The sequence below is a fragment of the Faecalibacterium sp. Marseille-P9590 genome, from assembly GCF_017377665.1.
Lineage (GTDB): Bacteria > Bacillota > Clostridia > Oscillospirales > Ruminococcaceae > Faecalibacterium.
Genome location: NZ_JAFREF010000012.1, coordinates 1 through 56,430 on the forward strand (window position 1 = coordinate 1; position 56,430 = coordinate 56,430).

A 56,430-nucleotide genomic window follows, 5' to 3' on the forward strand; every position below is an offset into this window, starting at 1 on the left:
TGGAAACGGCTTGTGAAAATAGGTAGCCGCCGACTTGATCAAAACGCTCTAAGAGGGATCTTAGGGCGTTTTCTTTTTGCTTTTTTCGTCCAAAGCTCTTGCCGATGAAAAAATTTCCCAGTTCCTGCATGAAAATGCCGTCCTCAATCGTATATAGGATAAAGGTGTCTGCAATGCGGCAGGAATGCCAAGGAGGACAGCATGAAGCTTTTATTCAAACAGCGTGCATTTACCTGGTTTGACAGCTATGACATTTACGACGAAAACGAAAATACGGTCTATGTCGTGAAAGGGCAGCTCTCGTGGGGACACTGCCTGAAAATATTCGACGCCAGCGAGGAGCATGAGCTGGGTACCGTGAGGGAGCAGATTTTTTCCTGGTGGCCCCAATTCGAACTTTACGAGGGGAGCGACTGCATCGGCACCCTGAAAAAAGAACCGTGGGGCTGGTTCAAACCACGGTATAATATCGACTTCAACGGCTGGCACATCGAAGGCGACTGGACGGAATGGGACTACACCATCACCGGGCCGGATGGGGAAAAGGTGGCGGCGATCTCAAAGGAGCTGCTCCACTGGACGGATACTTATGTGCTGGACATTGCAGATCCGGAGGATGCGCTGTATGTGCTGATGTTCGTGCTGGCCATCGACGCGGAAAAGTGTTCTCGGAACTAAAAAGCGGCCCTGCCGTGGAATTCTCCACATGGCAGGGCCGCTTTGGTTGAATGCCGATTAAACTTTCTTCGCAAATACGATGCCGATGGTGCCAGGGCCGGAGTAGCCGCCGATGGTCGTGCCGATGTCGGTCTCAATAATGTTCTCAAACTTGCCGTATTTGCGCAGACCGGCTTTGATGGCCTCCATGCAGCCGGGTTTGGGCTGGCAGGACGAGATAAAGACCATGCTGTTGTCGATGTCGTCCCGGCCATCCAGCAGGTCGGTGATGTATTTGCCCACGCAGATGGGCAGGCTGCCGCGGTACTTCCTGACGACCTTCAGCTCACCGTCGATGATGGCGAGGCTGGGCTTGATGCCCAGAATGTTGGCGCCGAACGCCAGCACGCCGGAGCAGCGGCCGCTCTTGGCCATGTAGTTGAGCTGGTTGAGCACAAAGCTCAGCTCGACCCGGTTGGCGAGGTTCTGGAGGCGCATACAGATGTTCCGGGCCGTCAGGCCGTCCGCAGCCCACTTGGCGGCACGAAGGACAAGATAACCCTGACCGGTGCAGATATTCTCGCTGTCGATGACCGACACATTGTTATATTCCTGTGCGGCAAGGCAGGCGTTCTGGTAGCAGGAGGAAAGCTTGGCGCTGACCGAGATGTGGATGACGGCGTCATACTCCTTGGCAAAGGGCTCGAAGAAATCGATGTACTCCACGGGGTTTGCGGCAGCGGATTTCGGGGTCTGGCCGCCTGCGTCCACATGGGCAAAGACGTCAGCCGGATGAATGGTGACGCCGTCCAGATAAGTATCGTCGCCCATCAGGATGTGCATGGGCATCAGAGAAATGTTCCATTGCCGCAGCAGCTCTTCGGACAAATCACAGGTGCTGTCGGCGGTGATCTTGATGTTCAAAAGGTGTCTCCTCTTTTCGTGCCGGGAGCAGCCGACGTCGGTGCAGGCGCTGCCGCAGCAAAATTTCCTTTATAACTATAACACAAAAATCTCAAGATCGTTATCTATTTATCCGGAGTAAAATGTAAATCTTTTATGAAGCGTCAAAAAGTATCTCGCAAAGCCGCGGATTCTGTACACAAAGCACAAAAGTGCCGGTCAATTTATAGTTCTTTCCGAAAATTCGCTCGGAAGTGTTTATTTTGTGCTCCAAAAATTATATAATAATATGTGTCACTAGAATGGATACGGTCTGCCCAGCGGCCGTTTATATTATTGGAGGTTGCTTTCTATGTTCATGTACACCGACTACACCCAGCATTTGCTGGATAATGTGAAGAAGATACACTTCATCGGCTGCGGCGGCAGCGGTATGTATCCTCTCATCCAGATCCTCTCCGCAAAGGGCTATGACATTTCGGGCAGCGATGTGCTGGACGGCAGCATCATCCGCTCCGAGCGGGAGATGGGCGTCAAGGTCACGCTGGGCCACAGCGCTGATAATGTCGTCGGTGCGGACCTGGTGGTCTACTCTGCCGCCATTGCAAAGGACAATGTGGAGCTGAATGCGGCAGCCTCCTACGGTATCACGACGGTGGAGCGCAGCGTCCTGCTGGGCTATGTGAGCCGTCTGTACAAGCAGAGCATCTGCGTCTCCGGCACCCACGGCAAGACCACGACCACCTCCATGATCACCACTGCGCTGGAGCTGGCAGGCCGCGACCCCTCTGCGGTCATCGGCGGCAAGCTGCCCCTCATCCACGGCTACGGCAAGGCCGGCAAGGGCGATGACATCGTCATCGAAGCCTGCGAGTTCTCCGAGACCTTCCTGAAGCTGACGCCCTACCTCTCCGTCGTGCTGAACATCGACAACGACCATCTGGACTACTACGGCAGCATGGGTGAGCTGAAGTTCGCCTTCAAGCGCTTTGCCCTGATGACCCAGTTCATGATCTTCGCCAACGCCGACGACAAGAACACGATGGACGTTATGTACACCCTTGACCGCCGTGTGCGCACCTTCGGCATCGACAACGACGGCGATTATCAGGCCATCAATGTGCAGGAGTATAAGCCCGGCTTCTTCGAGTTCGATTTGAAGGAGTGGAGCAAGGTGACGGGCCATATCCGTCTGGCTGTGCCGGGCCGTCACAACATCTACAATGCGCTGGCCATGTGCGCGGTCTGCCGTTTTGCGGGCCTGACCGTGGAGCAGTGCGCCGCCGCTGCCGCAAGCTTCAAGGGCGCAGGACGCCGTTTCGAGGTCTACGGTGAGTGCAACGGCGCTGTGGTGGTGGATGACTACGCTCATCACCCCACCGAGCTGCGTGCGACCCTGAACACCGCCAAGGAACTGGGCTACAAGCGCCTCATCGCCGTCCACCAGCCGTTTACATACAGCCGCACCAAGATGCTGTTCAACGACTTCGTGGATGTGCTCAAGATCCCCGATGTGGCAGTCATCACCCCCATCATGGGCAGCCGTGAGCCCAACGACCCCACCATCACCAGCGCAAAGCTGGCCGCTCAGATCCCCGGCTCGGTGCTGGTGGACAGTCTGGAGGCTGCTGCCGACTGGGTGAAGCAGAACGCCCGGGAAGGCGATCTGGTTATCACGCTGGGCTGCGGCGACATCTACAAGGCCAGCAAGATGATGGTCGCTGACAATAACAAGTAAATCCCAAAAGAGATAGAAATGCCCCTGCATCGGCTGAAATGGCTGATGCGGGGGCGTTTTATTTGCAGGCAAAAAAGACCTCCGCAGTCCGTGGACGGCGGAGGTCTTGGGTAACTCAGGAGAGATTACAGATTGAAGTAGCGCTTTGCGTTGTCGAAGCAGATGCCCTTGACGATCTTCTCCAGAGCCTTCTCGTCGTTGGGATACTCGCCGTCCTCGACCCACTGACCGATGAGGTTGCAGAGGATGCGGCGGAAGTAATCGTGGCGGGTGTAGCTCAGGAAGCTGCGGCTGTCGGTCAGCATACCGACGAAGTTGCCCAGCAGGCCGAGGCTGGCCAGACGGGACATCTGCTCTTCCATGCCGATCTTGTGGTCGTTGAACCACCATGCGGAGCCGTGCTGGATCTTGCCCGGGACCTCGCTGTTCTGGAAGCAGCCGAGGATGGTGCCGATCTGAGCATCATCGCCGGGGTTCAGGCTGTAGATGATGGTCTTGGGGCACTCGTCGGTGTCGTTCAGGGCGCTCAGCAGAGCTGCGATCTCGCCGCCGCAGGTAGCGGTGTTGATCATGTCGTAGCCGGTGTCGGGTCCCAGCAGGGTGTTCATCTTGCGGTTGACGCCGCGCAGGCAGTTGTAGTGGATCTGCATGGCGATGCCGAGGCGGTGATACTGCTTGCCCAGGTGGATGAGGATGTAGGTCTGATACTTCTCAGCCTCTTCCGGAGTGCAGGTCTCGCCGGCCATGACCTTCTGGTAGATGGCGTTGACCTCTTCCTTAGTGGCCTCACGGTAGGGGATGTAGTCCAGACCGTGGTCAGAAGCGCGGCAGCCCATCTCGGCGAAGAACTCGATGCGGTCGGTCAGAGCGCTGGTGACGCAGTTGATGCAGGCCAGCTTCTCCTTGCCGACAGCAGCGGCCAGCTTGCCCATGTACTCAGCAAAGCCGGGCTTGTTGATGTTGAGGGCCTTGTCGGGGCGGAAGGAAGGAGCCACGGTGAACTTGATGGTGGGGTCTTCCTTGATCTTCTTGTGCCACTCGAGGCTGTCGATGGGGTCATCGGTGGTGCCGATGAAGGCCACGTTGCTCTGCTCGATGAGGCCGCGGACGGTCAGCTTGGGGTCGTGCTGGAGCTTGTCGTTGCACAGGTTCCAGACTTCCTCAGCGGTGTCGCCGTTCAGCACGCCGTCGTAGCCGAAGAAGGTGTGCAGCTCCAGGTTAGTCCAGTGGTACATCGGGTTGCCGATGGCCATGGGCAGAGCCTCAGCGAACTTCTGGAAGCGCTCGCGGTCAGGCTTGTCGCCGGTGATGTACTCCTCAGGCACGCCGTTGGAGCGCATGACGCGCCACTTGTAGTGGTCGCCGAAGTAGCTGCCGTCCGGGTTGCGGCCGCCCAGCCAGACCTGAGCGATGTTGTCGAAGCGGCGGTTCTCGTAGATCTCACGGGGAGGAATGTGGCAGTGGTAATCGCAGATGGGCATATCCGCAGCGTAAGCGTGGTACAGGTGCTGTGCGGTGGGCGACTGGAGCATGAACTCCTTATCCATAAATGCTTTCATGGTCAGAACTCCTTTTTTCAATGGTCATGACAGTTTGAAACATTCTTATAGTAGGGGATCGGCCGGTTCCGTGCAAACAGGCCATTCCTGCTTTTAGTATACCGGAAAATGCCGATGTATACAACTGAAAAACTGCCCAAAAATCTCGTGCGGACTTGTACAATTCGCTGGTTTTTATAAAAACGACCCCTTTTCCGGCAAAAAACTGTTGAGAACCACTTGACTTATTTGTATACAACAGCATAAAATAGAGGCAGAGAAGGGCGCGGCTCAGGCTGCCCCCCGTGAAAGGCAAAGCAATCTGATAAAAGGAGACACTCAAATGGAAACTTTGAATTACAAGGTCCTGAAAAGCACCGGCTACAACGGTTATATCCTCAAGGACGCACCCGTCAAGGTGATGCAGTTCGGTGAGGGTAACTTCCTGCGCGCATTCGTGGATTACTTCTTTGATATTGCCAACGAGAAGGCTGGCTACAACGGCAAGGTCAAGCTCGTCCAGCCCATCGCAAACTTCCCCCAGATGGCTGACTGGATCAACGAGCAGGAGGGTCTGTACACCCTGTACCTGCGCGGCAGCGAGAAGGGCCAGAAGGTCGATGCAAAGCGCGTCATCTCCTGTGTGCATGACTGCGTCTGCCCCTACTCCGAGGGCAAGTGGGACGAAGTGCTGGCTCTGGCCCGCTCTGAGGACTTGGAGATCGTCGTCTCCAACACCACTGAGGCCGGCATCGCCTACACGCAGGGCGACAGCCAGTTTGACCAGGTGCCTCCCAACAGCTTCCCTGCAAAGCTGACCCGCGTACTCTATGAGCGTTACACCGCCTTCAAGGGCGCTGCTGACAAGGGTCTGATCATCCTCTCCTGCGAGCTCATCGACAACAACGGCAAGGAGCTGCAGAAGTGCTGCAACAACTACGCGAAGGACTGGAACCTCGACGCTGCCTTCATCGACTGGATGAACAACGCCAACACCTTCTGCTCCACTCTGGTGGACCGCATCGTCCCGGGCCGCATCCGTGACCCGAAGGAGATGGCTGCTCTGGAAGAGGCCAACGGCTACACCGATAAGGCTCTGGATGTCGGCGAAGTCTTCGGCGTCTGGGTCATCGAAGGCCCCGATGGTCTGGAGGACAAGCTGCCGTTCAAGAAGGCCGGCGTCAACGTCATGGTCGTCCCCGATGTCACCCCCTACAAGAAGCGCAAGGTCCGCATCCTGAACGGTGCTCACACCGGTTTCGTTCTGGGCGCATATCTGGCCGGCTTCGACATCGTGCGTGACTGCATGCACAACGACACCATCCGCGGCTTCATGAACAAGATGCTGCACGAGGAAGTCATCCCCACCCTGCCTCTGGACAAGAAAGACCTCGAGGAGTTCGCTTCTGCTGTGCAGGACCGCTTCAACAACCCGTTCATCAACCACGAGCTGATGAGCATCTCCCTGAACTCCACCTCCAAGTGGAAGGCCCGCAACATGCCTTCTTTCCTGACTTATATCGAGGAGCAGAAGAAGCTGCCCAAGTGCCTGACCATGTCTCTGGCTGCTTACATCGCTTTCTACTCCAACGACATTCAGGAGCGCACTGCTGACGGCCTCATCTGCAAGCGCCCGGCAGGCAACACCTACAAGATCCAGGATGACGCATGGGCTCTGGACTTCTACTATGCACACAAGGACGACACCGCTGCTCAGCTGGTGAACGCCGTTCTGACCAACACCCAGATGTGGGATCAGGACCTGACCAAGATCGAGGGTCTCGAGGCCGCTGTTCTGGCAGACCTGGAGCTCATCCGCACCGAGGGCGCCGAGGCTGCTTACAAGAGCTGCCTGTAAGCTGAAAATTTGCACAAAAGGGCTGCTGCTTTGGGCAGCAGCCCTTTTGGCTTATGAAAGAGTAGGAGAAAAACTATGCCGCAGGCGATCCATATCAGCCCCATCGACAACGTCGTTGTCGCTCTGCATCCCATTGCCAAGGGTACCCTCGTCGAGGTGGACGGCCTTGCCGTTACCGCGCTGGAGGACATCCCTCAGGGTCATAAGATGGCTGTCAAGCCCATCAAGAACGGCGAGAACGTCATCAAGTACGGCTTCCCCATCGGCCACGCCACCGCCGACGCTGAGCCGGGTACTTGGATGCACACCCACAATGTCCACACCAACCTCTCCGGTGAGGTGGAATACAGCTATAACCCCTCCCCCGATCTGGCCCCGCTGCCCAAGGTGGAGCCCGAGACCTTCATGGGCTTCCGCCGCAAGGATGGCCGCGCCGCCATCCGCAACGAGATCTGGATCATCCCCACCGTCGGCTGTGTCAACGACATCGCCAAGAAGATGGTGGCCGACAATCAGGACCTCGTCACAGGTACCATTGAGGGCCTCTACACCTTCACCCACCCCTTCGGCTGCAGCCAGACCGGTCATGACCATGCGCAGACCCGCAAGCTGCTGGCCGCTCTGGTCCGCCACCCCAATGCTGCTGCCGTTCTGGTGCTGCATCTGGGCTGCGAGAACCTGCAGCACGACCAGTTCGTGGAAGAGCTGGGCGAGTATGACCACGACCGCGTGAAGTTCCTGACCTGCCAGGACGTGGACGACGAGTTCGCCGCCGCCCGCGACATCCTGAAAGAGCTGGCCGCTTACGCCGGCCAGTTCAAGCGTGAGCCCATCCCCGTGAGTGAGCTGGTGGTCGGCATGAAGTGCGGCGGCTCTGACGGCCTGTCCGGCATCACTGCCAACCCCACCATCGGCCGCTTCTCCGATATGATGGGCCAGCGGGGCGGCTCCACCGTCCTGACCGAAGTGCCGGAGATGTTCGGCGCCGAGGGCTTCCTGATGGACCGCTGCATCGACCGCGATGTCTTCGTCAAGGCCGAGCAGATGATCAACGGCTTCAAAGAGTACTTCATCAGCCACAATGAGGTCGTCTACGACAACCCCTCTCCGGGCAACAAGCAGGGCGGCATCACCACGCTGGAAGACAAGAGCTGCGGCTGCGTCCAGAAGGGCGGCACGGCCCCCATCATGGACGTCATCGGCTACGGCGACCCCGTCGTCACCAAGGGCCTGAATATGCTCTATGGCCCCGGCAATGACCTCGTGTCCGCCACTGCCATGACCGCCGCAGGCGCACACCTTATCCTCTTTTCCACCGGCCGCGGCACGCCGTTCTCCGCTCCGGCTCCCACCCTGAAGATCTCTACCAACACCCCGCTGGCAGAGAAGAAGTCGGGCTGGATCGACTTCAACACCGGCGTTATCGCTGACGGCGAAAAGACCATCGACGAGGCCGCAAAAGACCTGCTGGATCTGGTCATCCGCGTTGCTAGCGGTGAGCAGACCAAGGCCGAGACGCACGGCTTCCGCGAGATCTCCATCTTCAAGGACGGCGTCGTGCTCTAACTGCGATTCGCGTATTTTTAATACGTTGGCAACAGCCGCGAATCGCGTGTCACAAAACAGCCGCCTTTGAAAGGGTCTGGAGTGTATCTTTGTGACCAAAATAAAGGCTGCTGTACGCACTTTTTGCGATACGGCGGCCTTTTTGTGCATGAAAACGGAAAGGAAGTGTTTTATATGATGGGTGCAAATGGCGCAGTATTGTTTTCTCTGCTGATCTATGCAGCGCTGCTCTACGGTGCGGTGCGGCTGATCAAGTATTTTATCCGCTACGGCATCGATTACTATTTTGAAAAACTGGCGGAATACCAGAAAAACCAGAAACATACGGAGGACTGAAATTTATGAACCAGATCACCACCCAGTACGTCACCGAGAACGGTGCATGCTATGAGCAGTACGTCATCACCGACCCCGTGGCAAAGACCAGCCTGACCATCACCCCCGAGCGCGGCGGTATGATCACCGGCTTCACCCTCGACGGCGACGAGTACATCTGGACCCGCCGCCCCAACTTCTCCGAGTGCAACCGCCCCCGCTTCGGTGTGCCGGTGCTCTTCCCCAGCTGCGGCAACCCCGACGGCGGCGTCCACAACTTTGACGGCAAGGCTTACCCCATGGAGACCCATGGCTTCGCGGACCTGTGCGCATGGGACGTGGAGAGCGTCGGCCCCGACGGCGTGACGCTGGCTCTGGAATCCACCCCGCTGACCAAGTTCCTCTACCCGTTCGACTTCACCCTGCTGGTGAACTACAACCTCGAGGGCAACAAGGCCGCCATCAGCCTGACCGTCATCAACGAGGGCGACAAGCCGATGCCCTTCAGCTTCGGCTACCACCCCTACTTCATGGCTTCCGCTCTGGAGAACGTGGACTTCGACATCAAGTGCGCCACCTGCTCCGAGAACGCCAAGGGTGAGCAGCCCGCCGCTCCCGAGAAGATCACCCTCACCCGCAAGGAGGGCGCAGACAACACCATCCGCCTGCTGACCGGTGTTCAGTTCCCCATGACCTTCACCGACAAGGGCAACGGCCACAAGGTCACTGTGGACGCTGACGAGACCTTCGACAAGGGCGTGCTCTGGCAGCAGGATGCCGAGAACTTCGTCTGCATGGAGCCCTGGAACGGCTGGGCCAACAGCGTCAACGAAGAGGGTAAGCACGAGGTGCTGGACGTCGATGAGGCCATGACCAGCGAGTGGAGCATCACCATCGAGAAGGTCTGAGCTTCTGAACCATAATGCATAAGAAAACGCCGCACAGCGATTTTTGAGACGCTGTGCGGCGTTTTTGTGTTGTGCCAGATTCAGATGTGGTAATCCACCGGGCGGACCGTCCCCTCCGTGAAATACTCCGGGTGGCGCTGGCGGGCCTGCTCCACCGAGAGCTTGTAGCGGTTGAGGTGGTCGCTGAGGGCGCGGCTGAGGTCTTCTTCGGAGCCACGCAGGACGGCTTCGAGGATGCGGGTGTGGGCCGCGCAGACGGATTTGTTCTCCTCGGTCTGCAGGCTGAACTTGCGCAGCCGCTCGATGTGCTGGAAGGTGGAGAGCATATGGTCGAAGTGCTCCTCCATGCCGCAGAGCTCGAAGGCCCGGCGATGGAAGGCGTTGTCGAGGTCAAGCATCCGGGTCTCCCGGTTTTCGGCGTCGGGGTCCCGCTCCAGCTGGCGGTAGCTCTCGAGGTTGAGCCGGTAGGCGGCTTCCTGCTCGGCAGTCAGACGGCCCCGGATGCGGTTCAGGATCTCTTTTTCCAGCGTGAAGCGGGCGAACTGCTCCATCTCCATCAGCTTGAGGTCGATGGGGGCCACATGGGTGCCGCTCTGGGGCTTGATGACCACCATGTGGGCAATGTTCAGCATGATGAGGGCTTCCCGCATGGGGGTGCGGCTGATGCCCAGCTCCTGGGCCAGCTCCCGGTCGTTCAGCTCGTCGCCGGGCTTGAGGTCCATGGTGATGATGCGGCTGCGGATGGTCTCATAGGCGACCTCCCGTGCGCTTCGTGATGCCATTGCAGTCACGCTCCTTCTGAAACGGGCAATGCCCGGAAATGTGATATATCAGCTACCACCATTGTACCCGCGGGCATCAGCGCCGTCAAGAGCAGCGGCAACAAAAAACTGTATATTTTACCAAAAATTTCAACGCTTCCGGGGGCGGAGATAGAGCACCGGCACCCAGATGAATGCCACGGCCAGCCCGCAGAAGACGTCGATGATGGAGTGCTGCTTGGTAAAGACGGTGGACGCGCAGATGAGCGCCGCCCAGCCGAAGGCCAGAACTTTGAGCCACGGGCGGTCTTTCGCCAGCGTGCTGCCCGAGAAGGCGATGGCCATACAGGCCGAGCTCTGGCAGTGGATGGAGGGGCAGACATTCACCGAAGCGTCGGCTTTCCAGATGAGCTGCATCAGAGTCATGGCGATGTTGCTGCGGCCCACTTCTTCCACCGTGGGGCGGATGTCGAGGCCGTTGGGCAGCACCATATAGAGGATGAGGCAGAAGGTCATGCCTGAGAACATTATGAGGCAGAGCTTATCATAGCTGGCGGTGTCGAACCACCAGAGCAGTGCCGTGACGCCCGCCAGCAGGAAGAACCAGCTGCCGTAGGGAAAGATGAACCACTCGTTGAAGGGGATGAAATCGTCCAGCGGGCTGTGGATGATATATTTCGGGTCGGTGACGGTGAGGTCCAGCCAGAAGAACCAGATGAGGTAGACCACCCAGTACAGCTGATACCACAGGTGGGGCCGTGCGCGAAAAAGAGAAGTTTTCATGGAGAGCTCCTTATTTTTATCATACGATGATACATTTTACCACACTTGGCCGACTTGCGCAAATCCATTTGCTGTTATAAAATAAAGACAGCCTGTCCCGCTGGGGCAGAAAACGTGTACTTACAAGCGCAAAGGAGCTTTCATGTCTACTTCATCTCACCCCATCCTTCTTGCGGCCCTCGATCTGGACGGCACCCTGCTCAACAGCAACGGCGAAGTCTCGCCCTACACGCAGAAGGTGCTGTCCGAGGCGTCTGACCGGGGCGTCGTGGTCATCCCGGCTACAGGCCGCCCGCTGGCCAGCCTGCCGCCGGTAGTGGCGAAACAGCCCTGGGTGCATTATGCTCTCACCTCCAACGGTGCGGCGGTCTGGGATCTCGGCGGCGACCCGCTGGGCTGTGTCTACAGCCGGTATGCCAACGCCGCAGAGCATGAGACGAGCCAGCCGGAGTGCATCGTCCGGCGGTGCTTCCCGGTGGAAAAGGCCCGGGAGGTCTACGAGGCGTTCCACGGCCTGCCCGGCGGGCTGAACATCTTCAGCGACGGGCGCGCTCTCCGCGACACGGTGCAGCAGCGCTTTTTCGACGAGCGGTTCGCCCGTCTGGCGGCGGTGAAGGGAACAGAGGCCATCCAGCCCAACGATGGCCGCTTCACCATCCTGCGTGACCAGAGTGAGTGGATGAGCCGCCACGCCCACGAGGTGGAGAAGTTCTGCATGTTCTTCCACTCGGTGAAAGAGGCGCAGCAGTATCTGCCCCGCTTTACGGCCATCGAGGGCGTCGAGGTGGTGCAGGGGGCGCCCGACAACATCGAAGTCACCGCCGCCGGAGTAAACAAAGGCGAGAGTCTGCTGGCGCTGGCCGACCATCTGGGCATCCCCCGCGAGGCCACGCTGGCTGTGGGCGACAGCGAGAATGACCGCGCCATGCTGGAAAAGGCAGGCGTCGCCGCCGTGATGGCAAACGGCATGGAGCACATCCGAAAATTGGCCGACATCGTCAGCGAAAACGACAACGACCACGACGGTGTGGCCGAGATTTTTGCCCGTCTGGGGCTCTGAGAAGCACAGCTTCGGCGTTTTTGTGCAATGTATACAAGCTCTTATGCAAAACATTGTGCTTGTTGAGCATTACCAAACGGCCCGCTCTCGTTTATACTAAAGATACGAATGTGCGGTGGGGAAGGTATGCCCATCGGGGCCCTCAGCCGCAGGAGTTCATGCAAATGTTAAAAAGGAGAAATGCGTTATGAATCCCATCGTAGAAAAGGTCTATCAGATCGGCATTATCCCTGTTATTGCTTTTAACAGCGTAGACGAGGCCCTGCCCCTGTGCAAGGCTCTGGCTGAGGGCGGTCTGCCCGCAGCTGAGGTCACCTTCCGCACCGCTTGTGCTGAGGAGTGCATCCGCAAAATCCACGAGGAGATGCCCGAGATGCTGCTGGGCGCCGGCACTGTCCTGACCTGCGAGCAGGCTGACCGCGCTATGGCTGCTGGTGCTTCCTTCATCGTTGCTCCCGGCTTCGACCCCGAGGTCTGCAAGCACGTTATCGACAAGGGCGGCATCATGATGCCCGGCACCGCTTCCGCAGGCGAGATGCAGCAGGCTATGAACATGGGCTGCGAGGCTCTGAAGTTCTTCCCCGCTGAGGCAAACGGCGGTGTTGGTATGCTGAAGAACATCGGCGCTGCCCTGAAGGGCGCTCGCTGGATGTGCACCGGCGGTGTCAACGCCAAGAACGTCAACGACTACCTGGGCTATGACCAGATCTTCGCTGTCGGCGGCACCTGGATGTGCAAGAGCGACGTCATCAAGGCCGGCGACTGGGCAAAGATCACCGCTCAGAGCAAGGAAGCTGTTGACACCATGCTGGGCCTGCACCTCATCCACGTCGGCATCAACACCGGCAACGAGGAAGAGGCTGCCAAGATCGCAGGTCTCATCTCCACCATGCTGAACATGAAGGTCACTCCGGGCAACTCCAGCATCTTCGTGGGCAACAAGGAGTTTGAGATCATGAAGAAGCCGGGCCGCGGCACCAACGGCCACATCGCCATCGGCTGCAACAACGTCGATCGCGCTATCTACCACCTGTCTCAGCGCGGCGTGAAGTTCGACCTCGACAGCAAGAATGTCAAGAACGGCAAGACCGTCGCCTGCTACATGGAAGGCGAGATCGCCGGCTTCGCATTCCACCTGGTCCAGGCCTGAGTCTGAATTTTCCGTCAAGACCCGCCGCGGCGGGATCATCCGATGATACAAACATAAAGGAGAAACACTATGAAAGTCGTTACCTTTGGCGAGCTGATGGTTCGTCTGCAGCCCTTCAACTACGAGCGCTTCGTTCAGGCCAACAGCCTGGAGTTCACCTTCGGCGGCGGCGAGGCTAACGTCGCTGTCTCTCTGGCTAACTACGGCCTGGACGCAGCTTTCGTCACCAAGCTGCCCGCACACGCTATCGGTCAGGCCGCTGTCAACAGCCTGCGCCGCTACGGCGTCGATACCAGCATGATCACCCGCGGCGGTGACCGTGTCGGCATCTACTACAACGAGAAGGGCGCTTCTCAGCGCGGCTCTGTCTGCATCTATGACCGTGCCAACAGCGCGATCCAGCTGGCTCAGCCTTCCGATTTCGACTGGGATAAGATCTTCGAGGGTGTCGATTGGTTCCACTTCACCGGCATCACCCCGGCTCTGGGCGCAAATGTCGTCGAGATCTGCCTGGAGGCCTGCAAGGCTGCTAAGGCTCACGGCGTGAAGATCAGCTGCGACCTGAACTACCGCGGCAAGCTGTGGACCCGTGACCAGGCTCGTGAGGCTATGACCAAGCTGTGCGAGTACGTTGATGTCTGCATCTCCAACGAGGAGGACGCTAAGGACGTGTTCGGCATCGAGGCTGAGGCTACCGACATCTACGGCGGCAAGCTGAACGCTGAGGGCTACAAGAGCGTCGCCAAGCAGCTGGCTGACAAGTTCCACTTCGAGAAGGTCGCTATCACCCTGCGTGAGAGCCACAACGCTTCCGAGAACGGCTGGAGCGCTATGCTGTACGATGTCGCTTCCAACGAGTACTGCTTCTCCAAGAAGTACGAGCTGAAGATCATCGACCGCGTTGGCGGCGGTGACTCCTTCGGCGGCGGCCTGATCTACGCTCTGCTGAACGGCAAGAGCACTCAGGATGCTGTTGAGTTCGCTGTTGCTGCTTCTGCTCTGAAGCACACCATCGAGGGCGACTACAACATGATGACTGTCTCCGAGGTCGAGAAGCTGGCTGGCGGCGACGGTTCCGGCCGTATCCAGCGCTAAGCAGGAAAGGAGATCCGCTATGGATATCCGTTATTCCTGCAACCAGAAAGACTTCAAGCGCTACACCACCGAGGAGATGCGCGACGAGATGCTCATCACCGGCCTGTACAAGGCGGATGAAGTCGTGGCTGTCTACAGCCATGTGGACCGCATGGTCACGCTGGGCTGTATGCCTGTCCACGAGACGGTCTCCATCGACAAGGGCATCGACGTCTGGGCCAACTTTGGCACCCACTATTTCCTCGAGCGCCGCGAGATCGGTATGTTCAACATCGGCAAGGACTCCACGGGCATCGTGGTGGCCGACGGTGTGAAGTACGAGCTGGGCTATAAGGACTGCCTGTATATCACCCAGGGTACCAAGGAAGTTACGTTTGCTTCCGCAGACCCCGAGCATCCGGCAAAATTCTATATGGTCTCCGCTCCGGCACATTGCTCTTACGAGACCCGCCTCATCAAGATGGCTGATGCAAATCACCGTCCTCTGGGCAGCGTCGAGACCTGCAATAAGCGCACCATCAATCAGTTCATCCACCCCGACGTGCTCAAGACCTGCCAGCTGAGCATGGGCATGACCGAGCTGGAGCCCGGCTCCAACTGGAACACCATGCCCAGCCACACGCATGAGCGCCGGATGGAGATCTACACCTACTTTGAACTGCCCGAGGGGCAGGTGGTGTTCCACATGTGCGGCGAGCCCACGCAGACCCGCCACATCGTGATGCATAACGAGGATGCTGTCATCAGCCCCTCCTGGAGCATCCACAGCGGCGTAGGCACTTCCAATTACACCTTTATCTGGGCAATGGGCGGCGAGAACATGGAGTTTGACGACATGGACAACATCGCTACCACCGACCTGCGCTAAACAAGTACACCATACAACGCCCCGCATCGGGAGACCGATGCGGGGCGTTTTGCTAAATATTTAACTTTGACGGAGGAATACAATGGATTTATCGGCTTTCGATTTGAAGGGCAAGGTCGCCCTCGTCACCGGCGGTGCGCACGGCATCGGCTTCTCCATCGCAGAGGGCATGGCCAAGTGCGGTGCCACCATCTGCTTCAACTGCTCTTCCGAGGCCAGCCTTGAGAAGGGAATGGCTGCTTATAAAGCCGCCGGCATTGACGCTCACGGCTATGCCGCAGACGTTTCCGACGAGGACGCCGTCAACGCGATGGTGGCGAAGATCAAGGCCGAGGTCGGCCCGGTGGACATCCTGGTCAACAACGCCGGCCTGATGAAGCGGGTGCCGATGGTCGAGATGAGCCACGCCGACTTCATGCGGGTCATCGACGTCCATGTGGGCGGTGCGTTCAACTGCTCCAAGGCTGTCCTGCCTGATATGATGGAAAAGCGCGAGGGCAAGATCATTAACATCTGCTCCATGATGAGCGAGCTGGGCCGCGAGACCGTCTCCGCCTACGCCGCCGCAAAGGGCGCCCTCAAGATGCTGACCAAGAACATCGCCTCCGAGTACGGCGAGTACAACATCCAGTGCAACGGCATGGGTCCGGGCTATATCGCCACCGCCCAGACCGCCCCGCTGCGTGAGGTCCAGCCCGACGGCAGCCGTCACCCCTTCGACCAGTTCATCACCGCCAAGACCCCGGCGGGCCGCTGGGGCGACCCGGAAGATATGGTCGGCCCCTGCGTCTTCCTGGCCTCCCACGCCTCCGATTTCGTGAACGGTCAGATTTTGTACGCCGACGGCGGCATTCTCGCCTATATCGGCCGTCAGCCTAAGTAAATCAGACAGCAGAAAAGCCCTGCGGCGTGCCGCAGGGCTTTTGTCGTATCATCTTTGTGCACTCAGGCCATATTGCGATGGGACTGTATCCATGAGCCACCGCTGCCGTTTCCGACGGCAGTGTTGTAGACTACGTTTTTCAGCTCCTTGACCATGGATGCCTTGGCGCTCTCGTAGGCCTTTTGTGCATTGTCGGCGAGGGATTGGTCGCGGCCATTCTCCCGCAGGCAGGTGCGCATCTCCGACAGCAGCGCATTGAATTCCTTGTCGCAGGCGCTCTGCATGGAGGTCAGCTTGCCGCCTTTGGAAACAACGATGGAGACTTTCAGACCGAGGCTGTGCTTTTCGGCGGGGTATTCCATGTACTCATCGTAGGCGTCGCAGATGACAGAATAGAGCTGCGACTGGAACTTTTTCTGCAGCTTTTCCATCTGAAGAAGATACTGTGCAAGCTGTGCGTCACACTCGTTCTGAGGGGTGGGAGCGGAAGAGGAAGACGAGGAAGCAGCCGGATGGGAGGCAGTCGGCTCCTGTGCGGCAGTCTGCCCGGTGGAGGATGCCTCGGATGTCGCCTTGGAGGAAGAAGCTGCACTGGAAGAGTTGTTGTCAGCAGAAGTGCTGGATGCAGGGGCGCTTTCGGCGGCCTCCTCAGAAGCAGCGGCTTCTTCCGAGGCAGCCTTTTCCTCTGCGACGAGCTCGATGACAGAGGCAAATTCACTGTTGCTGGTGTCGGTCAAGAGCTGGTCCCATGCGTCGGCGCTCTCGGATGCGGCTTCGGACGAACTGGATACGTCAGAAGGCTCGGCAGCGATGGACACAGAGCGGAACATATTGAGTACGGAGACAGCAGGGATCGCAACTGCAACGGCAACACACATCCCGACTGCCGCAGCGATGCGGGAAATCAATTTTTTCTTCATAGAATAACTCCTGTTTCAGAGGATCGGGTCGAAATGACTGATGATAAGGATACCATCCCTGAAAAAGGAAATCAATAGATAAAACGTGAAACTTTTGGATATTTTAGAGGGAATCAAACAAGCGGGGATGCTGTGTTTTGCAGCATTCCCGCTTGTTATCTCAGATAATGATGCCGTCGCAGTGGTCGAGCTCGTGCTGGATGATCTCTGCTGTCCAGCCTGAGAAGGTCTTGATGCGGGGCTGGAACTTTTCGTTCTGCCACTGCACCTTGATGGTCTGCCAGCGTTTGGTCTTTCGGGTGCCGGTGAGGGAGAGACAGCCCTCCTCCGTCTCATACGGCCCGGACTTTTTGAGGATGACCGGGTTGAACATGACGAGATAGCCGTCCTCGCTCTCGAATGCGATGATGCGTTTAGCGACGCCGATCATGTTCGCTGCCATGCCGACGCAGCCGTCTTTGTGGGCGATGAGCGTTTCCAGCAGGTCCTGCGCGATGGGCAGGTCTTCCGGCAGGGCAGGCGCGGCTTTTCGGGCGAGAAAAAGCTCGTCTTTGCAGATGTCACGAATCATATTATTTCAGCTTCTCAAGAATTTCGTCGGCGCTCACACCGCTGGCGAGGAGCTTTTTCAGCACATCCTCGGCTTCGGCCTTCTTGGATGCCTCGGCGGCTTTCTGGGCGGCAGCGGCCTGTCTGGCTTCCAGCTTGGCTACTTCTTTGTCGAGCTTCTTGACAGAGGCCTTTTTGGCTTTCAGGTCGGCGTTCAGCGACTTGACGTCGGTCTTCAGCTCTTCGATGCTGGCAGCCACTTTCAGGATCTCAGCCTCCACGGCGGATTTCTCTTCCTGCTTTGCTGCGATTTGTGCGGCGAAGTCGGCGGTCACTTTAGTGGTCTTGACTTTATTCTTGCTTCCTTTGGGTCTGGGCATGGCGGGATACCTCCTGATTTTGGTTAGTTTGTGAGATAAGTATATCACACTTTTTATGTGCATTCCAGTCGGCTTTTAAGCAAAAATACAGAACAAAAACCGCAAAAAGCGCAGATGTTCCTGCAGCTCTTCGCGGTTTTTCCTTTTATCGAGCAGAGCCGGACAAATCCGAACTATTTCCCACTGTTTCTGTGGTAGTCAAGGCATCCTCAAAGCGGATGGTTTGAGAGCCATCCTTGTAGTTGAACGTGATCAGCATCCGGTCATCATACAGGAAAATGGCGTTCACAAAAATCTCAATCAGTGCTTTGCGCTGTTTTTGCTGCGATATATCGAACTTTCTGAATTTCATCAGCCAGAACCGGATGAAATCGGCATTGAAGGATGGCTTTCGCAGTTTTTCATCAGCGATTTTTGCAGTCAGCTCATCCTTCTGAGCTTCCAAGGCATCCAGACGTTCCTTGGTCGTTCGGGTGAATAAGCCTTCCTCGATTGCTTTCATCAGGTTGTCCAGTTTCCTGTCCACCTCTCGGAGCTGCTTTTCCAAGAGCGGAATCGTAGTGTTCTCCTGATTCTGAAAATCCATGACCAGCTGAACGATTCTTTCGATAACTGCATCATCATGAATCAGCTTCATCGTCTCTTGGACGACCAGATTCTCCAGCCACTCCTTTTGTACGGTTTTCTTATTGCAGCCTTTGCGCCGCTTGGCAGTAGCACATTTATAGTAATAGTAGGTTCGTCCAGTGGCGCTTGTTCCGCTTTCGCCAAACATCAATGCTCCGCACTTGCCACAGAACAGCTTGGTAGTCAGCAAGTATTCCTCATCTGCCTTTCCGTGAGCCGGTGCGCGCTTGTTTTTCTCCAAACGCTTTTGAACACGGTCAAACAGGTCTTTCGGGACGATAGCAGGAATCGCATCTGGCACAACGGTATCCCGGAAAGAAAGCTCTCCAATGTAACGGCGGTTCTTCAACATGGTGTTCATGCTGCTGCACGTCAGCTTTCCACCCAGCATATTACGAACGCCTTTTGCGTTGAGATAGTTCAGAATCTCAACGATTTTCTCACCATTATCGTAGCGCTGAAAAGCCTCTAATACAAGTGGAGCGACCAGTGGGTCGATACGATAGAACTTATCTGCGTCGATTTTATAGCCAATCGTTCCGGTGCCGCCTGTGCATTTGCCTTTCAGGGCATTTTCCGTCTGACCACGGATGACCTTTTCAGATAGCTCAGCAGAGTAGTATTCTGCCATGCCTTCCAGCAGTGTTTCCACAAGAATACCTTGCGAGCCTTCAGCAATCGGCTCCATGACCGATATCAGGTGTACATTGTTCTTTTTCAGAATCATCTTGTAGTTCGCACTGTCAAAACGATTCCGGGCAAAGCGGTCAAACTTCCAGACCAGAACGATTTCAAACAATTTTTTGTTGCTGTCCCGAATCATTTGCTGAAAATCCGGGCGATGATCTGTTTTAGCGGAGAATGCACGGTCAATGTAGTGCCTGACCACCGTGATACCGTTTCTTTCTGCGTAGGCTGTGCATTCCCGAATCTGACCTTCGATGGATTCTTCGCGCTGGTTGTCACTGGAATAGCGGGCATAAATCACAGCATTCATAGCAAGCACCTTTCTTTTATATATCATCGAACGGTAGGTCGTTCATTCAGGATGTTGTTTCGTATAATGTATATACCACACTTCATAGGGGTTTGCAAGGACAATTTTGAAAGATATCCCAATGTGAAATAGCAGCCACTCCGGTGATTTCAGCCATCTTAGCACCCTACCTTTAGATATGCTCGCAATTTGGCCTGCAAAATCGGGTCTTCGGACGGAAGAAGTTTACGACTGTCGACTCGCATCACCCGATCGGGGGACAGCTGCGCACGATACTCGGTGGGTGTGCGGTGCAGTGTGGAGCGAAAACGTGCATTAAAGGTTTTCAAATCGGCAAAACCATTGCGCAAAGCAATATCTGTCAGGCCATCATTGGTCAATGCCAAGTCACTCAAAGCGTGCTGGAAGCGCACACGGCTCAGATATTCATGAAAATTAACACCAACCACCTGTTTGAACAGGGTTGAAACATAGGTTCGGTTGTACTGGGCAAAATCTGCAAGATTTTCAAGAGTGAGCTTTTCTGCGTAATGTTCTTCAATATATGCTAAAAGGCGGCGAATTGCAGAACGTCTTTGCTCATCTTCCGGCATTTCGTTCAATCGCTGTGGCTCAAACTCTGTGCATAGTATAACGAGCAGCAAGTCGAGGCTTGCCTTGACAGCCAGCTGTGCATATGGACTGTTCTGCTGCATCAGCATGAAAATCTGGCTGGCATAAAATCGAATATGACGGTAGCGTTCTTCTGTGTGTGTTCCAGCGTTTGAAAGACAGGAAGGAAAGTGGTAGACGCCACCCTTTTTAAGCAATGGACGAATCGCTGTAGCTGAAAAATGCAGGACGATGGCAGTAGTATTTGCCTGTTGACCAAAGGAGGCGTGTCCTACTCCCGGCGGAGTGAGCAGAACGTCATCCTCCTCCAGTACAACATTCTGCGTTCCACGGCAGTACTCTTGACTGCCATGCAGCAAAATGTTAAGCTCATATTCGTCTGGATGCCAGTGGTAACGATAATTCATGATATCGTGTGCAAAGCATCGCACAGTAAGCCTCTCACGCGGCCATTCCATTTTGTAATTGGCTAAATCCATCTCTTTCTCTCCCAAAATCCAAATATTTTCCCTATGTCAAATCTTTGGAGTGTGCTCCATTGGTGAATCGTCTTTTTCAGAATAAACGATAAAATATCTCCTGTCAACTGATTTTTTGAGGCCTATCAATAAATTTTTTACTTAGAATTTGACATTTTGACTAAGGGAGAGTCTCTCGATTTGGCAAAGCGCACAGGGGAAATATTTGGATTTTATTCTGATATTTCAGGATGTCATAGCTTTCCTGACAAGATTTGATTTCTGTACGGGTGCCAAAAGATACAAATTTTTGCATCGACAGAGTAAATTTGCTTTGTTAAAATGTCCACAATGAGCCTGCCCGGGCAGCAAGCGAATTGAAATCGAACCGTTTTCATATCAGGAAAGGAAAACAAATCTATGAATACTCAAATGATCATCTGTATGGTGATCTTTGCGGCAACGCTGGTCAGCTATATGCTGAACAAGATCCCCATGTGGCTTACTGCATTGATCTCAATGGCCGCCCTGTACATCACCGGCTGTATTGATGATGCCGGTGCATTGTCCGGCTTTTCTAATGTGAACACCCTGCTGATGGCATGTATGTTTATTGTAGCAGCGGGTTTCCGCCGTACCTCTCTGGTGGACGGTATGTGTAACAGCATCATGAAGCTGACGCATGGCAGCTTCAAAATGGCTTACTTTGGTTACATCCTTCTGGCAGTTCTGCTCACCAACTTCATTTCCAGCCCCATGGTCGTTTATGCGATCATCAGCCCTCTGCTGGCAGCACTGTGCGACAAGACCGGAAACAGCCGTACGCAGTATATGTTCCCCATTATGGTCGTCTGTGTGGCTTGCTGCGGTATCCTTCCACTGGCAACCTCTATCCAGATGGCTGGTCAGTTCACTGGTTTCATGGAAACCTATGGCTTTACTGGAATGAGTGTCCGTCCCATTGATTTTACGATCGCCGCATGGCCTGTCCTTATCGTTGTTCCTCTCTGGGCAATTTTCCTTGGCCCGAAGTTTACTCCGAAGCAGCCGGTCGTTCCCATTGAGGCACTGGAGAAAAAGGATTCTGGCAAAGCTCAGCAGAAGCTCAGCCCTGTTGTGGATAAGATTGGTATCTTCCTGTTCTTTGCAACGATTATTTGCCTGATCTTTGCACCTCAGCTGCATCTGACCACTTGGTTCGTTGCGCTGGTCGGCAGTCTGCTGATGGTTCTGTTCGGCGTAGTCGATCAGAAGTCCGCTCTCCGCGATATTCCTTGGGATATGCTGATGCTCTTTGTCGGCGCACTGGCTCTGGGTACTGCACTGACCAATACCGGTGCAGGTGACATGATCGGTCAGACGTTGGCAACAGTCGTTGGTGGTACTCACAACAACTATGTCCTCGGTGCCCTGTTCTTTATCATCCCCTTCTTGCTCACTCAGTTCATGCTGAACCGTTCTGTCTCCGCAGTCTTCGTTCCTATCTGCCTGCTGACCTGCTCCGCTCTGGGCGCAAATCCCACCGGCCTTGTGATTCTTGTCAATGCCGGTTCTCTGACTGCCTTCCTGACCCCGATGGCTACCCCCGCAGTGCCCATGTGCATGGCAGACGGCGGTTACGACCTGAAAGCCATCGTCAAGAGCGGTGCACTCATCACGCTGATCCTACCCTTCGTCTATATTTTCTACACCATGACGGTGCTTCCTGCATTCTGATCCTGTGAAAAGGAGCGCAAAATCCTATGACGTTAGAAGAAAAAGTCGCTATGGCCAATACCGTGCGCAGCCGCGACCGATTTGGTCCGGTCAGCCCGGAAGAGCTGGCCGCTCTGCCCGGCACCGAAAAAGAAATGTGGGTCGAAGTGGCCGATGGCCGCAAAGTCCATGTGTTCGAGGAACGTCCGGAACATCTGCCTGCCAAAGTAACCCTGCTGTTGAACTTCCACGGCGGCGGCTTTATCAAGGGCCGCACTGACCGTGACCGCCGCTATTGCTGCACCCTGATGGAGCAGCTGAACTGCCTTGTCTGGGATGTGGACTACTGCCTTGCACCGGAACAGGCGTTTCCGGCAGCAGTCGAGGAGACGTACGGTATCATCGCTTACGCCTTTGATCATGCGGAAGAACTTGGAATCGACCCTCAAAAAATCGTGCTGGCTGGTCACAGCGCAGGCGGAAATCTTGTCGCTGCCGCACTTATCAAAGATGCGGAAGCGCATCACCTGAAGCCCTGCTGCGCATTGCTTGAATATTTTCCTGTGGACAACACGGTCGATCCTGTAAATCGGCTCTCACCGGAGTTGCAGACTAACGAATTCTGGGTCAAACGCGCCCAGACGGAGAAACTGTATACCGATTTTTATGTTGGCGATGCCGATCCTGCCGATCCGCTGTGTTCGCCGCTCAAGGCAGATGAGACTGCACTTGCTGCATTTCCTGAGTGTCTTATCCTTTCCGCAGGCGAGGATAGTCTGAGAGACGATACAGAAGCTTTTGCATTGCGTCTGGTCAAGGCAGGTGTCTGCGTAACAGCACAGCGGATCCCGGAAGCCATGCACGGGTTCACGACAAACCGCACTCCCGGTTGGGAGCGCGCACTCAAAAAACATATCCAGTTCTTCCGGGAACATTTGCAGGAGGATAATTCATGAAGATCACAGATGTAAAACTGCGCTTTGCCAAGCATTATCTGTTTGTTCAAGTCTATACCGATGCTGGTATCGTGGGCTTGGGCGAAGCGGGCAACTGGGGCTATCTGCAGGCGACCGCAGCAGCAATTGAAAAATTTGCCGACTATCTCATTGGAAAAGACCCCTTCCGAATTGAAGATTTCAATCAAAATTTTCTGAGGTCGGTCTATTTCCGTGGCTCGGTCATCATGAGCGCAATTTCTGCCATTGACATTGCGCTGTGGGATATCAAAGGCAAAGCACTGGGTGTTCCTGTCTATGAACTGCTGGGCGGTAAGACCCGTGATAAGGTGCGCGTCTATGCTTCGGTGATGCACATCACGGAAGATAAGAATGAGCTGGCTGCACAGTATCAGCAGTTGCAGCAGATGGGCTTTACTGCGGCTAAAATTTTCTGCAACGGCCCCACAAGTTCTCCGGACGGCAAGGGCGAGTTCTTTTCCAGCCGCATCGAGCGGGAAGTTGAAAAGGTGCGTGTCTGCCGGGAAGCGGTCGGCCCTGATTTCGATTTCATTCTGGAAGTTCATCGCGGCATGACACTGCCGGAGGCGGTCGCTTTTGGTCGTGCAGTTGAGCCTTACCGTCCGATGATTCTGGAAGACCCTGTTCCGCCGGACAATGTAGATACTATGGCCGAAGTTGCAAGCAAAATCGGTGTGCCGATTGCTACTGGCGAACGTGCCATTGACCTGCGTGAGTGCGAAGTGCTGATGGCTCGCCATGTCTGCCAGTATATCCGTCCCGATGTGTGCGCTGTGGGCGGCATCACTACCAGCAAGAAGATTGCTGCACTGGCAGAAGCACATGATGTTCTAGTGATTCCGCACAATCCGCTTGGCCCGGTCTCTACGGCGGCCTGTTTGCAGATTTGCGCTTCCATTCCGAATCTGGGCATTCAGGAACTTCCCGGTTTCTGTCTGAACGGTGCAGAGGATAAGATGGTCAAGGAGCCGCTGCGTTATGGGAACGGCTGTATGCTCATCCCCGATGCTCCCGGCATTGGCGTGGAGCTGGCAGATGATGCTGAGGAGCTTTATCCGGCGAGGGAACGTGGCAGCAACGCTGCCCGCCGTGCCTTTGACGGTGCGGTAAAAGATTGGTAACAAGAAAGAATGTGAGGTTGACATATGCCGATTGGGGTTTTGACAAACTGTGCCGCCGTGCTGCTTGGCGGTCTACTGGGAACATATCTTGGAAAGATTCTCCCGCGGGGACTAAAAGACAATCTGCCGACTCTTTTCGGTTTCTGTTCCATTGCAATCGGTGTCAATTCCATTATCAAAGCATCTGGAATGACTGCGGTCGTGTTAGCGATTCTGGTCGGCTTTACGATTGGCCATCTTCTGCATCTTGAACAGTGGACAAGTAAATTTTTTCATAACCTTGTTCGGGTACTCCATCTTGGTGGGGAGGACATTGATATGGAATTTTACATCACAGCGGTCGCGCTGTTCTGCTGTTCCGGCTTTGGATGGTACAGCACTCTGACAGAGGGCATCACAGGCGATCCAAGCCTATTGATGTCCAAGGCTGTTCTTGATGGATTCACGGCAATGATCTTTGCGGCTTCCTTGGGTAAATCCATATGCGCAATTCCTTTGCCGCAGTGTGCGATTCTTCTTGTCGTATACATGGTTGGTCGCACTTTATCCGCTTATTTGACCTCCACAATGTTTGCGGATTTGTCGGCTTGCGGCGGCATTTTAACAATGGCTGCGGGTTTCCGCGTCTCTAAAATCAAGTCAGTTCCCCTCGTTGACTTGATGCCTGCCTTGATCCTAGTGATGCCTTTCAGTATGGCGTGGAGCGCACTGATGGGCTGATAGGAGCGTTCTCCCTTTCAACCGGGCTGTTCTTTCATTTATGAATAGAGCAGCCCGGTTTTCTTTTTGGCTGACTTTGCACGAATGATGAGGAAAGAAACTATCGACAAAGAATAACTGTTTTAACAGAAGTCTTACTATTGTCGCTTTATCGTGATAAATTTTGCAAAACCATCTTGACGTACCCACGCTTCCATGATACCCTTTATTCCAAATCCTGCTGAAAAAGTGGTGGTTCTCACCGTGATAACCACCACTTTCAGCGGATAATCACCTCGGAAAGAACGTACCGTCCCGCAACACACCCGATTCATTTTGCCGCCGATTCACCCGACAAAATCCATCGCTGCGCTGCGTGGGCGGTATTTTTCTTTTCCGGGAAGCTGTACCTTGAATCCTTCATAAGCCGTCTGAACGTGATACCGTGCCATGACCTTACACTTTCTGTGGGCGAGCCGGACAACGCCGCTGCAAAACAGGGGCAGGAACTTCGTTCGGAGTAAACGGTGACCCCCTTACATGAGCAGCACCACCTCTACTTATTTTTGCGCCTTAACAATTCGGAAACATTTGTCGAAAGTTGATTTTGAGCGCAGCGGTAGAGGGCAAGAACCGTCCCGTGGCCACAAATTTTCAATTCTTGAAAATCTTGTGTTCCTCCGGGACTTCACTTCTTCAATGCGTCTGCATTTCCGAAGTGATCTTGTTGGGGCGTGCCTGCCCCAAACCCTGCTCATGGTTCGCACCTGACGGTGCGAACAGCAACGGCGTGTCGTGCTTTACATAACTTCACCGAGGAGTTATCGAACAGACAGGAGGTACAATGACCAAAACGAATGTCAAAGCAAATCCTAGCACGACCCACCGCCACGACACGCCGAACAACAAAACGCACATCATCAAGTTCCGTGTGACAGCGGAGGAAAAAACGTCACTGGAACTCACTTGCAAACTCCTGAATCTCTCCCTCTCCACTTTTATCCGCCGTGCCATCCACAACGTCAAGATCGAGAAAACGGTCATCGTTGCAGGCGGCGGAGAAGAAACCCTGACCGCTGTTTCCACCTTGCTTGCCCAGTGCAGCAAGGTGGGCGGCAACCTCAACCAGCTTGCAAGGCACTTCAATTCCGGCGGTGCAGACACCGAGCAGATCCGGGCGAAACTCCTTGACGAACTTGCAGACCTGACCGCATTTCGGCTGCACGCCGAGAAAGTTCTGGGTGAACTGTATGGCAACGCTCAAGCATATAAGCTCTAAAAACTCGGACTACACCGCCATCGAAACGTACCTCGTTTACCAGCATGATGCGTTCACCGGGAAGCCACTTTTGGATGAACAGGGAAAGCCGAAGCTGCGGGATTCGTACCTGCTCGACACCCTTGAGTGCGGCGATTTCTCGTTTGCAACTGCCTGTCTGCTGGCAAACCGAAAGTACAACAAGAACAACCACCCGGAAGATATCAAGAGCCACCAGTATATCATCAGCTTTGACCCACGGGATGCAGTTGAAAACGGCTTGACCATGGAGAAAGCGCAAGCCCTCGGTTTGCAGTTCTGCAAAGAAAACTTTCCCGGTCATCCCGCCATCGTCTGCACTCACCCGGATGGGCACAACCATTCGGGAAATATCCACGTCCACATCGTGATCGGCAGCATCCGAACACGAGAAGTGGAGCGCAAACCCTATATGCAGAAGCCCCGCGACTGGCGCGAGGGCATGAAGCATTCCAGCACCGCCCAGACCATGCGGCACTTGCGTGTTGAGGTCATGGAGCTGTGTGAGGGTGCCGGACTGTACCAGATTGACCTGCTCAACGGCTCGAAAGAGCGTGTCAGCGAAGCTGAGTATTGGGCGCGTAGGCGTGGCCAGTTGAAACTTGACCGTGAGAACGCAGCCCTCACCGCAGCTGGACAACCGCCCCGGCAGAAGAAGTTTGAAACCGTAAAAGATACCCTGCGGAAACAGATTTCTTCGGTGCTGTATCGCGCTGTGAGTTTTGAGGATTTTTCCGATAGACTCATGCAGCATTACGGCATTGCCGTCAAGGAAAGTCGCGGATGCCTAAGTTATCTGCCTGCTGGAAGAACAAAGTTCATCCGAGCGAAACATCTCGGCGATAGATTCGACAAGGCAGCAGTGCTTTCCACGTTGCAGGCAAACTCCGAACGAAAACCCAAGGTGCAGTCCAAGCAGGATGTCATCAGGAAACTGATCGACATCCAAGCGAAGCTGAAGCAGGGCAAGGGCATTGGCTATAAGCGTTGGCTCACGAAACACAATCTCAAAGTTATGGCACAGACCGTGAATCTTCTGCAGGAAAAGGGCTTGACCGACGAGGACGCTCTAAGCCAGCGCATCGCTGAACTGGAAACCAAGTATCACGACGCACTGGCGGTGGTGAAAGACCTCGAAGGTCGCATGAAGGCCAACAAAGAGCTGCGCTATCACGTCGCAGCCTACGCTAGCACCAAGAACATCGCACAGCAGTTCAAGACCGCCAAGCGACCCGCAGCTTTTGAGGAGCAGCACCGTGCAGAGCTGACAGCGTACCGGGCGGCAGCAGTCTATTTCAAGGCAAACGATATCACTAAGCTGCCCAACCCGAAAAAGCTGGAAGCTGAGTATGCGCAGCTGGCATCCGAAAAGGCAAAGTTCTACGAACAGTACAAGGAAGCCAAGGAAGAACTGTTCAAGCTGAAAACCGCAAAGCAGAATGTTGCGTCCTTTTTCCGGGAGGAAGAACCGGCGCAGCAGGAGAGATAAAGGAGTGTGCGTATGATCAACTTGAAAATCGACCCGGAGTTCCAGAATCAGATTCCGCCGCTGACGGACGATGAATACAAGCAGCTGGAAGAAAACATCCTCAAGGAAGGCAAGCTGCTCTCTCCTTTGATCGTGTGGAACAACACACTTGTTGATGGTCATAATCGTTATGAAATCGTTCAGGAGCATCCTGAAATCTCTTTCTCCACCATGCCGCTCCCGTTTGAAAGCAGAGAAGAAGTCCTCGCATGGATCTGCAAGAATCAGCTGGGGCGGCGCAACCTCACGCCGGAGCAGAAGAAGTTTCTCATTGGAAAACAGTACAGTGTAGAGCATCGAAAGCCCGGTGGAAACGGCAACAATCAGTACACGACAGCCACGCAGGAATCTGTTCAAGAGGAATTGTGTCAAAATGACACAATTCCTCCCACTGCTACGGAAAACAGCGTCCGTAAGCAGATTGCGGAGCAACACAATGTCAGCGAATCCTATGTTGCCCGTTCTGAAAAGTTCATGCGAGGCGTTCAGATCATGGATCAGATGATACCCGGTATGCAGGAGAAAATCTTGTCCGGGCAGTTCAAAGTCCGTGATGCCGATATGCACCGTCTTGCCAGAGCAGATTTTCCGAACCGCAAACAGATCGTGCACGAGATTCTGCACCCGGAGGACCGCCCTGCTCCGCAGAAACGAATCTACGGAATCAACTATTCTGCACTGGAAGCTGCCGTCCGGCGAATCCAGCAGGATGTTGATTTCCTGATGAAGTATCTCCCCAAGGTGCCTGATGATGCCTATGTGAAAGTGGAGACCACGAAGATTCTCAAACAGCACAAGGCATATATGGCACAGTTTGAAGAACTGCTGAACGATGAAAAAGTCGCATAACGACAGGCACTTGTAAGCCATCAACGAGCCACCAGCCGCAAGTGCAGGGCGGAAGCCATCTGCGCCCTTGCGCCTGATAAAAATTGGAACTTTGATTTTCTTGCCCGGCTTTGCTGCGGTGGGACGATCAAAGGAGCGTGCGTTTGAACAAAAAGAAAAAGTCCACAAACACTTCCCCCTATCCCGATGAAGCCATCGAACGTCTGGCACGGGCATTCTACCCGGCGATTCTTGCCTGCTGGAACAGCGAGGAAGGTCAGCGGGAGTTTGCTGCGTGGCAGGCAGAACAGGCTCATCTCTCCGGCAAAGAAAAACAGGAAGTTCCCGATGGGGAACTCCCTGCCTTACTTATCGTGTGTGGATTTTTCAGGGTGCGTCCGGCAGGGCGCACTCTGTTTTTGCGTTCAGTCCTCTAGTCCGTGACTCCCAGCCACGTTCTTCAAATATTCCTCCGGTTCGCCGTTCAGAATCAGTTCAGCATACGCCAGCGGGTCGTTGTAGATGAGGTAATCCAATTCTGCCCTCTGCGCCATAGTGACATCCAGCGCATCCTCGCCCCCGGTGCAATCAATGGAAATTTTGCGCCCATCCCGGAGTAGCAACTCCACGCACCCGGTGTCCATGTTAAACTTGCAAGCTCTTGCATCGTACTTCATAATCCTGTCCTCCTGAAATCATTGTCTAGTTTGTATCGGTCAATCTATGATTTCGGATTTCATCTTCTGCCGGGAACCTCTATTGAGATTTCCGAAGAAAATAAATAATCCGAACCCATCTCCTATTGGAAATAAGTTCGGATTATTTTTGTCTGGTCGGAGTGGCGAGACTCGAACTCGCGGCCTCCTGCTCCCAAAGCAGGCGCGCTACCAACTGCGCAACACCCCGGCGGTGATACTTAGATAGTATACCTTTTTTTGGACGCGGAGTCAATCCCGGGGTGGAAAAATCAGGACTTGGTGCCGCAGCAGCCGCAGCCCTCTTTGACGGCGGGCAGGCTCTGGGCCAGCTGCTCGAGGGTGACGCTGTCGATGTATTGGTTGATCACATCGTCCAGCCCGGCCCAGAAAGGCAGAGTGAAGCACTGGTCAGACATGGGACATTCGTTGGTCTCGCTGCCGAGGCAGGGGATGGGGGCAACGCTGCCCTCAATGGCGCGCAGGATCTCACCGGCGGTGTAGTCGGCGGGGGCTTTGGTCAGGCGGTAGCCGCCCTGACTGCCGCGCTCACTCTTGACGAGGCCTACGCGGGCCAGCGGGGTGACGATCTGCTCCAGATATTTCAGGCTCAGCTGCTGGCGCTCGCTGATCTCCTTCAGCGAGACGGTAGAACCCGGGGCGTAGCGGGCCAGCTCGGCCATCAGCCGCAGCGCATAGCGGCTCTTGGTGGAAAATTTCATAGCGGTTCTCTCCTTGCTTGCCTTCCAGTATACCACGACTACCCGCTTTTGGAAAGTGAAAAAACCTGCCTTTTGCTCCGGACGCGGAAATATCGAAAAGTCATCTTGCTAGAACAAAAAATATCTGTTATCATAAGATGATGCAACAAGAGATATAAGGAGAGACACTTATGATACAGAAGATCGAGCCCGCAGCCGCCATCCGTCTGCTGGACGCGAAAAAGGCACAGGCTGTGGACGTGCGGGAGCCGGACGAGTACGCAGTGGGCCATATCCCGGGCGCAAAGCTGCTGCCGCTGGGTGAGGTGATGAGCCGCGCTGCCGAGGTGCTGCCCGACAAGGACGCACCCTGGCTGGTCTACTGCCGCACCGGCCGCCGCAGCGCTGACGCCGTCCAGAAGCTGGATGCGCTGGGCTATACCAATATCTATGATTTGGGCGGCATCCTCAGCTGGCCCTATGAAATTGAAGGGGACTTTGAGGGACATTTCTAATGTGATGGAGAGCGTTTTCTCGCGCCGGTGGCGCGGGGGTAGAGCGCTTTTTCGCTGGGCTAAGTTCTCTTTTGCGTGCCAAAAGAGAACCAGAAAAGCACCAGCGATTTCGACGCGCTGGATCCACGAGAAAGGGGCTGCTCGCCCCTTTCAGACCCCGAAGGGGAAGTCGAAGCCCAAAAATGCTAGCCGCTTCGCTAAACGCATTTTTTGGGCTTCTCCGGTTTACGGCTCCGCCGATGGTGTTACGCTTTCGCAGAACTTTACGTTCAGCAAGGGCGTAAAGTCTGCTGCGAAGCAGCAAATTGGAGAAACGAGAAAAAAGCGTTAAGCGCAGCGACTAGCTTTTTTCCGTTTCGACCTCATCTTCGGAATCGTTAAGGGCGAGCAGCCCTTAACTCGTTGCGGGGAGAGTGGAGTCCAGAGGTAGGGAGGGGGGATTCGAAACACCCCTCCCTATCTCTGGCCCGCGCGGAGCGCAAGCCACTTGACCAAAAGAAAAAACCAGCCCCGCGCCACCAGCGCGAGAACCAGCTTAAAGAAAAAACCGGCTCTGCCTCTGGCTCGCGCGGAGCGCATAGCCATTTGACCGAAAGAATAAAACCCGCCCCGCGCCATCGGCGCGCGCAGAAGCAGAAAGGACAGAAGATGTTTACCGCCAAACAGTTCGCCGGCACCCACTGCGGTTGCCGCTACCAGCAGGACTACCGCCCCACGCTGGGCAAAGACGGCAAAAAGGAGTCCGGCACGCTGGAAGTCATCAAGTTCTACTACGACGGTGCCATCCGGATGGAGCAGCACTGCTACGGCGAGGCGGCGACCTTTGTATTCGGCGTCTGGGCCGAGGGGATGGACGCCGACGGCACCCTCCACTGGGCGCTGCCCGACCGCCGCAAGAGCTACTACGACGAGGACTATCTGCCCCGAAAGCTGGACCGCGTGGACGAAGCGGGAAATCTCTACTTCGACGGCAGCCCTTTCCCGTGGAAGCTGGCCGACGATTTCGACGAAGACAAGCGCTGGGGCTACCCGAAATGGAAGGTGTTGCTGGGAAAACTCACCGGAAAAGGCCGGAAATGTGACTGAATCACGAAATTCGAGTATTCCCATTGACATACTAGGGAATGATATGATATAACTATTCCGTCAAATGGAATATATGCGGGCAGCGCCCCGGCCCCCTGGAAGGCGCGGTGCTCCCGTATTTTAGCAGAAAGGAACCATTCCTATGGAAAACACAGAAAAAGTGGTTTATCTGGATAACGCTGCTACCACTGCCTGCGCTCCCGAAGCACTGGCTGTGATGGTCGAGGCACTGAACGGCGCCTGCGGCAACCCCAGCAGCCATTATAGTGTGGGCTATGAGGCCAAGGAGTTCGTGGACAAGGGCCGCGCACAGGTGGCAAAGGCCATCAACGCCTCCACGTCCGAGATCTTCTTCACCGGCTGCGGCTCTGAGGCCGACAACTGGGCTGTGAAGGGTACTGCCTTCACCAAGGCCCGCCAGAACAAGAAGCACCTTATCACCAGCGCTTTCGAGCACCACGCCATCATGCACAGCATGGCCGCTCTCGAGCGTCTGGGCTTCGAGGTCACTTATATCAAGCCCACCACGGAGGGCTACATCCGTCCGGAGGATGTCGAGGCTGCTATCCGCCCCGACACCGCCCTCATCAGCATCATGATGGCCAACAATGAGATCGGCACCATCCAGCCCATCAAGGAGATCGCTGAGATCGCCCACAAGCACGGCGTCTGGATGCACACCGATGCGGTTCAGGCTGTGGGTGCCATCCCCGTGGACGTCAAGGAGCTGGGCGTGGATATGCTGTCCATGAGCGCTCACAAGTTCAACGGCCCCAAGGGCATGGGCGCGCTGTACTGCCGCAAGGGCATCTGGCCCCAGAACCTCATCGACGGCGGCAGCCAGGAAGCACGCCACCGCGCTGGTACTGAGAACGTCGCCGGCATCGCTGGCATGGGCAAGGCCCTCGAGATGGCGACCGAGCATCTGGAAGAGCGCATGGCCCACGAGAAGGAGTTGCGTGACTACGTCATCGACCGCATCCTGAAGAACATCCCCGAGGCCCGTCTAAACGGCGGCCTTGAGCATCGTCTGCCCGGCAACGCCAACATCAGCTTCCCGGGTCTGGAGGGCGAGACCATCCTGCTCGACCTCGATATGCACGGCATCTGCGCCTCTACCGGCTCTGCCTGCAACTCCGACAGCCTTGACCCCAGCCATGTGCTGCTGAGCATCGGTGTGCCGGAAGAGATCGGCCACGGTTCCATGCGGTTCACCTTTGGCCCGCAGAACACGATGGAAGAAGCGAAATATCTGTGCGATGTGCTGGAGGAAGTCATTCCCCGCCGTCGTGCTATGAGTTGTATGTGGCTGCAGGGCCAGAACACGGCCCGTCACTTCAGCCTGAAGGGAGAAAACTAAAATGGCAGGTATGTATAGCGCAAAGGTCATGGAGCATTTTGCACATCCGCACAACGTGGGTGAGATCCCCGACGCAAACGGCGTGGGTGAAGTCGGCAACCCCAAGTGCGGCGACATCATGCGGATGTACCTCAAGATCGAGAACAACGTCATCGTTGACGTCAAGTTCCTCACCTTCGGCTGCGGCGCTGCGATCGCAACCAGCAGCATGGCCACCGACCTCATCAAGGGCAAGACCATTGACGAGGCTCTGAAGCTGACCAACAAGGCCGTTGTCGAGGCTCTGGAAGGTCTGCCTCCCATCAAGGTCCACTGCTCTGTTCTGGCTGAGCAGGCCGTCAAGTCCGCTCTGTCCGACTACTACCGTCGTCAGGGCATCGACCCGGAACCCATCGTGGGCAAGCTGGAAGAGGACTGCGACCATTGCAGCGGCGAGAGCTGCGGCCGCTGAGGCGCACTCCTGAATCCCAAATAAAAGTAAGGCCCGGCGGATGCTGTAAAGTGTCTGCCGGGCCTTTTTGCACCCTCGGCACAGCCTCTGCATAGGATGGCACACCGAGTATGTGGGAGGGGGCCTTGCAGTGGAAGGACAGAAATGCTTTGCGGTGGTGGGCGGCGACGCCCGGCAGGCCGCAGCGGCCCGGGCGCTGGCCCGGGCCGGGTACAGTGTGGGCGGGCCGGAGATGATAGCGGTGGCAGATTATATCCTGCTGCCCCTGCCGCTGGACGCGGCACGGACGCCGCTGGCCGAATTGCTGCGGGCCGCAAGGCCCGGTACGCTGGCGCTGGGCGGGATGCTGTCGGTGGAGGCGAAAGCCATCGCCGCCGAGGCCGGGGTAGAACTAGTAGACTACTTCGCCCGGGAAGAGCTGACCATCCGCAACGCCATCCCCACGGCGGAAGGGTGCATCGGCATCCTGATGAAAGAGCGCAGCCGCACCCTCTGGGGCAGCAGCATCCTGCTGACCGGCTTCGGGCCGGTGGGGCAGGCGCTGGGCGTCCGGCTGGCGGCGCTGGGGGCGCAGGTGACGGCGGCGGCCCGCCGCCCGGCCCAGAGGGCGCTGGCCGAGAGCTTCGGGCTGCGGAGCATCCCCATCGACCGGCTCGGGCAGATAGCGCCGGCTTTTGATACAGTGGTGAACACGGTGCCTGCGCCGGTGCTCAGCGAGGCAGTGCTGGCCCGGCTGCGGCCGCAGAGCTTTATCGTAGATTTGGCGTCCCGCCCCGGCGGCACCGACTTCGACGCGGCCCGGCGGCTGGGCCACAGAGCCATCCATGCGCTGAGCCTGCCCGCCGCCTGCGCGCCCGAGACGGCAGGCGAGGCAGTGGCCCGGACAGTGTGCGATATGATCGGGCAGAGGGAGGAAGCATCATGATAGAGAAGAAACGACGCTGCGCGGCCTTTGCGGTCTGCGGCAGCTTCTGCACACTGGAAGCGGCGCTGGATGCGGCCCGTGCGCTGCGGGGGCAGGGGTGGGAACTTCTGCCGGTGATGAGCTTTGCGGCGGGGCAGGACACCCGCTTTGGCCGGGCCTCCGGCTGGCGGCATCAGCTGGAAGGGCTGACGGGCCGTCCGGTTCTGGACACCCTGCAGGCGGTGGAGCCTCTCGGCCCACGGCATCTGGCTGACGCCCTCGTTATCGCGCCCTGCACGGGGGCCACGCTGGCCCGGCTGGCCGAGGGCCTTTCCGACACGCCGGTGACGCTGGCGGCGAAGAGTCTGCTCCGGGTGGGCTGTCCCATCGTCATCGCTGTCTCGACAAACGACGGGCTGGGCGCTTCCGGGGAGAACATCGCCCGGCTCTACCAGCGCAAGCACTATTATTTTGTGCCTTACGGGCAGGATGACCCCAACACCAAGCCCCAGAGCCTCAAGGCGCGGTTCGAGCTGCTGCCCCAGACGCTGGAAGCGGCGCTGGAAGGGCGGCAATTACAGCCGGTGCTGCAATGTCCGTGTGGATGAAAGGTGTCTTTTCAGGCAGGGGAAAGTGTGGTATACTAAGTTTATCTATGAAGATTTGTGGAGAATTGATCGAATGAAAAAATACATCGCTGCACTTCTTACAGCGTTGCTCCTGCTCTGCACGGCGCTGTCTGCCGGGGCGGTGGGTCCGGCTCTGACCACGACGGAGGCTTACTGCATCATTGATGCAGACACCGGCCTCGTGCTGGCACAGCAGAATATGAACGAAGAACTGCACCCGGCGTCCATCACCAAGGTGATGACGCTGGGCCTTGCCTGCCAGAAGGCGCAGGGAAACTGGGACGGCGTGAAGCTCACGGTCTCCCACGAGGACGTCTACTCCCTCGCAGGCACCGATTCCAGCCACATCGCCCTGCGGGAGGGGGAAGAAGTCCCCCTGCAGGACGCTCTTTACGGAACCATGATCGCCAGTGCCAACGACGGCGCGAATCTGCTGGCCGAATACTTCGGCGGCGGCACCATCGAGGGCGGCGTGGCCGCGATGAATGCCCAAGTGCAGGCGCTGGGCCTCGAGCACACCCACTTCGCCAACCCCCACGGCATCAGCGGCGATGACCACTACACCAGCTGCTACGACATGGCTCAAATTCTGCGATGGGCGCTGACTCAGCCGGGCTTTGAGACCATTTTCACCCGGCTCGAGATGTACACCATGGCGCCCACGAATGTCCAGCCGGTGACCCGCTATTTCTCCCAGCAGGACAAAATGCGGCTGAGCTACAGCCGGTATTACATCCCGGCCATCCGCGGCTCCAAGATAGGCTACACCAACATCGCCCGCTACAGCTACGTCTGCCTCGCGGAACAGAACGGCGTCCGCCTCATCTGCGTGACCATGCAGAGCGAGATGAAGACCGATAAGTACAACGACGTCCGCACCCTGCTGGACTACGCTTTCGCACGCTATACCGGCTACACCGACCTGCCCTCCCAGGGCCTGACCGGAGAGGTGGAAGTCGTGGGCGGCGGCGGAACGCTGGGCAAGGTGACCGTCACCGACCCCGGCGTCCGGCTGCTGCTGGCCGACGGCGTGACGGCGGGGGACGTCTCGGCGTCGCTGGAACTGCCCGAACGATACGTTCTGGGTACTTCGCCGGAAGTGTACGCAGTGTATACCGTCAATGGCGGCGATAAGCAGGAATCGACGAGTGTCCGGGTCCCGGCGGTACTCACCGGGCTGGATGCGCTGCTGGAAGCGAACGCGGGCAGAGAGCTGGACACGGCCTCTGACGTTAAGCCTGCCAGGACGGCGGGAATGCTCATCGCCATCTCGCTGGCCTGCACGGCAGCTGCTGCCTGTGCCACGCTGTGCGTGATGCGGGTGATGCGCCTCCGGAAAACCAAAAAGCAAAAGCCCTCGCAACATTAAAAATCGCGAAAAAGCTGCAAAAGGCTTTTCCATATACAACAAAATAACAAAAAACGATAAAACAAAACAGAGAGGAAAATAATTATGGGCAAATTCACCTTTACGCAGACTGAGATCCCCGGTGTCGTCGTCATTGAGCCGCAGGTGTTCGGCGATGACCGCGGCTATTTCATGGAGACTTACCAGAAAGACCAGTTCGCCGAGGCCGGCATCGACAAGGAATTCGTGCAGGACAACCAGAGCCGCTCCACCCGCGGCGTGCTGCGCGGCCTCCACTTCCAGAAGAACCACACCCAGGGCAAGCTGGTGCGTGTGACCAGGGGCGAAGTCTACGACGTCGCCGTGGACTGCCGCCCCAACAGCGCCACCTTCGGCAAGTGGGTGGGCGTGACCCTCTCCGAAGAGAACAAGAAGATGTTCTATATCCCCGAGGGCTTTGCCCACGGCTTCCTCGTGCTGAGCGATGTGGCCGAGTTCTGCTACAAGTGTACGGATGTCTACGACCCCACCAGCGAGGGCGGCATCCCCTACGACGACCCCACCGTCAACGTCCAGTGGCCCGACTGCGGCTGCGAGCACAAGACCAGCGCCAAGGACAAGCTCCATGAGCCCTTTGCCGCCCAGAAGTTCGAGTATTTTGAAAAGTGGTGATCGCCTGTGAAAAAACTCAAGGCAATGTTCAACGGCCTGTGGTGCTACCGCTATCTGCTGTGGAACCTCGTCAGCCGTGACTTTAAGCTCAAATACCGCCGCAGCGTGCTGGGCGTGGTGTGGAGCGTGCTCAACCCCCTGCTCATGTGTCTGGTGTACTGGGCGGTGTTTAGCAGCCTGATGGATATGCGGGGCAGCGGCATCGACAACTTCCCGGTCTTCCTGATGTGCGGCCAGCTGCTCTTCAACTTCTTCAACGAGGCCACCTCCACCAGCATGAGCAGCGTCCTCGGCGCGGCCTCCCTGCTGAAAAAAGTCTATATCCCGAAATATGTCTTCCCGCTGGAAAAGTGCTGCTTCGCCATGGTCAACTGCGTCTTCAGCTTCGTGGCGCTGGCGCTGGTCATGGTGTTCACCGGCAGCCCCATCCATATCACGGTGTTTGAAGCCCTCTACCCGCTGGTGACCCTCTTCTTCTTCAGCCTCGGCGTGGGCCTCTTCCTCGCGGCGGCGACGGTGTTCTTCCGGGACATCATGCACATCTGGAGCGTCTTTATCACGGCGCTGCTCTATTTCTCCGCCATCTTCTACGACCCCACCCAGATGACCTTCTCCATCGGCGGCTTCAACATGCAGCAGATCATCAAGCTGAACCCGATGTACTGGTATATCACGGGCTTCCGCCGAACCCTGATGTGGGGCATCCCGCTGGACATCAACATGTTCCTCGTCTGCGGCCTCTGCGCCCTCATCTCGATGCTGGTGGGCGTCCAGATGTTCCGCAAGACACAGGACCGCTTCGTGCTGCATATATAAGAAGGAGGAGAGAACGATGGAACCTATCATCAAAGTGGACAATGTGTCCATGTGCTTCAACCTCTCCACCGAAAAGCACGAGAGCCTGAAGGAATACCTCCTTGCCATGGTGCAGGGACGCTTGCAGTACGACGAGTTCTACGCCCTCAGGGACGTGAGCCTCGACATCATGCCCGGCGATTTTTACGGCCTTGTGGGCCTGAACGGCTCGGGCAAATCCACCCTGCTCAAGACCATTGCGGGCGTGTACAAGCCCAGCAAGGGCAAAGTGACTGTCAACGGCACCATCGCCCCCCTCATCGAGCTGGGTGCGGGCTTCGACATGGACTTGACCGCCCGGGAGAACATCTACCTCAACGGTACGGTCCTGGGCTTCTCGCCCAAGTATCTGGACGAGAAGTTCGACGAGATCGTGGAGTTCAGCGAGCTGCAGAACTTCCTCGATGTGCCGCTGAAAAACTACTCCTCCGGCATGGTGGCCCGTATCGGCTTTGCCATTGCCACCATCACCAAGCCTGACATCCTCATCGCCGACGAGGTGCTGGCGGTGGGCGACTTCCTCTTCCAGCAGAAGTGCGAAAAGCGGATGAAAGAGCTGATGGCCGGCGGCACTACGGTGATCCTGGTGTCCCACTCCATCGAGCAGATCGAGCGCATGTGCAGCAAGGTGGCATGGCTGAGCCACGGCCACCTCAAGATGAACGGCGACACCGAGACTGTCTGCAACGCCTATAAGGCCGTGCAGCGGGGCGAGGCATAAGGACTGGATATGAATGTACGACTCAAACGCGCCAAAGAGCTGATGGGCTATGCCGTCCAGCTCACGAAAGACGAGGGCCTGCCCACGATGGTAAAGCGGGGCGCGGGCTTTGTCCGCCGCCGTTTCTTTGGCAAGCGGGCGCGCTATCTGCCCGGCAAAAAGGTGCTGGAAGCTCAGGCCGCCGAAATGGCCGGCAAGACCGCTGAGAACTGCGGCCTGCCCACCATCTCCATCCTGACCCCACTGTATAATACGCCCGAAAATTACCTGCGGAAATTTCTTGGCTCCTTTGTGAACCAGACCGCCCCCAATGGTCAGCTCTGCCTCGCGGACGCTTCCGACGACGCCCACCCCGAGGTGGAACGTGTCGTAAGGGAATATCAGCAGAAAAATCAACGAATCGTATACAAAAAGGTCGAAAATAAGGGCATCGCCGCCAACACCAACGCCGCCGAGACGCTGGCGACGGGCGAATATCTCGCCCTCGCCGACCACGACGATGTGCTGGCCCCCCACGCCATGTACGCGATGGGTAAGGCTGTCTTGCAGCTCCGCGAAAAGGGTGAGCCGGATGGTTTCCTCTACAGCGACGAGGCGCTCTTCACCAAGGACATCAAAAAGCCGATGGTGGGACACTTCAAGCCCGATTATGCCCCGGATTATCTGCTCTGCTGCAACTACATCTGTCATCTGGCAGTCTTCAAGCGGGCGCTGTATGAGCAGCTGGGCGGCGAACGCCCCGAGTGCGACGGCAGTCAGGACCACGACCTCTTCCTCCGGCTCATCGAACAGACCGGCGGTGCGGCTCATCTGCCGCAGGTGCTCTACTACTGGCGGGTCCATGCGGGTTCGACCTCGAGCGGCACCGATGCCAAGCCCTATGTGGCGGCGGCGGCGAAAAAGGCGCTGACGGACCATCTGAGCCGCACCGGGCGCACCGGCACGGTGGAGGATGGGCTTTTCCCCAGCACCTACCGGGTCAAGTGGGACATCGAGGGCGACCCAAAGGTGAGCATCCTCATCCCCAACAAAGACCACACCGACGACCTCGAGAAGTGCCTGTACAGCATCTGGTCAAAGACCGAGTGGGATAACTTCGAGGTCATCGTCATCGAGAACAACTCCACCGACCCGGCCACCTTTGCCTATTATAAGGATGCTGAGAAGCGGTACGAGGGCCTGAAAGTGGTCACCTGGCCGGAAAAGGGCTTCAACTTCTCAGCCATCAACAACTTCGGACGGAAGGCGGCGCAGGGCGAGTACCTGCTGCTGCTGAACAACGACGTGGAGGTGCGGAACGGCGACTGGCTCACCGAGCTGCTGCGGCAGTGCGCCCACCCCGGCGGTGCGGCCATCTGCGGCGCGATGCTCTACTATCCCGACGAGACGCTCCAGCATGCGGGCGTCGTCACGGGTCTGGGCGGCTACGCGGGCCACAGCCACAAGTACAAGAAGGCGGGCGGCAGCGGCTATCTGTTCCGCGCCGCTACCGTGCAGGACTTCTCCGCCGTCACGGGTGCCTGCCTGCTGGTCAGGACCAGCGTGTGGGACGAGGTGAAGGGGCTGGACGAGAAGTTTGCCGTGGCCTTCAACGATGTGGACTTCTGCCTCCGGGTGCGGGACAAGGGCTATCGCATCGTGTGGACGCCCTACGCCCAGCTGACCCATTACGAGAGCAAGAGCCGCGGCGGCGACGAGAAAGACCCCGTCAAGGCGGCGCGCTTTGCCGCCGAGCAGCAGCGGCTCTACGACGTCCACGGCAAGGCGGATATTCTGGACGACCCCTATTATAACCCCAGCCTGACCCGCGACCGGGAGGATTTCTCGGAGAGCGGCGATTTGCGGAACCTCAAAGAGGGAAAAGTGACAGTGAGGTGGCGAAACGCATGAACATCAAAGGCCATTTTGAGACCATCACCCGGCACAAGCTGCTGGTGATGAAATACTGCTTTGCCTGCGGGCTCTACGAGCAGGGCCTTGCCCACGACCTGAGCAAGTACAGCCCCACCGAGTTCATCCCGGGCTGCATCTACTATCAGGGCGACCACAGCCCCAATGAGGCGGAGCGGGAAGCCAGGGGCTACACCTCGGCATGGCTCCACCACAAGGGCCGCAACAAGCATCACCTCGAATACTGGATAGACTACAGCACCACGAAAGCCGGCCTCACCGGTATGAAGATCCCCCTGCGGTACGTCTGCGAGATGGTCTGCGACCGTGTGGCCGCCAGCCAGATCTATCTGGGCGACAAGTACACCGACGCCTCCCCTTGGGAGTACTATGAGCACAGCAAAGACCACTATCTGCTCCACCCCGAGACGAGAGCGCTGCTGGAAAAGCTGCTCAAGATGGTGCGGGACATCGGGCAGGAGCGGACCTTCGCGTACATGAAGTTCCTGCTGGGCTGCGAAAAAGATTACTAAAAAGACAGAATGCCCCCGGATGCTCTGTATCCGGGGGCATTCTCAGCAGGCGGCACAAGCCGTAAAAGCCAAACATCCCCCAGCCCGGGCGGCACACCGTTCAGGCTGGGGGATGACTGCGTTTCAAAAATGCGAGGCTCAGTCTTCGCTGTTGTCGATCTGGATATAGCGGGGGCCGTGCTTGTCCACAAAGAGCAGCACGCCGGTCAGCGTGACAGCCAGACAGGTCAAAACAGCGAGCATTACTTTCAGAAATTTCATGGTAGACCCTCCTTGACGGCTCAGACCGCACGGCGCGGGATGCGCCTGCGTGTTCGTTTGGTTGTAGTATAACATATTCTTCCCGGAAAGGCAAACGACCGGACTTTGGGAAAAGTTGTGCGATACTAACGAAAAAATGGGAGGTTAGTCACAGCTAATCGTTAAAAACAGCTAAGAAATTCAAAGAATTTGCATCATTTTGGCCTTGTTGTCGTTGACTTCCCACCGCAAAATGATACAATAAACATGTTAAGCAGCAACTGTCCCTGTACCAGTGCGCCTGCATGGGCGTGGGGACAGCAATTCAAGCAGAATGGGGGATTTAATTCCATGTTGAACAAGCTGAAACGTGCGGCGCTTGGCGCGCATACGCCGCATGACAAGGCAACTGCTGCAAGCAAACCGGTCCCGATGCCTCTGCCCGCGCAGGTACGCATCCTGATGAGTCAGCATATCGGCGCTCCCGCCAAGGCTTTGGTGAAGAAGGGCGACGAGGTGTTCGTCGGTACCAAGATCGGTGAAGCTGGCGGCTTTGTGTCTGCAAATATCCACTCCAGCGTCTCGGGCACTGTGGCGGCTGTGGAGCCGTTCCGTCTGTCCAATGGCCGGATGTGCGACTCTGTGGTCATCAAGACCGATGGCAAGCAGGCCGTAGACCCCGCCGTGAAGGCACCTGAAGTGACCGATAAGGCCAGCTTCCTCGCCGCCGTGCGTGAGAGCGGTCTGGTGGGTCTGGGCGGCGCAGGCTTCCCGACTGACGTCAAGCTGCAGCCCAAGGACCCCGTGGATACCCTGCTCATCAACGCCTCCGAGTGTGAAGTCTGGCTGACCAGCGACACGCAGGAGATGCTGAACTGCGCAGACGACATCGTCCGCGGCATCGAGGCTGTGCTGAAGTACACCGGCATCCCGAAGTGTGTCATCGGCATCGAGAACAACAAGCCCGAGTGCATCGACCTGCTGTGCCAGAAGACGAAGGACAAGCCCGCCATTGAGGTGAAGCCCCTGCCCAGCGTCTACGGCACCGGCGCAGAGCTCATCCTCATTGAGAAGTGCCTGGGCCGCGAGGTCCCGCACGGCGGCCTGCCCGCCGCTGCCGGCGCCATCGTCATGAACGTGACCAGTGTGTCCAGCCTCGGCAAGTATCTGGCTACCGGTATGCCGGTGGTCAGCCGCGTCATCACCGTGGACGGCGATGCCTGCGAGAAGCCCCAGAACCTCATCGTCCCCGTGGGTACTTCCTACGAGGATGTCCTGAACACTGCCGGCCTCAAGGGCGGCGTCACTCTGGGCAAGGTCGTGGCCGGCGGCGCTATGATGGGTCCCGCTGTGCGTGACCTGAGCTACCCCACCACCAAGACCACTTCCGGCCTTATCATGCTGAGCGAAGCGACCGCACAGCCCCCGCAGGTCAACCCCTGCATCCGCTGCGGCCGCTGCGTCGAGTACTGCCCCATGGGTCTGGAGCCCGTGGAGGTCAACCAGGCTTACGCTGCCCGCGACGTCCAGGAGCTGGGCAAGCTGCACGTTGACTACTGCTTCAACTGCGGCTCCTGCACCTTCGTCTGCCCGGCTAAGCGTCCCTGCACCCAGATGATGGGTCTGGCCAAGGCATTCTATCTCGGTGAAATCAAAAAAGGAGGCAATAAGTAATGGATACGAAGCTTATTGTTTCGGCCTCCCCGCACCTGCGCTCTGAGGAGACGACCACCGGCCTGATGGCCAACGTGATCGTGGCCCTGACCCCGTGCGTCGTGGCCTCTGCCATTATCTTTGGTCTGCGTGCTCTGCTGGTCACCGCAGTGTCCGTCGTGGCCTGCGTGGCTTTCGAGTGGCTGTACTGCAAGCTGCTGAAGAAGGCAAACCCCATCAGCGATCTGTCCGCCGTCGTCACCGGCATCATCCTCGCCATGAACGTGCCTGTGGGCATGCCCATCGGTGAGCTGCTCATCGGCGACTTCGTGGCCATCATCGTGGTCAAGCAGCTGTTCGGCGGCATCGGCATGAACTTCGCGAACCCCGCTCTGGTGGGCCGTATCGTGCTGTTCGTCAGCTTTGCCGGCGCTATGAACAACTGGGTGTTCCCGGATGCAGCGGTCGATCAGCTGTCCTCCGCTACTCCTCTGGCTGTGGCTGACCCCAACAAACTGAGCCTGCTGGACCTCTTCATGGGCGTCCACGGCGGCGTTCTGGGTGAGACCTGCGCTCTGGCCATCGTGCTGGGCCTGATCTACCTCGTGGTCACCAAGACCATCAGCATCGCCATCCCTGCCGCTTACGTTGGCAGCATGTTTGTGTTCTATCTCATCGCCACCCACAGCGTCCACGCTGCACTGGTGGCTGTGCTGAGCGGCGGCCTGATGTTCGGCGCTGTGTTCATGGCCACCGACTACGTCACCAGCCCCTTCACCCTGAAGGGCAAGCTGGTCTACGGCGTGGCTCTGGGCGTCGTCACCTTCGCGATCCGTTACTGGGGCAGCTACACCGAGGGCGTGTCCTTCGCACTGCTGTTCATGAACCTGTGGGTCCCGTACATCAATGACTTGACCCGCCAGACGCCGTATGGCTATGTCAAACCTGCTAAGAAGGAGGCTGCTGGCAAATGAATAAGTCTACTTGGGAAAGCACGGTAAAGCCGGTAGTCGTGCTGAGCGTCATCGCACTGGTGGTCAGCTTCCTGCTGGCCCTGGTCAACTCCTTTACTGCGCCTATCATCGAAGAAAACCAGAAGGCCGCCACTCTGGCAGCCTATGTGGACGTCATGCCCACCGTTTCTGACGCCAAGACGCTGGAAGAAGTGACCGACTACACCACCGAGAACGTCACCGGCGTCGTCAAGGCCGAGGATGGCAGCATCGCCATCAAGGCTGAGGAGAAGGGCTTCGACGGCGGCATCCTCACCGTCATCATGGGCTACGACACCAACGGCACCGTCACCGGCATCTGGGTGGACGCTTCCACTCAGACCAAGGGCATCGGCTCCAATGTCGCAAACGACACCTTCCTTGCCCAGTTCAACGGCATGGACGGCACCCAGAATATCGCCATCGGTCAGGGCGGTTTTGACGCATACAGCGGCGCGACCATTTCCTCTAAGGCACTGTTCGCCGCCATCAACGACTGCGTCAACTGCTACAACGAGCTGGCATAAAGGAGGTTGGTAAGAAATGGCATCTGAAAACAAGTCCAAGGTAAGCATCCTTACCAACGGCATCATCAAAGAGAACCCCGTTCTGCGTCTGGTCCTGGGCACCTGCTCCTGCCTGGCAGTTACCACGGCAGTCTCCAGCGCACTGGGCATGGGCGCAGCCTTCACCTTCGTGCTGGTCTGCTCCAACATCCTGATCTCGCTGCTGCGCAACGTGATCCCCGCAAAGGTCCATCTGCCCTGCTACATCGTCATCATCGCAGGCTTCGTCACCATCGTCCAGATGGTCATGCACGCCTACATGGACAGCCTGTACACCGCACTGGGCGTCTTCCTGCCCCTGATCGTCGTCAACTGCATCATCCTTGGCCGTGCCGAGATGTTCGCCTGCAAGAACAACGTGGTCGATTCTGCACTGGACGGCGTCGGCATGGGCATCGGCTACACCCTTACCGTCGTGCTGATGGCTACCATCCGCGAGGTGCTGGGCAGCGGCACTTGGCTGGGCTTCCAGGTCCTGCCCGACAGCATCGCCCGCATCAGCATCATGACTCAGGCTCCCGGCGCATTCTTCTGCTACGGCGTCCTGATGGCCGGCTGTGTCTGGCTGGAAGGCAAGCTGGATGCGCGCATCGAGCGCAAGAGCTGCTGCGACATCGACAATCTGAAGAAGGAGGGCTAATAAGATGCTCATCAAACTCGCTGCTATCTTCTTCAGCATGATCCTTGTCAACAACTACGTGCTGGTGAAGTTCTATGGCATCTGCCCGTTCCTGGGCGTTTCCAAGAAGTTTGACTCCGCTGTGGGTATGTCCGGCGCTGTCATCTTCGTCATGTTCATGGCTACGGCCGTGACCTTCCCGCTGCAGATCTTTGTTCTGAACCCCGCCGGTCTGAGCTATCTGCAGACCATCGTGTTCATTCTGGTCATTGCAGTTCTGGTGCAGTTCATCGAGATCTTCCTGAAGAAGTATGTCGTTGCGCTGTACAACTCTCTGGGCGTCTACCTGCCCCTGATCACCACCAACTGCTGCGTTCTGGCTGTCACCATTCTGGTCGTCGATGACTACGGCGCAGACGTCGAGGCTCTGGGCTTCGGCGCTGCCTACATCGAGGCTCTGGTCTGCGCCATCGGCGCAGGCGTCGGCTTCATGCTGGCTATGGTCATGTTCAGCGGCGTGCGCAAGCGCGTGGAGGCATGTGATCCCCCGGCTCCCTTCAAGGGCCTGCCCATCACTCTGCTGGCCGCAGCGATCACCAGCCTGTCCTTCATGGGCTTTGGCGGCATCGTTGAGAATCTGTTTAACGTGACGCTGTAAAGGAGGAACAGGATTATGAATATCGCATCTGCTGTTATCCTCTGCACCATCGTCGGTGCTGTCGGCGCAATCATTCTGGTCGCCGCTGCCAAGTTCATGGCAGTTGAGGAAGACCCCCGTATCGAAGAAGTTGCCAGCTGTCTGGCCGGCGCAAACTGCGGCGGCTGCGGCTACGCAGGCTGTGCCGACTACGCAAAGGCTGTCGTCATGGACGGCGTGCCTTGCGATAAGTGCGCTCCCGGCGGCCCCAAGGCTGCTGCTGCCATTGCCAAGATCATGGGCGGTGAGGCAAGCGCTGTGGAGAAGAAGGCCGTGGTCCAGTGCCAGGGCAGCTCCGAGCACTGCAAGCCTGCTTACGATTATAAGGGCATCCAGACCTGCGCCGCTGCTGCTACCCTGTACGGCGGCCCCAAGACCTGCTCCTTTGCCTGCATCGGTCTGGGCGACTGCACCAAGGTCTGTAAGTTCGATGCCATCCACATCGTGGACGGTGTTGCCAAGGTGGACAAGGACAAGTGTACCGGCTGTGGTGCCTGCGCCAACATCTGCCCCAAGAAGGTCATCATGATCGACGCCGGCGGCCCGCGCAAGCCTGTCGTTATGTGTTCCAATCAGGATAAGGGCGCTGTCGCCAACAAGCTCTGCACCACCAGCTGCATCGCCTGCGGTATGTGTGAGCGCACCTGTAAGTTCGACGCGATCCATGTCGTTGACGGCGTGGCCCGCGTGGACTACGACAAGTGCAAGGGCTGCGGTATGTGCGCCCAGAAGTGCCCGAAGAAGATCATTCTCTTCCCCCTGAAGGACGATCCGTATCCCCCGAAGCCCGTGGTGAAGCCTGCTGCTCCCGCAGCAAAGCCCGCCGCTGCCGCAGCTCCCGCTGCAAAGCCGGAGGCTAAGGCCGAAGAGGCAAAGCCCGAGACCAAGGCTGAATAAGCGCTGACCTCAAAGAGGGCCGGACAGTTGTCCGGCCCTCTTTTTGTGCAGAAAACCTCTCCGTCATCGCTGCGCGATGCCACCTCCCCTATCGAGGGGAGGCTTTGGCATATCGGAAAAGTCAGCCTCTTCGCCAGAGGCTCCCCTACCAGGGGCAACGGCGACGACCGCCGCCAGCGGCGGAAACAGGGAGGAGCTGTTGGGGCAGCGGCCAGCAAGATGCAAGCGACAGCGAAGCAGACGCTGGGTGCCGCAACCCGGCCTTGTCTGCGAAGCAGACTGAGAGGTTGGACGAAGGAGAATCTGCCCCACGGCAAAGCCGCGATTGAGAGGTTGAAACTCCGGCAGCAGAAAGCTATAATGGGATAGGATACAACGCGCTTATGGCAAGGCGCAGACGGAAAAGGAAAAACGGAAAGAGGAATCATATGGAACAAAAGAACACCCGCCTGCGGAACGTGGGCTTCATCACCTTCTTTTTCAGCGGCATCTGCGCCATTTCCAGCGGCGTGGTGGTCAGCCTATTGCAGGAGCAGTATGGCTTCGCCTACGGCATGACCGGAACCCTGCTGTCTCTCATGAGCATCGGCAACCTGCTGGCAGGCTTTCTCATCGCCATGCTGCCCGGCAAGCTGGGCATGAAGCCCAGCATCCTGCTGCTGACCATCGGCTATGCGCTGGGCTACGCCATGATGGGCCTCAGCGGCGCGGTGGCTGTGCTGGCGCTGGGCTTCTTCCTCGTGGGCATCGCCAAGGGCAGTGTCATCAACACCTGCACCATCCTCGTCAGCGACAACTCCGCTGACCGCACCCGGGGCATGAACCTGATGCACAGCTGCTATGCCTGCGGCGCACTGCTCTGCCCCTTTTTCATCGCGGCTGCAGGCAGGGTGAGCGGCTCCTTCGCCGTGCTTGTGCTGGCTGTGCTGGGTCTGCTGCTCTGGCTGGTGTATATGGGGACTCCCTTTGCGGGCAGGGGCGCAGGCAAGAAGGAAGTCACCGATTGGAGCTTCCTCAAATCCACCCGCTTCTGGCTGCTGACCGGCCTGCTCTTCTGCCAGAACGCCGCTGAGCAGAGCGTCACCGGCTGGATGGTCACTTACTTCAAGGGCAGCGGCATCATCGCAGGCGCACTGGCGGCCTATACCGTCACCGTCATGTGGGGCGCGACCCTCGTGGCACGTCTGCTCATCGCCTTCGTGTTCCCCTTCAAGCAGCCCCGCAAGGCTATGGTGGTCATGGGCGTGAGCTGCACCGTCTTCTACATCCTGCTGGTGCAGGCCCGCAGTCAGGGCGCGGCCATCGTGCTGCTGTTCGCCTTTGCCTTTGCGATGGCGGGCATGAACCCCACCGCTGTGGCCAGCGCAGGCCGTATGACCAGCGTGACCAGCATGGGCATCATGCTGCCGGTGGCAGCCAGCGGCGCGATCCTGATGCCCTGGGTCATCGGCGTCGTGGCCGAAAGCGCCGGTCTTGCCGCCGGTATGATGACCAACATCGTTCCCTGCGTGGGTCTGGTCATCTTTGCGGTGCTTGTGGCAAAGCTTCCGGAAGAATAAAAATAAGAAGTGCAGCTGTATCAGCTCTCTACTGAGGGAGGTTATCTGATACAGTTGCACTTTTTTGACGCTGATAAGTTGAAAATCGAACTGTATCAGCTGATACAGAGCCGCCGGCCTGATACAGTGAGTCAGTGTATCAGCGAGTGTCAGTGTATCAAACTGATACAGAGACAAAATAAGACGTAGATAAGATATATATTTGTCAGTGTATCACTTATTCTCCCGCAGTAGTGCCGATGCCTCTGGCTTTTGCGCTGAACTCACAGCCGCAGTAGTCCTGCCGGTAGAGGCCGTATTCCTCCGAGAGCTGTAACGAGCGCAGATAGCCGTTCTGCTTTTTGAAGTCGGAGGGCAGGTGCTTCACGCCGAACTCCTGCTCCAGCTCCTGTCCGATGGCATTGATGCGCTTGGCGTCCTTGTGGGGGCTGATGGAGAGGGTCGTGGTGAACCAGTCGAAGCCGTGCTCGGCGGCATACTGGGCCGCACGGCGCATCCGCAGCCGATAGCAGACCGTGCAGCGACTGCCGCGCTCCGGCTCGTTTTCGAGGCCCGCGACAGCGGAGTAGAACTCCTGCGGGTCGTACCGGTCTTCCACCACTGTTACCCCCAGCGGGTGGGCGGCGGCGACGAAGCGCTCCAGCTCTTCGCCCCGGCGGTGGTATTCTTCGGCGGGCCATGTGTTGGGGTTGTAGTAGAGTACGGTGATGTCGAAATACCGGCACAGCCGCTCCAGCACGGCGCTGGAACAGGGGCCGCAGCAGGCATGGAGCAGCAGCCGGGGGCGGGTGCTGCCCAGAGTTTTCAACACTTCGTCCATCTGCTGTGAAAAATTGAGTTGGTTTGACATAAGAAAAGTCCTTTGCTATACTGGAATTAACCTCTCCGTCACGCCTGCGGCGTGCCACCTCTCCTATCGAGACTGAGAGGTTGAGTTCATCTTATTATACCACAAACGGAGGAAAACTTCGATGACCAAAGAAAAGATAGCCCGCATCAACGAGCTGGCACACAAGAGCAAGACCACCGGCCTGACGGAGGCCGAAAAAGCCGAGCAGCAGGCTCTGCGCAAGGAGTATATCGAGGACATGAAGTCCAGCCTTCGCGCCCAGCTGGAGCGCACCTCCATCAAGGAGCCGGACGGCACCATCCACAGAGTGAGCAAAAAGAACTGAATCGGGAGGAAAAAGTCGTACAAAACCGCTTTTTCCTCTTTTTTTGTGGGCGAAAGAGTGCTATACTTATATTTGAGCTGTTGTGTGCTCCGGCAGGAGCTGCGCGGCAGAAAACAAGTTTCCCAAGGCGGCGTATCCCGGGCAGGGTGCGCGGAAAAGGCCGCCTTTTGAAAAATGATAAAGAGGTCATTTATTATGCTTACTGCAATTACGGGTATCAACTGGGGCGATGAGGGCAAGGGCCGCATGGTCGACCTGATCAGCCAGGAGTACGATATTGTTGCACGCTATCAGGGCGGCAACAATGCTGGTCATACCGTCAAGAACGAGCGGGGCAAGTTCGTGCTGAACCTGCTGCCCTCCGGTATCCTCCGTCCCAATGTTGTCTGCGTGATGGGCAACGGTATGGTCATCGACCCCCACCATCTGGACGGTGAGATCAACAATCTGCGCGAGCAGGGTATCTCCATTACCCCTGCCAACCTGAAGATCTCTGACCGCGCCACCATCACCATGCCCTACCATGTCGATCAGGACGGTCTGGAAGAGGCGCGTCTGTCCAAGACCGGCGCACAGTTCGGCTCCACCAAGCGCGGCATCGCCTACACTTACGGTGACAAGTACATGAAGAAGACCCTCCGCATGGGCGACCTGCTGCATCTGAACGACTCCGTCAAGAAGCGCCTGGTCACCATGGTGGACTCCAAGAACCTCGTCATGGAGGGCAGCTACAACGCCGCTCCCATCAGCGTGGACGAGATGTGGGCATGGCTGGAGAAGTATGCCGCCATCTTCAAGGACTACATCTGCGACGTGGGCCAGTATCTGGCTGACGCCGATGCCGCCGGCAAGAAGGTGCTGTTCGAGGCCCAGCTGGGCGCTCTGCGCGACATCGACTTCGGCATCTATCCCTACACCACTTCCTCCAACACCATCGGCGCTTACGCCCCCATCGGCGCAGGCATCCCGAGCCACAAGCTGACCAACTCCGTCGGCGTCATGAAGGCTTATTCCTCCTGCGTCGGCGACGGCCCCTTTGTCACTGAGCTGGCCATGACCGAGGAAGAGAAGCACGCTCTGCGTGAGGCCGGCCATGAGTACGGCGCTGCTACCGGCCGTCCCCGCCGCGTCGGCCCCATCGACCTGGTGGCAAGCCGCTACGGCGTCTTCTGCCAGGGCTGCGACGAGGTCGCCCTGACCCTGCTGGACGTGCTGGACTACATGGAGAAGATCCCCATGGTCACTGCTTACAAGCTGAGCGACGGCACCATCACCACCCGCTTCCCCATGGGCGAGGCTCTGGACACCGCACAGCCGGTGGTGGAGTATCTGCCCGGCTGGCACTGCGACATCACCGCCGCCCGCAAGTGGGAAGACCTGCCCAAGGAGGCCCAGAACTACGTCGAGTATCTGGAAAAGGCCGTGGGCTGCAAGATCACCTATATCTCTGTGGGCGCAGAGCGTGAGGCATACATCCACCACGTGGTCTAAACCCTGAATTCACCGGAAAGAAGGATGCCGCTAATGTTTGACATCATCGCCGACAGTGCCTGTGACTTTACGCCAGAAATGGCGCAGAAGATGGGTGTGGAGATCGTGCCGTTCTATGTTTCGCTGGACGGTGAGCACTACCGCAAGGAGGGCAAGGAGATCGCTGTGCGGGATTTCTACCAGTTCATGGTGGACAACCCCTCTGCCTACCCCAAGACCAGCCTTGCCTCCATCGAGGATTTCGAGGAGGTGTTCCGCCGTCAGGCTGAGGCCGGCCGCCCCACTCTCTGCCTCTGCTTCACCAGCAAGATGAGCGGCTGCGTGGGCAGCGCCCGCAACGCCCGGGAGCTGGTGCTCGAGGACTACCCCGACGCGAAGATCGAGGTGATGGACTCGGCAGCGGCTACTGTCACTGAGGCGACTATGGTGGAGAACGCTGTGGCCATCCGCGACGCAGGCTGCACGCTGGACGAGGCGGTGACCTGGCTGGAAGCGGAAAAATCCACCAACAACATCTTCTTCACGGTGGGCAACCTCGATTACCTCATCAAGGGCGGGCGCATCGGCAAAGTCTCTGGCCGGGCGGCGAACTTCCTGGGCATCAAGCCGATGATACTCTTCAAGGACGGCGAGATCTTCTCGGGCGGTGTGGCCCGGGGCCGTCAGAAGAGCTTTGAGAAGGCCCTTGAGCAGCTGATGAACTATCTGGACGCCAACGGCGGCACGCCCGACGACTACCGCATCATCGTGGGCTACGGCTACGATGAAGAAGAGGGCAAACGGCTCTGGATGCAGACCCGCGCTGCCCTGCGTGCCAAGTATCCCGCCGCACAGTGCGAGGTGGGCCTGCTGCAGATCGGCTGCACCATCGCGGTCCATACCGGCCCCTATGCGCTGGGCATGGGCATCATGCGCCGCTGGAAAAAGCAGTAATAGCTGGATCAAAAAAATCCTCTCCCATCGGGAGAGGATTTTTTTGCGTGTTATAGAGTGTTATCGGCCCTCGGTGCGCTGCGCCAGACGGGAAAAGCGCTTGTCTTTGTCCTTTTCGTCGTCCTGCGGGGCAGGTGCGGTGTGGGTGAACCGGACTTCGGTGACGCGGCGGCGGGCCGTGCGGGTCACGACGCCCTCGTAGTCGTTCAGCTGGAAATGGTCGCCCACCTTGGGCAGATGGTGGGTCTTTTCCTGCACGAGGCCGTTCACGGTGTTGGAGTCGATGTCTTCATCCTCGGGCAGGTCCAGCGTCTCGTAAAGGTCGTCCACGCTGGCCGAGCCGGACACGAGCCAGCTGCCGTCCGACTGCTGGCGGAAGTCCTCAGTGGCCTCGTCGTGTTCGTCCCAGATCTCGCCCACAAGCTCTTCCAGAATGTCCTCGAGGGTGATGATGCCCTCGGTGCCGCCGTATTCGTCCACGACGACTGCCATGTGATGGTGCTGCTCCCGCAGGGTGCGCAGCAGCTGGGAGATCTGGGTGGAGCCGGTGGTGTAGAGGGTGGGGGCGATGAGGTCCTCCATCGTGACGGACTTTTTCAGACGAGCGATGTAGAAATCCTTCTCATGGACGACGCCGATGATGTTGTCAACGGTGTCGTGATAGACGGGCAGGCGGGAATAGCCGGATTCTGCGAATGTCTGCGCAAGCTCTTCCAGCGAAATATCGTCCTCCACGGCCACCACGTCTACGCGGGGCGTCAGGATCTCTTCCACCTCCACGTCATCGAACTCGATGGCGCTGCGGATGAGCTGGCTTTCCCGGTCGGTAAGCTCACCGTCGTTCTCAGCCTCGCTCACCATGGTGATGAGCTCACCTTCGGTGATGGCGTCGCTCTCGCTGCTGTGGACGAAGCGTCCCAGCAGCTTCTTCCACTGGCTGAACAGCCAGGTCAGCGGGGTGAAGAGGGTCAGGAGCAGACTCAGCACCGGCGATACAGCGGTTGCAATCGTCTCGGGCATCTCCTTGGCGAGGGTCTTGGGGGTCACTTCGCCGAAGATGAGGACGACTACCGTCAGCACGATGGTGGAGGTGGTGGCGCCCCGCTCTGCACCCAGCCACTTGGTAAAGAGGACGGTGCCGATGGAAGCGGCGGCGATATTCACGATGTTGTTGCCGATGAGGATGGAGGAGAGAAGCTTGTCGTACTTCTCGGCCATCGCCAGCACCCGAGCGGCGGAAGTGTCGCCTTCCTCGGCGCGGCTTTTCAGGCGTATCTGGTTCAGGGAAGAAAATGCGGTCTCGGAGGCGGAGAAGAATGCGGAAAACGCGATCAAAACGATCAGCGCCACCAAGAGCGTTATACTGCCATCGTCCATAATAAAGGTTGATCAACTCTACTTTCTTATAATAATATGTTAACCAAAAAGTGCTTTCCACCGTTGCCTTCGACGATGAAAAGCACTTTGTTCAACGCCTATAATATCATATTCCACCCGCCGGTGCAAGCGTTCCTGTCAGGAGGAGGGATAAAATAGGTAAAAAGTTTGCGGTTTTTAGCGGAGCACAAGGCCCGTGCCGTCGTAGTCCACCGTCAGGGTCGCGCCCTCGGTGTAGCTGCCCTGAATGATGGCCTTTGCGATGAGCGTCTCCACACGGCTCTGGATGAACCGCTTGATGGGACGTGCGCCGTAGACGCTGTCATAAGAGGAATCAATGATGAAGTCCTTGGCTGCCGTGGTGACGTCCAGCTTGAGGTGCTTGCCCTCGTCCATCCGCTTGCGCAGATCTTCGAGCTGCAGATCCACGATCTTGCGGGTCTCGTCCTTGGTGAGGCTCTTGTAGTAGACGATCTCGTCCAGACGGTTCAGGAACTCGGGACGGAATTTGCTCTTCAGCAGCAGATCGATCTGCTTGCGGGCATCCTCACTCAGCTCGTTGGAGCCCTCGGCGCGGCGCTGCTCCAGGTCGTTCAGGATGATGTCACTGCCGAGGTTGGAGGTCAGGATGATGACGGTGTTCTTGAAGTCCACCGTGCGGCCCTGACTGTCGGTGATGCGGCCATCGTCCAGCACCTGCAGCAGGATGTTGAAGACGTCGGGGTGAGCCTTTTCCACCTCATCGAACAGCACGACGCTGTAGGGTTTGCGGCGGACGGCCTCGGTCAGCTGGCCGCCCTCTTCATAACCGACGTATCCCGGAGGCGCGCCGATCAGGCGGCTGACGCTGAACTTCTCCATATACTCGGTCATGTCGATACGCACCATGTTCCGCTCGTCGTCGAACAGAGCCTGTGCCAGAGCTTTTGCCAGTTCGGTCTTGCCGACGCCGGTGGGGCCGAGGAAGAGGAAGCTGCCGATGGGGCGGTTGGGGTTTGCGATGCCGGCGCGGCTGCGCAGGATGGCTTCGCTCACCTTGGTGACGGCCTCATCCTGGCCGATGACTCTCTTGTGGAGCACATCGTCCAGATGCAGCAGCTTCTCGCGCTCACCCTCCACCAGCTTCTCCACGGGGATGCCGGTCCAGCGGGCCACGATGCGGGCGATCTCCTCGTCGGTCACGCGGTCGCGCAGCAGGCTATCTTCCTTCTTGGCGGCGGCGATCTTCTCTTCTTCTTCCAGCTGTTTCTGCAGCTGAGGCAGCTTGCCGTATTTCAGCTCAGCGGCCTTGTTCAGATCGTATTCGCGCTGTGCCTTCTCGATGGCGGCGTTGGTCTGCTCGATCTGCTCGCGCAGAGACTGCACCTTGCCGATGGCATTCTTCTCGTTTTCCCACTTTGCCTTCATGCTGTGGAACTTATCCTGCAGCTCGGCCAGCTCTTTTTCGAGGTCGCGCAGACGGCTCTGACTCAGAGCGTCGGTCTCCTTTTTCAAGCTGACCTGCTCGATCTGCAGCTGGGTGATGCGGTGGGCGAGGTCGTCCATCTCGCTGGGCATACTGTCCATCTCGGTCTTTATCATGGCGCAGGCTTCATCCACGAGGTCGATGGCCTTATCGGGGAGGAAGCGGTCGGTGATATAGCGGTCAGAGAGGGTGGCGGCGGCGATCAGTGCATTATCGCTGATCTTCACGCCGTGGAACACCTCGTACCGCTCTTTCAGGCCGCGCAGGATGGAGATGGTGTCTTCCACGGTAGGCTCATCCACCTGAACCGGCTGGAAGCGGCGCTCCAAAGCGGGGTCTTTCTCGATATACTGGCGGTACTCGTCCAGCGTGGTCGCGCCGATGCAGTGCAGCTCGCCGCGGGCCAGCATGGGTTTCAGCAGATTGCCGGCGTCCATTGCGCCGTCGGTCTTGCCGGCACCCACGATGGTGTGCAGCTCATCAATGAAGAGGATGATCTTGCCCTCGCTCTTCTTCACCTCATTCAGGACGCTCTTCAAACGCTCCTCGAACTCGCCGCGGTACTTTGCGCCAGCCACCAGAGCACCCATGTCCAAGCTGAACACGGTACGGTCTTTCAGGTTTTCCGGCACATCGCCCCGGACGATACGCTGGGCCAGACCCTCGGCGATGGCCGTCTTGCCGACGCCCGGCTCACCGATGAGGCAGGGGTTGTTCTTCGTTTTACGGGACAGGATGCGGATGACATTTCGAATTTCCTGGTCACGGCCAATGACGGGGTCCAGCTTCTGCTTGCGGGCCAGGTCAACGAGGTCCTGACCATACTTCTGCAGGGCATTGTAGGTGTCCTCGGGGTTGTCGTTGGTCACGCGCTGGTTGCCGCGCACGGCGGTGAGCTGCTGTAAGAACTTATCCTTCGTGATGCTAAAGGCGCGGAACAGCTCGGAGGTGTTCTGGGTCTGCTCGTCCAGCAGGGCGAGGAAGATATGCTCGACGCTGACGTAGTCGTCCTTCATGGCCTTGGCCTCGCGGGCGGCGGCGCTCAGCACCTTGTCGGTGGCCTGCGAGATATAGACCTTGTCGGGGTCACGGCCAGAGCCGGACACCCGGGGCATTGCGGAAAGCTTTTCGGCCACAGCGGCGGAGAAGCTGCCTGCGTCCACATTCAGTTTCTGGAGCAGCTGGGGGATAAGGCCCTGCTCCTGTGTCGCCAGAGCGTGGAGCAGATGCTCCGGCTCCAGTGCGTTATGCTGATACTCCACAGCCAGCTGCTGCGCCGCCTGCAGAGCCTCAAGGGTCTTCTGGGTATATTGATTGGTATTCATAAAGTCAAGCCTCCATTCATACCGGAAGTTGAGATCTGATGTCGGATGAGAGAGATTACATTCTGTTGCTTTAGCACTCTTACTCATCGACTGCTAAAAATATACTCCAAACACGCTGCAATGTCAATAGGCAAAACCCGGAAGAGCCTCAGATTCACAAAAAGTTTGCAAAAATGCAAAAAATCACACCATATCGTCTCACGAAGGCAAACAAAAGGCCCCTGCCGGGCGGAAAGCCACAGCAGGGGCGGAAGGAATGAGAGGATCATTCAGCAAACAGCGGGGTGGACAGATAACGGTCGCCGGTGTC

General features: G+C 57.3%; 57 protein-coding genes and 1 tRNA gene (1 of these 58 only partly in view). 41 read left to right on the forward strand and 17 right to left on the reverse strand.

Annotated elements, in window-relative coordinates; genetic code table 11:
- Positions 1–201: 201 nt before the first annotated feature.
- Positions 202–678 carry an LURP-one-related family protein gene (locus J3349_RS11690; protein ID WP_207677516.1) on the forward strand — a complete coding sequence of 159 codons (477 nt, stop codon included), beginning with the start codon at positions 202–204 and terminating at the stop codon, positions 676–678.
- Positions 679–735: 57 nt separating this feature from the next.
- Here J3349_RS11690 and J3349_RS11695 read toward each other — a convergent pair whose 3' ends face one another.
- The gene (locus J3349_RS11695; protein ID WP_207677517.1) at positions 736–1,581 is read right to left on the reverse strand and encodes a DegV family protein; all 846 of its coding nucleotides are present in this window, start codon (positions 1,579–1,581) and stop codon (positions 736–738) included.
- A gap of 331 nt (positions 1,582–1,912) precedes the next feature.
- On the opposite strand from J3349_RS11695, the gene murC reads away from it, so the two are divergent.
- Positions 1,913–3,298, forward strand: a complete 1,386-nt coding sequence (gene murC / locus J3349_RS11700; protein WP_158403451.1) for a UDP-N-acetylmuramate--L-alanine ligase — start codon at positions 1,913–1,915, stop codon at positions 3,296–3,298.
- A 125-nt stretch (positions 3,299–3,423) separates the two neighbouring features.
- Here murC and uxaC read toward each other — a convergent pair whose 3' ends face one another.
- Entirely contained in the window at positions 3,424–4,857 is a 1,434-nt protein-coding gene (uxaC, locus tag J3349_RS11705; RefSeq protein WP_207677518.1) for a glucuronate isomerase, read from the reverse strand.
- 322 nt (positions 4,858–5,179) lie between these two features.
- On the opposite strand from uxaC, the gene J3349_RS11710 reads away from it, so the two are divergent.
- The 4 genes from J3349_RS11710 to J3349_RS11725 all read left to right on the forward strand — a co-directional run bounded on the left by J3349_RS11710 (position 5,180) and on the right by J3349_RS11725 (position 9,483).
- Complete coding sequence (locus tag J3349_RS11710; protein ID WP_207677520.1) at positions 5,180–6,694, forward strand: tagaturonate reductase; 1,515 nt, start codon at positions 5,180–5,182, stop codon at positions 6,692–6,694.
- Positions 6,695–6,769: 75 nt separating this feature from the next.
- Positions 6,770–8,260, forward strand: a complete 1,491-nt coding sequence (locus J3349_RS11715; RefSeq protein ID WP_207677522.1) for an altronate dehydratase family protein — start codon at positions 6,770–6,772, stop codon at positions 8,258–8,260.
- 174 nt (positions 8,261–8,434) lie between these two features.
- A complete protein-coding gene (locus tag J3349_RS11720) occupies positions 8,435–8,596 on the forward strand; it encodes a hypothetical protein (protein WP_187156350.1) in 162 nt (53 codons plus the stop codon).
- 5 nt (positions 8,597–8,601) lie between these two features.
- Positions 8,602–9,483, forward strand: coding sequence for an aldose epimerase (locus J3349_RS11725; protein WP_207677523.1), 882 nt, complete (start codon positions 8,602–8,604; stop codon positions 9,481–9,483).
- Between the two features lie 80 nt (positions 9,484–9,563).
- On the opposite strand, the gene J3349_RS11730 is transcribed toward J3349_RS11725, so the two are convergent.
- Both J3349_RS11730 and J3349_RS11735 read right to left on the reverse strand, forming a co-directional pair.
- Positions 9,564–10,265 (reverse strand): GntR family transcriptional regulator, encoded by a 702-nt coding sequence (locus J3349_RS11730; protein ID WP_149794905.1) that lies wholly within the window; start codon positions 10,263–10,265, stop codon positions 9,564–9,566.
- Between the two features lie 129 nt (positions 10,266–10,394).
- Positions 10,395–11,027 (reverse strand): phosphatase PAP2 family protein, encoded by a 633-nt coding sequence (locus J3349_RS11735; RefSeq protein ID WP_207677531.1) that lies wholly within the window; start codon positions 11,025–11,027, stop codon positions 10,395–10,397.
- A gap of 142 nt (positions 11,028–11,169) precedes the next feature.
- Between J3349_RS11735 and J3349_RS11740 the strand changes: the two genes are divergently transcribed.
- The 5 genes from J3349_RS11740 to J3349_RS11760 all read left to right on the forward strand — a co-directional run bounded on the left by J3349_RS11740 (position 11,170) and on the right by J3349_RS11760 (position 16,083).
- Positions 11,170–12,087, forward strand: coding sequence for a Cof-type HAD-IIB family hydrolase (locus J3349_RS11740; protein WP_207677532.1), 918 nt, complete (start codon positions 11,170–11,172; stop codon positions 12,085–12,087).
- Positions 12,088–12,274: 187 nt separating this feature from the next.
- The gene (gene eda / locus J3349_RS11745) at positions 12,275–13,237 is read left to right on the forward strand and encodes a bifunctional 4-hydroxy-2-oxoglutarate aldolase/2-dehydro-3-deoxy-phosphogluconate aldolase (RefSeq protein WP_158395934.1); all 963 of its coding nucleotides are present in this window, start codon (positions 12,275–12,277) and stop codon (positions 13,235–13,237) included.
- Positions 13,238–13,306: 69 nt separating this feature from the next.
- Entirely contained in the window at positions 13,307–14,332 is a 1,026-nt protein-coding gene (locus J3349_RS11750; RefSeq protein ID WP_149794909.1) for a sugar kinase, read from the forward strand.
- Positions 14,333–14,351: 19 nt separating this feature from the next.
- Complete coding sequence (gene kduI / locus J3349_RS11755; protein WP_149794910.1) at positions 14,352–15,200, forward strand: 5-dehydro-4-deoxy-D-glucuronate isomerase; 849 nt, start codon at positions 14,352–14,354, stop codon at positions 15,198–15,200.
- 82 nt (positions 15,201–15,282) lie between these two features.
- Positions 15,283–16,083 carry a gluconate 5-dehydrogenase gene (locus tag J3349_RS11760; RefSeq protein WP_158395936.1) on the forward strand — a complete coding sequence of 267 codons (801 nt, stop codon included), beginning with the start codon at positions 15,283–15,285 and terminating at the stop codon, positions 16,081–16,083.
- A gap of 62 nt (positions 16,084–16,145) precedes the next feature.
- Here the strand turns inward: J3349_RS11760 and J3349_RS11765 are convergent, their stop codons facing one another.
- From J3349_RS11765 to J3349_RS11785, 5 genes are all read right to left on the reverse strand, one after another.
- Positions 16,146–17,003, reverse strand: a complete 858-nt coding sequence (locus J3349_RS11765) for a hypothetical protein (RefSeq protein WP_207677538.1) — start codon at positions 17,001–17,003, stop codon at positions 16,146–16,148.
- Between the two features lie 160 nt (positions 17,004–17,163).
- Positions 17,164–17,574, reverse strand: coding sequence for a peptide deformylase (locus tag J3349_RS11770; protein ID WP_158395940.1), 411 nt, complete (start codon positions 17,572–17,574; stop codon positions 17,164–17,166).
- Position 17,575: 1 nt separating this feature from the next.
- Positions 17,576–17,932, reverse strand: a complete 357-nt coding sequence (locus J3349_RS11775) for a hypothetical protein (protein ID WP_207677540.1) — start codon at positions 17,930–17,932, stop codon at positions 17,576–17,578.
- Positions 17,933–18,077: 145 nt separating this feature from the next.
- Positions 18,078–19,556: a recombinase family protein gene (locus J3349_RS11780; RefSeq protein ID WP_207677546.1), complete on the reverse strand. Its 1,479-nt coding sequence runs from the start codon at positions 19,554–19,556 to the stop codon at positions 18,078–18,080.
- A 158-nt stretch (positions 19,557–19,714) separates the two neighbouring features.
- Entirely contained in the window at positions 19,715–20,647 is a 933-nt protein-coding gene (locus J3349_RS11785; protein WP_207677548.1) for an AraC family transcriptional regulator, read from the reverse strand.
- A gap of 399 nt (positions 20,648–21,046) precedes the next feature.
- Here J3349_RS11785 and J3349_RS11790 point away from each other — a divergent pair, with 399 nt between their 5' ends.
- The 8 genes from J3349_RS11790 to J3349_RS14105 all read left to right on the forward strand — a co-directional run bounded on the left by J3349_RS11790 (position 21,047) and on the right by J3349_RS14105 (position 29,208).
- Positions 21,047–22,342, forward strand: coding sequence for an SLC13 family permease (locus tag J3349_RS11790; RefSeq protein WP_227621475.1), 1,296 nt, complete (start codon positions 21,047–21,049; stop codon positions 22,340–22,342).
- Between the two features lie 26 nt (positions 22,343–22,368).
- Positions 22,369–23,277, forward strand: coding sequence for an alpha/beta hydrolase (locus tag J3349_RS11795; protein WP_207677550.1), 909 nt, complete (start codon positions 22,369–22,371; stop codon positions 23,275–23,277).
- Complete coding sequence (locus J3349_RS11800; RefSeq protein WP_207677552.1) at positions 23,274–24,419, forward strand: mandelate racemase/muconate lactonizing enzyme family protein; 1,146 nt, start codon at positions 23,274–23,276, stop codon at positions 24,417–24,419. Before J3349_RS11795 ends, J3349_RS11800 begins: the two co-directional genes overlap by 4 nt.
- Positions 24,420–24,443: 24 nt before the next feature.
- Positions 24,444–25,139 carry a DUF554 domain-containing protein gene (locus J3349_RS11805; protein WP_207677553.1) on the forward strand — a complete coding sequence of 232 codons (696 nt, stop codon included), beginning with the start codon at positions 24,444–24,446 and terminating at the stop codon, positions 25,137–25,139.
- Between the two features lie 823 nt (positions 25,140–25,962).
- Positions 25,963–26,397 (forward strand): plasmid mobilization relaxosome protein MobC, encoded by a 435-nt coding sequence (locus tag J3349_RS11810; RefSeq protein WP_117477403.1) that lies wholly within the window; start codon positions 25,963–25,965, stop codon positions 26,395–26,397.
- The gene (locus J3349_RS11815; RefSeq protein WP_207677559.1) at positions 26,369–27,904 is read left to right on the forward strand and encodes a relaxase/mobilization nuclease domain-containing protein; all 1,536 of its coding nucleotides are present in this window, start codon (positions 26,369–26,371) and stop codon (positions 27,902–27,904) included. Before J3349_RS11810 ends, J3349_RS11815 begins: the two co-directional genes overlap by 29 nt.
- 12 nt (positions 27,905–27,916) lie before the next feature.
- Positions 27,917–28,792 carry a hypothetical protein gene (locus tag J3349_RS11820; RefSeq protein WP_156075124.1) on the forward strand — a complete coding sequence of 292 codons (876 nt, stop codon included), beginning with the start codon at positions 27,917–27,919 and terminating at the stop codon, positions 28,790–28,792.
- A 137-nt stretch (positions 28,793–28,929) separates the two neighbouring features.
- Complete coding sequence (locus J3349_RS14105; protein WP_347565012.1) at positions 28,930–29,208, forward strand: transposase; 279 nt, start codon at positions 28,930–28,932, stop codon at positions 29,206–29,208.
- Here the strand turns inward: J3349_RS14105 and J3349_RS11830 are convergent.
- The 3 genes from J3349_RS11830 to J3349_RS11840 form a co-directional block, all read right to left on the reverse strand.
- Positions 29,197–29,448, reverse strand: coding sequence for a DUF6061 family protein (locus J3349_RS11830; protein ID WP_207677561.1), 252 nt, complete (start codon positions 29,446–29,448; stop codon positions 29,197–29,199). The genes J3349_RS14105 and J3349_RS11830 overlap by 12 nt on opposite strands.
- A 153-nt stretch (positions 29,449–29,601) precedes the next feature.
- A tRNA-Pro gene (locus J3349_RS11835) sits at positions 29,602–29,677 on the reverse strand.
- Positions 29,678–29,738: 61 nt separating this feature from the next.
- On the reverse strand, positions 29,739–30,188 hold the full coding sequence (locus J3349_RS11840) for an Rrf2 family transcriptional regulator (protein WP_158395944.1): 450 nt from the start codon (positions 30,186–30,188) through the stop codon (positions 29,739–29,741).
- 170 nt (positions 30,189–30,358) lie between these two features.
- Here J3349_RS11840 and J3349_RS11845 point away from each other — a divergent pair, with 170 nt between their 5' ends.
- The 12 genes from J3349_RS11845 (at position 30,359) to J3349_RS11900 (ending at position 41,131) form a co-directional block, all read left to right on the forward strand.
- The gene (locus J3349_RS11845; RefSeq protein ID WP_015565276.1) at positions 30,359–30,682 is read left to right on the forward strand and encodes a rhodanese-like domain-containing protein; all 324 of its coding nucleotides are present in this window, start codon (positions 30,359–30,361) and stop codon (positions 30,680–30,682) included.
- Positions 30,683–31,330: 648 nt separating this feature from the next.
- Entirely contained in the window at positions 31,331–31,768 is a 438-nt protein-coding gene (locus J3349_RS11850) for a hypothetical protein (protein ID WP_149794918.1), read from the forward strand.
- Positions 31,769–31,910: 142 nt separating this feature from the next.
- Positions 31,911–33,128, forward strand: coding sequence for a cysteine desulfurase family protein (locus tag J3349_RS11855; RefSeq protein ID WP_158395946.1), 1,218 nt, complete (start codon positions 31,911–31,913; stop codon positions 33,126–33,128).
- A 1-nt stretch (position 33,129) separates the two neighbouring features.
- Positions 33,130–33,579: a Fe-S cluster assembly scaffold protein NifU gene (nifU, locus tag J3349_RS11860; protein ID WP_158395948.1), complete on the forward strand. Its 450-nt coding sequence runs from the start codon at positions 33,130–33,132 to the stop codon at positions 33,577–33,579.
- Positions 33,580–33,709: 130 nt separating this feature from the next.
- The gene (locus tag J3349_RS11865) at positions 33,710–34,504 is read left to right on the forward strand and encodes an NAD(P)-dependent oxidoreductase (protein ID WP_207677562.1); all 795 of its coding nucleotides are present in this window, start codon (positions 33,710–33,712) and stop codon (positions 34,502–34,504) included.
- Positions 34,501–35,091 carry a dipicolinate synthase subunit B gene (locus J3349_RS11870; protein ID WP_158397925.1) on the forward strand — a complete coding sequence of 197 codons (591 nt, stop codon included), beginning with the start codon at positions 34,501–34,503 and terminating at the stop codon, positions 35,089–35,091. Before J3349_RS11865 ends, J3349_RS11870 begins: the two co-directional genes overlap by 4 nt.
- A gap of 73 nt (positions 35,092–35,164) precedes the next feature.
- Positions 35,165–36,481, forward strand: coding sequence for a serine hydrolase (locus J3349_RS11875; RefSeq protein ID WP_207677563.1), 1,317 nt, complete (start codon positions 35,165–35,167; stop codon positions 36,479–36,481).
- 84 nt (positions 36,482–36,565) lie between these two features.
- Complete coding sequence (gene rfbC / locus J3349_RS11880; RefSeq protein WP_158395955.1) at positions 36,566–37,132, forward strand: dTDP-4-dehydrorhamnose 3,5-epimerase; 567 nt, start codon at positions 36,566–36,568, stop codon at positions 37,130–37,132.
- A 6-nt stretch (positions 37,133–37,138) separates the two neighbouring features.
- On the forward strand, positions 37,139–37,948 hold the full coding sequence (locus J3349_RS11885; RefSeq protein ID WP_223386786.1) for an ABC transporter permease: 810 nt from the start codon (positions 37,139–37,141) through the stop codon (positions 37,946–37,948).
- Positions 37,949–37,964: 16 nt separating this feature from the next.
- Positions 37,965–38,708: an ABC transporter ATP-binding protein gene (locus J3349_RS11890; RefSeq protein ID WP_015565269.1), complete on the forward strand. Its 744-nt coding sequence runs from the start codon at positions 37,965–37,967 to the stop codon at positions 38,706–38,708.
- A gap of 9 nt (positions 38,709–38,717) precedes the next feature.
- Positions 38,718–40,598, forward strand: a complete 1,881-nt coding sequence (locus J3349_RS11895) for a glycosyltransferase family 2 protein (protein WP_207677564.1) — start codon at positions 38,718–38,720, stop codon at positions 40,596–40,598.
- The gene (locus J3349_RS11900) at positions 40,595–41,131 is read left to right on the forward strand and encodes a DUF5662 family protein (RefSeq protein WP_158395959.1); all 537 of its coding nucleotides are present in this window, start codon (positions 40,595–40,597) and stop codon (positions 41,129–41,131) included. Before J3349_RS11895 ends, J3349_RS11900 begins: the two co-directional genes overlap by 4 nt.
- A 138-nt stretch (positions 41,132–41,269) precedes the next feature.
- On the opposite strand, the gene J3349_RS14215 is transcribed toward J3349_RS11900, so the two are convergent.
- Complete coding sequence (locus J3349_RS14215; protein ID WP_256276019.1) at positions 41,270–41,392, reverse strand: hypothetical protein; 123 nt, start codon at positions 41,390–41,392, stop codon at positions 41,270–41,272.
- A 330-nt stretch (positions 41,393–41,722) separates the two neighbouring features.
- Here J3349_RS14215 and rsxC point away from each other — a divergent pair, with 330 nt between their 5' ends.
- The 7 genes from rsxC to J3349_RS11935 all read left to right on the forward strand — a co-directional run bounded on the left by rsxC (position 41,723) and on the right by J3349_RS11935 (position 48,354).
- The gene (rsxC, locus tag J3349_RS11905) at positions 41,723–43,045 is read left to right on the forward strand and encodes an electron transport complex subunit RsxC (protein WP_158403412.1); all 1,323 of its coding nucleotides are present in this window, start codon (positions 41,723–41,725) and stop codon (positions 43,043–43,045) included.
- The gene (locus tag J3349_RS11910; RefSeq protein WP_207677565.1) at positions 43,045–43,998 is read left to right on the forward strand and encodes an RnfABCDGE type electron transport complex subunit D; all 954 of its coding nucleotides are present in this window, start codon (positions 43,045–43,047) and stop codon (positions 43,996–43,998) included. The genes rsxC and J3349_RS11910 overlap by 1 nt, the downstream gene beginning before the upstream one ends.
- Positions 43,995–44,543, forward strand: a complete 549-nt coding sequence (locus J3349_RS11915) for an FMN-binding protein (RefSeq protein WP_158395965.1) — start codon at positions 43,995–43,997, stop codon at positions 44,541–44,543. The genes J3349_RS11910 and J3349_RS11915 overlap by 4 nt, the downstream gene beginning before the upstream one ends.
- Before the next feature lie 16 nt (positions 44,544–44,559).
- Positions 44,560–45,222, forward strand: a complete 663-nt coding sequence (locus J3349_RS11920; RefSeq protein WP_149794929.1) for an electron transport complex subunit E — start codon at positions 44,560–44,562, stop codon at positions 45,220–45,222.
- Between the two features lie 4 nt (positions 45,223–45,226).
- Entirely contained in the window at positions 45,227–45,859 is a 633-nt protein-coding gene (locus J3349_RS11925) for an Rnf-Nqr domain containing protein (RefSeq protein WP_207677566.1), read from the forward strand.
- 15 nt (positions 45,860–45,874) lie between these two features.
- The gene (locus J3349_RS11930; protein WP_158395971.1) at positions 45,875–46,795 is read left to right on the forward strand and encodes an RnfABCDGE type electron transport complex subunit B; all 921 of its coding nucleotides are present in this window, start codon (positions 45,875–45,877) and stop codon (positions 46,793–46,795) included.
- A gap of 428 nt (positions 46,796–47,223) precedes the next feature.
- Positions 47,224–48,354, forward strand: coding sequence for an MFS transporter (locus J3349_RS11935; protein WP_207677567.1), 1,131 nt, complete (start codon positions 47,224–47,226; stop codon positions 48,352–48,354).
- Positions 48,355–48,571: 217 nt separating this feature from the next.
- Here J3349_RS11935 and J3349_RS11940 read toward each other — a convergent pair whose 3' ends face one another.
- Positions 48,572–49,204: an epoxyqueuosine reductase QueH gene (locus J3349_RS11940; RefSeq protein WP_207677568.1), complete on the reverse strand. Its 633-nt coding sequence runs from the start codon at positions 49,202–49,204 to the stop codon at positions 48,572–48,574.
- 121 nt (positions 49,205–49,325) lie between these two features.
- On the opposite strand from J3349_RS11940, the gene J3349_RS11945 reads away from it, so the two are divergent.
- The 3 genes from J3349_RS11945 (at position 49,326) to J3349_RS11955 (ending at position 51,953) form a co-directional block, all read left to right on the forward strand.
- Positions 49,326–49,529: a DUF896 domain-containing protein gene (locus J3349_RS11945; protein WP_158395977.1), complete on the forward strand. Its 204-nt coding sequence runs from the start codon at positions 49,326–49,328 to the stop codon at positions 49,527–49,529.
- Positions 49,530–49,724: 195 nt separating this feature from the next.
- The gene (locus J3349_RS11950) at positions 49,725–51,020 is read left to right on the forward strand and encodes an adenylosuccinate synthase (RefSeq protein ID WP_207677569.1); all 1,296 of its coding nucleotides are present in this window, start codon (positions 49,725–49,727) and stop codon (positions 51,018–51,020) included.
- Positions 51,021–51,053: 33 nt separating this feature from the next.
- Positions 51,054–51,953 (forward strand): DegV family protein, encoded by a 900-nt coding sequence (locus J3349_RS11955; RefSeq protein WP_207677570.1) that lies wholly within the window; start codon positions 51,054–51,056, stop codon positions 51,951–51,953.
- Between the two features lie 60 nt (positions 51,954–52,013).
- Here the strand turns inward: J3349_RS11955 and J3349_RS11960 are convergent, their stop codons facing one another.
- From J3349_RS11960 to cysK, 3 genes are all read right to left on the reverse strand, one after another.
- Positions 52,014–53,330, reverse strand: coding sequence for a hemolysin family protein (locus J3349_RS11960; RefSeq protein WP_207677571.1), 1,317 nt, complete (start codon positions 53,328–53,330; stop codon positions 52,014–52,016).
- Positions 53,331–53,507: 177 nt separating this feature from the next.
- Entirely contained in the window at positions 53,508–56,120 is a 2,613-nt protein-coding gene (gene clpB / locus J3349_RS11965; RefSeq protein WP_158395984.1) for an ATP-dependent chaperone ClpB, read from the reverse strand.
- Between the two features lie 265 nt (positions 56,121–56,385).
- Positions 56,386–56,430 carry the end of a cysteine synthase A gene (gene cysK / locus J3349_RS11970; protein ID WP_207677572.1) on the reverse strand. The gene runs 888 nt beyond the window's last position, so 45 of the gene's 933 nt are visible here — the last part of the coding sequence; its start codon lies beyond the right edge, outside the window; its stop codon occupies positions 56,386–56,388.

Bases quoted from the DNA above. Each gene is read 5' to 3' on its own strand.
- J3349_RS11715 (WP_207677522.1), top strand. From the start codon at position 6,770: ATGCCGCAGGCGATCCATATCAGCCCCATCGACAACGTCGTTGTCGCT.
- kduI (WP_149794910.1), top strand. From the start codon at position 14,352: ATGGATATCCGTTATTCCTGCAACCAGAAAGACTTCAAGCGCTACACC.
- J3349_RS11915 (WP_158395965.1), top strand. From the start codon at position 43,995: ATGAATAAGTCTACTTGGGAAAGCACGGTAAAGCCGGTAGTCGTGCTG.
- J3349_RS11870 (WP_158397925.1), top strand. From the start codon at position 34,501: ATGATAGAGAAGAAACGACGCTGCGCGGCCTTTGCGGTCTGCGGCAGC.
- rfbC (WP_158395955.1), top strand. From the start codon at position 36,566: ATGGGCAAATTCACCTTTACGCAGACTGAGATCCCCGGTGTCGTCGTC.
- J3349_RS11810 (WP_117477403.1), top strand. From the start codon at position 25,963: ATGACCAAAACGAATGTCAAAGCAAATCCTAGCACGACCCACCGCCAC.
- J3349_RS11855 (WP_158395946.1), top strand. From the start codon at position 31,911: ATGGAAAACACAGAAAAAGTGGTTTATCTGGATAACGCTGCTACCACT.
- J3349_RS11710 (WP_207677520.1), top strand. From the start codon at position 5,180: ATGGAAACTTTGAATTACAAGGTCCTGAAAAGCACCGGCTACAACGGT.
- J3349_RS11850 (WP_149794918.1), top strand. From the start codon at position 31,331: ATGTTTACCGCCAAACAGTTCGCCGGCACCCACTGCGGTTGCCGCTAC.
- J3349_RS11730 (WP_149794905.1), bottom strand. From the start codon at position 10,265: ATGGCATCACGAAGCGCACGGGAGGTCGCCTATGAGACCATCCGCAGC.
- J3349_RS11900 (WP_158395959.1), top strand. From the start codon at position 40,595: ATGAACATCAAAGGCCATTTTGAGACCATCACCCGGCACAAGCTGCTG.
- J3349_RS11800 (WP_207677552.1), top strand. From the start codon at position 23,274: ATGAAGATCACAGATGTAAAACTGCGCTTTGCCAAGCATTATCTGTTT.
- J3349_RS11840 (WP_158395944.1), bottom strand. From the start codon at position 30,188: ATGAAATTTTCCACCAAGAGCCGCTATGCGCTGCGGCTGATGGCCGAG.
- J3349_RS11740 (WP_207677532.1), top strand. From the start codon at position 11,170: ATGTCTACTTCATCTCACCCCATCCTTCTTGCGGCCCTCGATCTGGAC.
- J3349_RS11830 (WP_207677561.1), bottom strand. From the start codon at position 29,448: ATGAAGTACGATGCAAGAGCTTGCAAGTTTAACATGGACACCGGGTGC.
- J3349_RS11950 (WP_207677569.1), top strand. From the start codon at position 49,725: ATGCTTACTGCAATTACGGGTATCAACTGGGGCGATGAGGGCAAGGGC.
- J3349_RS11910 (WP_207677565.1), top strand. From the start codon at position 43,045: ATGGATACGAAGCTTATTGTTTCGGCCTCCCCGCACCTGCGCTCTGAG.
- J3349_RS11725 (WP_207677523.1), top strand. From the start codon at position 8,602: ATGAACCAGATCACCACCCAGTACGTCACCGAGAACGGTGCATGCTAT.
- J3349_RS11890 (WP_015565269.1), top strand. From the start codon at position 37,965: ATGGAACCTATCATCAAAGTGGACAATGTGTCCATGTGCTTCAACCTC.
- J3349_RS11935 (WP_207677567.1), top strand. From the start codon at position 47,224: ATGGAACAAAAGAACACCCGCCTGCGGAACGTGGGCTTCATCACCTTC.
- J3349_RS11750 (WP_149794909.1), top strand. From the start codon at position 13,307: ATGAAAGTCGTTACCTTTGGCGAGCTGATGGTTCGTCTGCAGCCCTTC.
- J3349_RS11790 (WP_227621475.1), top strand. From the start codon at position 21,047: ATGAATACTCAAATGATCATCTGTATGGTGATCTTTGCGGCAACGCTG.
- J3349_RS11785 (WP_207677548.1), bottom strand. From the start codon at position 20,647: ATGGATTTAGCCAATTACAAAATGGAATGGCCGCGTGAGAGGCTTACT.
- J3349_RS11920 (WP_149794929.1), top strand. From the start codon at position 44,560: ATGGCATCTGAAAACAAGTCCAAGGTAAGCATCCTTACCAACGGCATC.
- J3349_RS11955 (WP_207677570.1), top strand. From the start codon at position 51,054: ATGTTTGACATCATCGCCGACAGTGCCTGTGACTTTACGCCAGAAATG.
- J3349_RS11690 (WP_207677516.1), top strand. From the start codon at position 202: ATGAAGCTTTTATTCAAACAGCGTGCATTTACCTGGTTTGACAGCTAT.
- murC (WP_158403451.1), top strand. From the start codon at position 1,913: ATGTTCATGTACACCGACTACACCCAGCATTTGCTGGATAATGTGAAG.
- clpB (WP_158395984.1), bottom strand. From the start codon at position 56,120: ATGAATACCAATCAATATACCCAGAAGACCCTTGAGGCTCTGCAGGCG.
- J3349_RS11775 (WP_207677540.1), bottom strand. From the start codon at position 17,932: ATGCCCAGACCCAAAGGAAGCAAGAATAAAGTCAAGACCACTAAAGTG.
- rsxC (WP_158403412.1), top strand. From the start codon at position 41,723: ATGTTGAACAAGCTGAAACGTGCGGCGCTTGGCGCGCATACGCCGCAT.
- J3349_RS11795 (WP_207677550.1), top strand. From the start codon at position 22,369: ATGACGTTAGAAGAAAAAGTCGCTATGGCCAATACCGTGCGCAGCCGC.
- J3349_RS11925 (WP_207677566.1), top strand. From the start codon at position 45,227: ATGCTCATCAAACTCGCTGCTATCTTCTTCAGCATGATCCTTGTCAAC.
- J3349_RS11945 (WP_158395977.1), top strand. From the start codon at position 49,326: ATGACCAAAGAAAAGATAGCCCGCATCAACGAGCTGGCACACAAGAGC.
- J3349_RS11735 (WP_207677531.1), bottom strand. From the start codon at position 11,027: ATGAAAACTTCTCTTTTTCGCGCACGGCCCCACCTGTGGTATCAGCTG.
- J3349_RS11770 (WP_158395940.1), bottom strand. From the start codon at position 17,574: ATGATTCGTGACATCTGCAAAGACGAGCTTTTTCTCGCCCGAAAAGCC.
- J3349_RS11940 (WP_207677568.1), bottom strand. From the start codon at position 49,204: ATGTCAAACCAACTCAATTTTTCACAGCAGATGGACGAAGTGTTGAAA.
- J3349_RS11760 (WP_158395936.1), top strand. From the start codon at position 15,283: ATGGATTTATCGGCTTTCGATTTGAAGGGCAAGGTCGCCCTCGTCACC.
- J3349_RS11845 (WP_015565276.1), top strand. From the start codon at position 30,359: ATGATACAGAAGATCGAGCCCGCAGCCGCCATCCGTCTGCTGGACGCG.
- J3349_RS11960 (WP_207677571.1), bottom strand. From the start codon at position 53,330: ATGGACGATGGCAGTATAACGCTCTTGGTGGCGCTGATCGTTTTGATC.
- J3349_RS11875 (WP_207677563.1), top strand. From the start codon at position 35,165: ATGAAAAAATACATCGCTGCACTTCTTACAGCGTTGCTCCTGCTCTGC.
- J3349_RS11720 (WP_187156350.1), top strand. From the start codon at position 8,435: ATGATGGGTGCAAATGGCGCAGTATTGTTTTCTCTGCTGATCTATGCA.
- J3349_RS11765 (WP_207677538.1), bottom strand. From the start codon at position 17,003: ATGAAGAAAAAATTGATTTCCCGCATCGCTGCGGCAGTCGGGATGTGT.
- J3349_RS11930 (WP_158395971.1), top strand. From the start codon at position 45,875: ATGAATATCGCATCTGCTGTTATCCTCTGCACCATCGTCGGTGCTGTC.
- nifU (WP_158395948.1), top strand. From the start codon at position 33,130: ATGGCAGGTATGTATAGCGCAAAGGTCATGGAGCATTTTGCACATCCG.
- uxaC (WP_207677518.1), bottom strand. From the start codon at position 4,857: ATGAAAGCATTTATGGATAAGGAGTTCATGCTCCAGTCGCCCACCGCA.
- J3349_RS11820 (WP_156075124.1), top strand. From the start codon at position 27,917: ATGATCAACTTGAAAATCGACCCGGAGTTCCAGAATCAGATTCCGCCG.
- J3349_RS11815 (WP_207677559.1), top strand. From the start codon at position 26,369: ATGGCAACGCTCAAGCATATAAGCTCTAAAAACTCGGACTACACCGCC.
- J3349_RS11780 (WP_207677546.1), bottom strand. From the start codon at position 19,556: ATGAATGCTGTGATTTATGCCCGCTATTCCAGTGACAACCAGCGCGAA.
- eda (WP_158395934.1), top strand. From the start codon at position 12,275: ATGAATCCCATCGTAGAAAAGGTCTATCAGATCGGCATTATCCCTGTT.
- J3349_RS11805 (WP_207677553.1), top strand. From the start codon at position 24,444: ATGCCGATTGGGGTTTTGACAAACTGTGCCGCCGTGCTGCTTGGCGGT.
- J3349_RS11895 (WP_207677564.1), top strand. From the start codon at position 38,718: ATGAATGTACGACTCAAACGCGCCAAAGAGCTGATGGGCTATGCCGTC.
- J3349_RS14215 (WP_256276019.1), bottom strand. From the start codon at position 41,392: ATGAAATTTCTGAAAGTAATGCTCGCTGTTTTGACCTGTCTGGCTGTC.